The following is a 56,467-nucleotide window of genomic DNA, read 5'->3' as shown; positions in this document are numbered from 1 at the left end:
CGTCAGTTCCAGGAAGACGTCCTCCAGCGTGTGCCGCTCCACCGCGATGCCGTCCGGCATCACCCCGTTCTGCGCGCACCAGGACGTCACCGTGGCCAGGAGCTGGGGGTCGACGGTGCCGGTCAGGCGGTACGAGCCCGGGGCCGTCTCGGCGGCCGCGGTGTCCGGCGGCAGCGCCTTGAGCAGCGAGGCCAGGTCCAGGCCGGGGCGCCCGGTGAAGCTCAGGGTGTTCTCGGCGCCGCCGCGGCACAGCTCCTCGGGGCTGCCCCGCGCGATCACCCGGCCCTCGTCGATGATCGCGACGTCGTCGGCGAGGGTCTCGGCCTCGTCCATGAAGTGGGTGCTCAGCACCACCGTCACGCCGTCCGCACGCAGCTCCCGCACCAGGTCCCAGGCGGAGCGGCGGGCCTGCGGGTCCAGGCCGGCGGTCGGCTCGTCGAGGAAGACCAGCTCGGGCCGCCCGACGACGGCCATGGCCAGGGAGAGCCGCTGCTGCTGACCGCCGGACAGCCGCCGGTAGGGGGTGCGGCCGCAGCCGGCCAGTCCCAGCCGTTCGATCAGCGCGCCGGTGTCCAGCGGGTGGGCGTGCAGCGCGGCCGTGTGGCGCAGCATCTCCGCGGCGCGGACGGTGGGGTAGATCCCGCCGCTCTGGAGCATCACGCCGACCCGGGGCCGCAGCGCGGCGGCGTCGGCGACCGGGTCCAGTCCCAGGACGCGGACCGTGCCCGCGTCCGGACGGCGGTAGCCCTCGCAGGTCTCGATGGTGGTGGTCTTGCCGGCTCCGTTGGGGCCGAGGACGGCGGTGACGGTGCCGCGCCCGACGGTGAGGTCCAGCCCGTCCACCGCCGTCCTGCTCCCGTACCGCTTCACCAGTCCCGCGACCTCGACGGCCGCCGTGTCTCGCATACCGGCGAGTCTAGGAGCCCGCGGGCGGACCGCCTCCGCCGGGCCGGGCCGTCCGCCGGGCCGCGCCGCCGGTGTCCCGGGTAAGGCACGCCTTACGTGACGCATCCCATCCGGGCCGGTCAGGGCGCGGCTTGCCCGCCTCCCCGGAATTACGCAACAATGGCGTTGTGAAAAAGCGCACCCGCCGCCACCGGCGGTCCGGCCACGGCGGGCGGGAGCGCTGCGGACCCGGGGCGGAGCGAGGAGGCGCGAGAGCACATGGCGGCCCACCACGGCGGCGGTGACACCCGCGCCCACGGCCACCCGGCCCCGGACGAGCACCACGGCACCCGCAACAAGGTCGCGCGCTCCATCCTCGACCACGGTCCGTCCACCGCGGCCGAACTGGCCCAGCGGCTGGAGCTCACCCAGGCGGCGGTCCGCCGCCACCTGGACGCACTGGTCTCCGAGGGCGTCGTCGAGCCCCGTGAGAAGCGGGTCTACGGCTCGCGCGGCAGGGGCCGCCCCGCCAGGGCCTTCGCGCTCACCGACTACGGCCGCAGCGCCTTCGACCAGGCCTACGACCAGCTCGCCGTCGACGCCATGCGCTGGATAGCCCAGGCCGCGGGCGGCGGCGAGAGGGGACGGGCCGCGGTCGCGGCCTTCGCCCGCGCCCGGGTCGCCGCACAGGCGGAGCGGTACCGCGCCGAGCTGGAACGCGCCGCACCCGAGGAGAGGGCCAGGGTTCTGGCCGAGGCACTGTCCAGGGACGGGTACGCTGCCACCGCGCGCGGCGCGCCCGCCTCCAGCGGAGAGCAGCTCTGCCAGCACCACTGCCCGGTGGCCCACGCCGCCGAGCAGTTCCCGCAGCTGTGCGAGGCGGAGACGGAGGTCTTCTCCCGCCTGCTCGGCACCCACGTGCAGCGTCTGGCCACCATCGCCCACGGCGACGGGGTGTGCACGACGTTCATCCCCGGAGCGGCTTCCGGGGCCGCACCCGGGACACCCAAGACATCCAAGACCACCGCAGCGACAGCATCTGCAAGCACAGCCGGGAGGAACCCCGCATGACTCTCCCCACGGAGACTGCCCACCCTGAGCTGGAGGGCCTGGGCAAGTACGAGTACGGCTGGGCCGACCCGGACGCCGCCGGCGCCTCGGCCAAGCGCGGCCTCTCCGAGGAGGTCGTCCGCGACATCTCGGGCAAGAAGTCCGAGCCGGAGTGGATGCTGAAGCTCCGCATGAAGGGCCTGAAGCTCTTCGAGAAGAAGCCCATGCCGAACTGGGGCTCGGACCTGAGCGGCATCGACTTCGACAACATCAAGTACTTCGTGCGGTCCACCGAGAAGCAGGCCCAGACCTGGGAGGACCTGCCGGAGGACATCAAGAACACCTACGACAAGCTGGGCATCCCCGAGGCCGAGAAGCAGCGCCTGGTCGCCGGTGTCGCCGCCCAGTACGAGTCCGAGGTGGTCTACCACCAGATCCGCGAGGACCTGGAGAAGCAGGGCGTCATCTTCCTGGACACCGACACCGCCCTCAAGGAGCACCCGGAGCTGTTCCAGGAGTACTTCGGCACCGTCATCCCGGCCGGCGACAACAAGTTCGCCGCGCTGAACACCGCGGTGTGGTCCGGCGGCTCGTTCATCTACGTGCCCAAGGGCGTCCACGTGGACATCCCGCTCCAGGCCTACTTCCGGATCAACACCGAGAACATGGGCCAGTTCGAGCGGACGCTGATCATCGTCGACGAGGACGCCTACGTCCACTACGTCGAGGGCTGCACCGCGCCGATCTACCAGTCCGACTCGCTGCACTCGGCGGTCGTGGAGATCATCGTCAAGAAGGGCGCCCGCTGCCGCTACACGACCATCCAGAACTGGTCGAACAACGTGTACAACCTGGTCACCAAGCGCGCCGTGGCCTACGAGGGCGCGACGATGGAGTGGGTCGACGGCAACATCGGCTCCAAGGTGACCATGAAGTACCCCGCCGTCTACCTGATGGGCGAGCACGCCAAGGGCGAGACCCTCTCGATCGCCTTCGCGGGCGAGGGCCAGCACCAGGACGCCGGCGCCAAGATGGTGCACATGGCGCCCAACACCTCCTCCAACATCGTCTCCAAGTCGGTGGCGCGGGGCGGCGGCCGCACCTCCTACCGCGGTCTGATCGAGATCGGCGAGGGCGCGGAGAACTCCAAGTCCAACGTGCTGTGCGACGCGCTGCTGGTGGACACCATCTCCCGCTCGGACACCTACCCCTACGTCGACGTCCGCGAGGACGACGTCACGATGGGCCACGAGGCGACGGTCTCCAAGGTCAGCGACGACCAGCTGTTCTACCTGATGCAGCGCGGTCTGTCCGAGGACGAGGCGATGGCGATGATCGTGCGCGGCTTCGTCGAGCCGATCGCCAAGGAACTGCCCATGGAGTACGCCCTGGAGCTCAACCGGCTGATCGAGCTGCAGATGGAGGGCGCGGTCGGCTGACCGCCCGGCCACCCGTCCTCCCCACCTCCGTGACCGTGAGCCGGTCTCCGGGCGCCGATGGGCCCGGGGACCGGCGAACACAGAAGACAGAGAGCGAGCAACACGACAGCCATGGCTGAGGCTCAGAACATCCCGGCCGGGTCCACGACCGCCGGATCGATCGCGGTGGCGGCCGAGTCCACCGTCGCCACCCGGATGAGCGCCCCGCCGTCCTTCGACGTGGCGGACTTCCCGGTGCCGCACGGCCGCGAGGAGGAGTGGCGCTTCACCCCGCTGGAGCGCCTGAGGGGCCTGCACGACGGCACCGCCGAGGCCGGCGGCGGCGTCAAGGTCGACGTCTCCGCGCCCGACGGCGTGACGGTGGAGACCGTCGGCCGCGACGACGCCCGTCTGGGCCGGGCCGGCAAGCCCGTGGACCGGGTCGCCGCCCAGGCCTACAGCGCCTTCGAGAAGGCCGCCGTCGTCACCGTGCCCAAGGAGACCGCGCTCACCGAGCCGATCCGGGTGAGCATCCAGGGCCAGGGCGGCGTCTCCTTCGGGCACACCGTCTTCGAGCTGGGCGCCTTCGCCGAGGCCGTCATCGTCATCGACCACACCGGCGACGGCGTGCGCGCCGCCAACGTCGAGTACGTGCTGGGCGACGGCGCCAAGCTGACGGTCGTCTCCGTGCAGGACTGGGACGACACGGCCGTGCACTGCTCCCAGCACAACGCGCTGGTCGGCCGCGACGCCACCTTCAAGTCCGTGGTCGTCACCTTCGGCGGCGACGTGGTCCGCCTCCACCCGCGCGTCAACTACGCGGGCCCCGGCGGCGAGGCCGAGCTGTACGGCCTGTACTTCACCGACGACGGCCAGCACCAGGAGCACCGGCTCTTCGTCGACCACGAGGCGTCGAACTGCCGCAGCAACGTCGTCTACAAGGGCGCCCTCCAGGGCCAGGACGCGCACGCGGTGTGGATCGGCGACGTGCTCATCCGCGCCTCGGCCACCGGCACCGACACCTACGAGCTCAACCGCAACCTCGTCCTCACCGACGGCGCGCGGGTTGACTCGGTGCCCAACCTGGAGATCGAGACCGGCGAGATCGTCGGGGCCGGCCACGCCTCGGCCACCGGCCGCTTCGACGACGAGCAGCTGTTCTACCTGATGGCGCGCGGCATCCCGGAGAAGGACGCCCGCCGCCTGGTGGTGCGGGGCTTCTTCGCCGAACTGGTCCAGCAGATCGGCCTGCCCGACCTGCAGGACCGCCTCATCGCCAGGATCGAGGAGGAGCTGGAGGAGTCGGTCGCATGAGCACCGGCGAAAGCGCGGTGGGCAGCGCGGGCTTCGTCCGCGTCGCCTCGCTCGGCGAGCTGGAGGAGGACACCCCCAAGCGGGTGGAGGTCGAGGGCGTCCCGGTCTCGCTCGTCCGCACGCGGGGAGAGGTCTTCGCGATCAACGACATCTGCTCGCACGCGAACGTCTCGCTCTCCGAGGGCGAGGTGGAGGACTGCCACATCGAGTGCTGGCTGCACGGGTCCAGCTTCGACCTGCGCACCGGCAAGCCCGACGGACCGCCCGCCACGCGCCCCGTCCCCGTATACCCCGTCAAGATCGAAGGAGACGGCCCCGACGCGGCCGTGCTCGTCTCCACCACCCAGGAGTCCTGAAGCCCCATGGCAACGCTTGAGATCCACGACCTGCACGTCTCCGTCGAGGCCGAGAACGGCCCCCGGGAGATCCTGCGCGGCGTCGACCTGACCGTGAAGCAGGGCGAGACGCACGCCATCATGGGCCCCAACGGCTCCGGCAAGTCCACCCTCGCCTACTCGCTGGCGGGCCACCCGAAGTACACGATCACCGGCGGCACCGTCACCCTGGACGGCGAGGACGTCCTGGAGATGAGCGTCGACGAGCGCGCCCGCGCCGGCGTCTTCCTCGCCATGCAGTACCCGGTCGAGGTGCCCGGCGTGTCCGTCTCCAACTTCCTGCGCACCGCCGCCACCGCCATCCGCGGCGAGGCCCCCAAGCTGCGCACCTGGGTGAAGGAGGTCAAGGAGGCCATGGAGCGCCTCTCCATCGACCCCGCCTTCGCCGAGCGCAACGTCAACGAGGGCTTCTCCGGCGGTGAGAAGAAGCGCCACGAGATCCTCCAGCTGGAGCTGCTCCGGCCGAAGATCGCGATCCTGGACGAGACCGACTCCGGTCTGGACGTCGACGCGCTGCGCGTCGTCTCCGAGGGCGTCAACCGCGTCCGTGAGACCGGTGAGGTCGGCACCCTGCTGATCACCCACTACACGCGCATCCTGCGCTACATCAAGCCCGACCACGTCCACGTCTTCGCGGCCGGCCGGATCGCCGAGTCCGGCGGCCCGGAGCTGGCGGACAAGCTGGAGGAAGAGGGCTACGAGGCCTACGTCAAGGGCGACCGGACGGCGTGAGCCGTATCCGCGGGGCCGCTCCGGCGGCCCCGCGCACCGACGGCGCCCCCGGTCCGGCCGGACAGGCGCGCAATGGGGTACCCACGGGGCGTGGGGTCCCGGGGTAGAACGGAGAAACACGAGCGTGACACAGCTGCCGGGCCTTCTCGACACGGACGCGATCCGCAAGGACTTCCCGCTGCTGGACCGCACGGTCCACGACGGGAAGAAGGTCGTGTACCTGGACAACGCGGCGACCTCCCAGAAGCCGAACCAGGTGCTCGACGCGCTGAACGACTACTACACGCGGCACAACGCCAACGTCCACCGCGGCGTGCACGTGCTCGCCGAGGAGGCCACGGCGCTGTACGAGGGAGCGCGCGACAAGGTCGCCGCCTTCGTCAACGCCCCGAGCCGCGACGAGGTGATCTTCACCAAGAACGCCTCGGAGTCGCTCAACCTCGTGGCGAACATGCTCGGCTGGGCCGACGAGCCCTACCGCGTCGACGACCGCACCGAGATCGTCATCACGGAGATGGAGCACCACTCCAACATCGTGCCCTGGCAGCTGCTGGCGCAGCGCACGGGCGCGAAGCTGAAGTGGTTCGGCCTCACCGACGACGGCCGCCTGGACCTGTCGAACATCGACGAGGTCATCACCGAGCGGACCAAGGTCGTCTCCTTCGTGCTGGTCTCCAACATCCTGGGCACGGTCAACCCGGTCGAGACGATCGTCCGCCGCGCCCAGGAGGTCGGCGCGCTGGTGGTGGTCGACGCCTCCCAGGCAGCCCCGCACATGGCGGTGGACGTCCAGGCGCTCCAGGCCGACTTCGTGGCCTTCACCGGCCACAAGATGTGCGGGCCGACCGGCATCGGCGTGCTGTGGGGCCGCCAGGAGCTGCTGGAGGACCTGCCGCCCTTCCTCGGCGGCGGCGAGATGATCGAGACCGTCTCGATGCACTCCTCCACCTACGCCCCCGCGCCCCACAAGTTCGAGGCGGGCACGCCGCCGATCGCGCAGGCCGTCGGCCTGGGCGCCGCCGTGGACTACCTCTCGGCGATCGGCATGGACCGCATCGCGGCCCACGAGCACGCGATCACCGAGTACGCGGTGCGCAGGCTCCAGGAGGTGCCCGAGCTGAGGATCATCGGCCCGTCCACGGCCGAGGACCGCGGCGCCGCGATCTCCTTCGCGCTCGGCGACATCCACCCCCACGACGTGGGCCAGGTGCTCGACGAGCAGGGCATCGCCGTCCGGGTCGGCCACCACTGCGCCAGGCCCGTCTGCCTGAGGTACGGAATTCCCGCGACCACCAGGGCGTCGTTCTATCTGTACTCCACTCCGGCGGAGGTCGACGCACTGGTGGAGGGGCTGGAACACGTACGGAACTTCTTCGGTTGATGTTCCGTGACCGACGACGGACGACCGCAGCGGCTGAAGGTGACTCGTGAAGCTTGACTCCATGTACCAGGACGTGATCCTGGACCACTACAAGCACCCGCACGGACGGGGGCTGCGCGACGGCGACGCCGAGGTGCACCACGTCAACCCGACGTGCGGCGACGAGATCACCCTGCGGGTGAGGATGGACGGCTCCACCGTCGCGGACGTCAGCTACGAGGGGCAGGGCTGCTCCATCAGCCAGGCCAGCGCCTCGGTGCTGAACGAACTGCTGGTCGGCAAGGAACTGGCCGAGGCCCGGAGGGTCCAGGAGACCTTCCTGGAGCTGATGCAGTCCAAGGGCCGGATCGAGCCCGACGACGCGATGGAGGAGGTCCTGGAGGACGCGGTCGCGTTCGCCGGGGTCTCCAAGTACCCGGCACGCGTGAAGTGTGCCCTGCTGAGCTGGATGGCATGGAAGGACGCCACCGCCCAGGCCCTGGGCGACGGTTCCGCCGAGGAGAAGGCCGGGCAGAAGGCCGAGGAGAGGACCGCATGAGCGAGACGCCGACCACGACGAAGCCGGCGAGCGAGGACGAGGTCCGCGAGGCCCTGTACGACGTGGTGGACCCCGAGCTGGGCATCGACGTCGTCAACCTGGGCCTGGTCTACGGCATCCACGTCGACGACGACAACACCGCCACGCTGGACATGACGCTGACGTCCGCGGCCTGCCCGCTGACCGACGTGATCGAGGACCAGGCGAAGTCGGCGACCGACGGCATCGTCAACGAACTGCGCATCAACTGGGTCTGGATGCCGCCGTGGGGCCCGGACAAGATCACCGACGAGGGCCGCGAGCAGCTCCGCGCGCTCGGCTTCAACGTCTGAGGCACCCGGACGCCCGGACGCCCGGGCCCCAGCGCCTTCCCCGCCGGCCGGGGCCCCTCGCGGGCCCCGGCCGGCGGCGTGCGCGCCCACGGGCGCGCACGGGGCGGTCGGCGGCCCCGCCGCACCGCTGCGTAGCCTCGGCGCATGGCGTATCTGATGCTGGCCTGCGCGATCCTGGCCGAGGTGCTGGCGACCACCTCGATGAAGTACAGCGACGGTTTCACCCGGCTGTGGCCCACCCTGGGGACCGCCGCCGGATACCTGGTCGCGTTCGTCCTGCTCGCGCAGACGCTGAAGACCATGTCCGTGGGCACCGCGTACGCGATCTGGTCGGGCGTGGGAACCGCCGCCATCGCCGTGATCGGCATGGTCTTCATCGGAGAGGCGGTCACCGCCGCCAGAATCACCGGAATCCTCCTGGTCATCGCCGGTGTGGTGGTGCTCAACCTGGGCGGCGGCGGCCACTGACGGCGCCGCCGCGAGGCCGCCGTGAACCCTCTCGCCCCCATCGGGCAACAACGGGTGAACCGACCACCCGCAGGGCACAGACGGGGGAACCCACGTGGCCGATCCACCGGCGGACGACGCCGCCATCATCGAGGACTCCAGAGAGCGGCCCGAGGTCTTCGCGCGCCTGTACGACCGGCACGCCGCCGACATCCACCGCTATGTGGCGCGGCGGCTGGGCGACGGCATGGCGGACGACCTCACCGCGGAGACCTTCCTGATCGCCTTCAGACAGCGTTCCCGCTACGACACCGGCCGTTCCGGGGCCCGGCCCTGGCTGTACGGCATCGCCGCCAACCTCATCGGCAGGCACCGCCGCCACGAGGTCCGCTCCCTGCGCGCCCTCGCCCGCACCGGGACGGACCCGGTCGCCGACTCCTGGACGGACTGGGTCGACGGCGCCGACAGCCGGGTGGCGGCCCAGGCCGCCTCCGGCCCCCTGGCCGCCGCGCTCGCCGGACTCTCCGCCGGCGACCGGCACGTACTGCTCCTGGTGGCCTGGGCGGACCTGACCTACCAGGAGGTCGCCGACGCGCTGGACATCCCCGTCGGCACGGTTCGCTCACGGCTCAGCCGGGCCCGCCGCAAGGTGCGCACCGCGCTCGGCGGAGACCCCACCCTGGCCAGCGATACCGCGGAGGTGCCCAGCCATGGATGAGATGACCCGGGTGCGCGAATTCCGCGCCGACGCCCCGGCCCCCGACCGGGCACGCCTCGCCCCCGGCCGGCGGCGGCTGCTGGACGCGGCGGAGCGCGGAGCCCGTCCCCGCCGGCTGCGGGCCGACTGGCGGCTTGCCGTCGCCGGGGCGGCCGTCGCGGTCACCGCGGCGGCGTTCGCGGGCAGCCAGCTGGCGGGCGGAGGAGCCGACACCGCCGCGCCGCCGGCCGCCTCCTCGATCCGGTCGCACGTGGACCTGACGGACGCGGCCACCGTACTGCGGCACGCCGCCGACACCGTCGAGCGGCTTCCCGACCCCGAGCCCCGCGACGGCCAGTGGACCTACGTCCGGACCCGGCAGGGGGCCACGGAGAACGGCGGCCACCAGGAACCCAGCACCCAGGAGAGCTGGTACCGCTACGACGACCCCGAGTTCGAGAACTGGAAGGAGGGCGACGACCACTCCCCGCGCGAGCGGTTCCGCTTCCTCGCCTCCCTGCCCGACGACCCGGAGAAGGCGCTGGCAAGGATCCGCTGGTTCTACCCGTCCGACGGAGGCGGCGAGCCCTCCGGCGACACCCCGCGGGAGCCCAGGGACGCGCACCACTACCGGGCGGCCGGCGTGCTGATCAAGTCCTACCCGATGGCGCACCAGGGGCTGGCCAGGCTCTACCGGGCCCTGGCGACGGTGGACGGGGTGGAGGTGGTGGACCACCTGGTGAAGGACGCGGCCGGACGGGACGCCATCGCCCTGTACTTCGAGGACGGCGAGAAGGGGCCGGCCGGATTCCCCGAGACCACGGACCTGCTGCTCATCGACCCTGACACCTACACCTACCTCGGGACGCGGTCGACGGTGGCCGAGGACTTCACCGATGAGCTCCCGGACGGCACCGTGCACGAGCTGAGGAAGGGACAGGTCCTCTGGGACACCGCGGTCCTGCGCACCGCCCTCGTCGACGCCGAGGGGCGGCGCCCCTGACGCCGGGGCGGAGTGGTGCGCACGTACAGCCGCGGCCCGCCCACGGGGGTGGCGGGCCGCGGCGGTGCGCGCCGGGCCGGGAGAGCGCGGGGGTGCGGGACGGTGCGCGGGGCAGCACGCGGGGGAGGCCGTACGCGTCCGGCCGATGGGACCGGTTCGCGCTCGCGGAAGGTGTCCGGTTAGCGTTTGGCCATGACCGAAGCACCCGCATCCGCACCCCGTACGACCGGCGCAGCAGCCGCCGGACTGGCCACCGTCGCGCTCGACGGGGGCGCCGTACTCGACACCTGGTTCCCCGCGCCCGAACTGGCCGACGCACCCGGCCCCGCCGGCACCGAGCGGCTGAGCGCCGAGCGCGCCGCCGAGCTGCTGGGCGACGCCGCGCCGCAGGCACTGGGCCCGGACCCGGTCCGCGGTGTCGAGGTCATCGCCGTCCGCACCGTCGTCGGCTCGCTGGACGACAAGCCTCTGGACGCGCACGACGCCTACCTGCGGCTGCACCTGCTAAGCCACCGCCTGGTGAGGCCGCACGGCCAGAACCTGGACGGGATCTTCGGCCTGCTCGCCAACGTGGCCTGGACCAACCTCGGCCCCGTTCCCGTCGAGAGGGTCGAGCAGGTCCGTCTCGCCGCCCGCGCCGAGGGCAGGCAGCTCACGGTCACCAGCGTCGACAAGTTCCCCCGGATGACCGACTACGTCATCCCCAAGGGCGTGCGCATCGGGGACGCCGACCGTGTGCGCCTGGGCGCCCACCTCGCCTCCGGCACCACCGTCATGCACGAGGGCTTCGTCAACTTCAACGCCGGAACGCTGGGCACCTCCATGGTGGAGGGCCGCATCAGCGCGGGCGTCGTCGTCGGAGACGGCTCCGACATCGGCGGCGGCGCCTCGATCATGGGCACCCTCTCCGGCGGCGGCAAGCAGACCATCTCCATCGGCGAGCGGTGCCTGCTGGGCGCCGAGGCCGGCATCGGCATCTCGCTGGGCGACGACTGCGTCGTGGAGGCGGGCCTCTACCTGACGGCCGGCACCCGCGTCACCCTGCCCGACGGCAAGGTCGTCAAGGCGCTGGAGATGTCCGGTGCGAACAACCTCCTGTTCCGCCGCAACTCCACCACCGGAGCCGTCGAGGCCCTCCAGCGCTCCGGCTCCTGGGGCGGTCTGAACGAGGCCCTGCACAGCCACAACTGACGCCGCGCCGGGTACGTCCCCCGGCACCGGGCATCCGTCCGGGCCCGCCGCCTCCCCCGGGCGGCGGGCCCGTTACGCTGTGCGGCCATGGGCGATCTCATGACCGGAGTGCGGTATCTGGGCCAGGGCCAGAAGTGGGTCCTGCGCAACCGACGGTGGTTCGGCTTCGGGCTGCTGCCCGCGCTCATCACCCTGGTGCTCTACACGGCGGCCCTGGTCGCCCTCGGCTTCTGGGCCGACGATCTGGCCGCCTGGGCCACGCCCTTCGCCGACGACTGGTCCTCGCCCTGGGCCGGGCTGCTGCGCGGCACGTTCACCGTGCTGCTGTTCGCCGGCGGCCTGCTGATGGCGGTGCTCACCTTCACCGCCGTCACACTGCTGGTCGGGGACCCCTTCTACGAGTCCCTGTCGGAGAAGGTCGAGGAGTCCGAGGGCGGCTGCCCCGAGGGCCCGGACGTGTCGCTGCTGCGCGGGTTGTGGATCTCCCTGTGCGACAGCCTCTACGTCCTGGCGTGGGCCCTGCCCTTCGGCTTGGTGCTGCTCCTGCTCGGCTTCGTGCCCGTCGTCGGCCAGACGGTCGTGCCCGTCGCCGGTCTCGCCGTCTCGGGGTTCTTCCTGGCGCTGGAACTCACCTCGGTCGCCATGCAGCGCCGTGACATCCCCGTCCGCGAGCGGCTGCGACTGCTGCGCGGACGCAAGGCGCTGGCGGTCGGCTTCGGGGGGCCGCTGGCACTGTGCTTCCTGGTGCCGCTGGCCGCGGTCCTCCTGATGCCGGGCGCGGTCGCGGGCGCCGCCCTCCTGGTGCGGGACCTGGTGGGTGCGCCCGCGGACGGGGAACCGGCCGCACGGGAGCCGGGGGAGCCGCAGGGGCCGCGCGGACCGCAGGGGATGTGGGCCAAGCCGGACCGCCCGGACGGGACCGCCTGAGGAGCCCGGGGCGTCCGGGCCCCGCGGGGCCCGGAGGACCGGGAGGACCGGCGGGGCCTAGGAGGAGGACAGCGTCCTCCTGAGGGCGTCGGCCAGCCGCGCGGTCAGCTCCTCGTCGGCCGCGAGCAGCGGCGGGCGCACCGGACCGCCCGGCAGCCCGGCCGCCGCGAACAGCGCCTTGACCGAAACCGCGCCGGGCACCTGGGACGTCATCGCGTCGACCAGCGGCACCAGGGCCTGGTGGCGCCGGGCGGCCTCGGTGTGGTCGCCGGCGTCGAAGGCGTCCAGGACGCCGCGTACGGCCGGGCCCGCCACGTTGGCGACCGTGCTCACACAGCCGTGGGCGCCGATCGCGCGCAGCGGCAGGTTCATCTCGTCGCAGCCGGAGTAGTGGACCAGCCCGGTGGAACCCAGCACCTTCGCCGTCTTCATCAGGTCGTAGGCGCAGTCCTTGACCGCGCGGATGCGCGGGTGCCCGGCGAGCCGGGTCAGCGTCCGCGCCGTCAGCGCGGTGCCCTCCCCGGTGCGGGCGGGGGCGTCGTGGAGCATCACCGGCAGGGCGGTGGCGTCGGCGACGGTGGCCAGATGGCGGGCGATGGCCTCCTGGGTGGGGCGCGAGTAGTACGGCGTGACGACCAGCAGGCCGTGGGCGCCCGCATCCTCGGCCGCCCGGGCCAGTTCCGCCGAGTGCCGGGTGTCGCCGGACCAGACGCCGGCGACGATCCGGGCCCGGTCGCCGACCTCCTCGGCCACGGCCCGCACCAGCGCGGTCTTCTCGTCGTCGGACGTGGTCGGGGACTCGCCGGTGGCACCGCCCAGCACCAGGGCGTCGCAGCCGCCCCGGTCCACCAGATGGGCGGCCAGCCGCCGGGCGCCGGGGAGGTCCAGGGCGCCGGAGGAGTCGAACGGGGTGATCATGGCGGCGGCGACGCGGCCGAAGGGGGAGTCGGGCATGCGCGCGAGTCTGGCCCATGCGGAAGCGGCCGGTCCAACCGGCTTTGCCGGCGGCGGCCCCGGCCCGCCTCGCGTTGGCGGGGGAGCCCGGCGGTGCGGGGAACCGTTCCGGCGGGAGCCTTCCGCAGGCCGGTCTCCTCTCCGCAACCGGCCGTGCGAGGACCACGGCGGTCGCGCCCCGCGCGCCCGGCGCCCCGCGCCCCGGAACGCGCCGGCCGTGCCGCATCCCCGGAAGGGGGACGGCACGGCCGGCGCCCGCGGGAGTGCCCCCGTGTCAGGGACGGAAGCGGATCACCTGGGGGTCGTGGTCGCTCGCCTGGTCGGCGAACTCCGCGTTGACGTGCACGATGTCGTAGTCGAAGCGGCCGATGCCCGGGGAGACCAGGGTCTGGTCCAGCACCTGGGCGTTGCCGTCGTAGACGTAGGTGTAGCGCTCCTCCTCGGGCAGCGAGAGCACCGCGCTGCGCAGCGCGCCGCCCGCGGTCAGCTCGCGGGTGGTGGCGGAGAACTCGAAGTCGTTGATGTCGCCGAGGACGACGACGTTCGCCTTCCTCTCCACCGCCAGTACCTGCCGCACGAAGTGGTTGACCACCCTCGCCTGCGCGGTGCGCTGGACCTCGGAGGAGCGGTTGGGCGGCTGGACGGCAGCGTGCAGGGACTGGTCGCCGCCCTTGGAGGCGAAGTGGTTGGCGACCACGATGACGGTGCGCCCGCGGAAGCGGAACTCGCCGGCCAGCGGCTTGCGGCTGTCCTCCCAGGCCGTGTCGTTCGGCGCGACGCGGGCGGGGGAGTGGGTCAGCACGGCCCGGCCGCGCTCGCGCTCCACGCCGACCGCGGTGGTGGCGCCGCCGCCGGGTCGGTCCACGAAGGCGACCCGCTCGGGGTTGAAGAGGAAGACGTTGCGGATGTTGCCGCCGGGCTGGCCGCCGTCGGCGTCGTCGACCGGCTCGACGGAGCGCCACTCGTAGCGCGGGCCGCCCGCGGCCGCGATGGCGTCGGTGAACTTCGCCAGCGTGGCGTCGGCGGAGACCACCTCGTCGTTCACCGGGCCGTTGTCGTCCTGGATCTCCTCCAGGGCGAGGATGTCGGGGGAGGCGAGGTTCTCCACCACGCCCCGGGCCAGCCGGCCGAACTTCTCCTGGTCGTTGCCGGGGTGGAGGTTCTCGACGTTGTAGGTGGCCACGGCCAGTTCGCCGCGGCGCTGGGCGCGGGTGCGCTCGCGCTCCAGGCCGCGGTCCTCGACCTCGCCCAGCTCGCGGGCCACCACGTGGTAGCCGCCGTACTGCTCGTAGTCCAGCGGGCCGGTGGCGCCGGCCAGCACGTCGCCGGTGTTCGCGGTGGGGAAGGGCTCCTGGGACAGCGGGGTGAGCGACTCGACCTTGAGGCGGCCGGAGTTCTGCTCGTCGTAGCCGCCGTAGACGGTGCCGCCGCGCACCGAGGGGTTCTGCTCCGGCCTGACGGTCACCCACAGTTCGGCGTACCGGGTGCTGGGGCCGGTCACGCGGGCGTCGTCGATGCGTACGTCCATGCCCTCCAGGGACTCGTACAGGTCCAGGGCGTAGGCCCGCGGGCGCAGTTCGAGCCCCTCGACGCTCCCGCCGGCGGCCGGGTCGCCCTGGGGCGCGTACGCCTCGGGGACGGAGGCGGAGTCCAGGGTCACCGGGGCCGGCAGGGGGTTGCCGGAGGAGACGACGGTCACCTGGGGGCGGGATATCTGGGTGAGGGTCTGGTTGCCCGACGAGTTGCCGCCGGGACGGTACTCGGTGACCGTGCCCGAGACCCGCACCAGGTCCCCGACGGCCACCTTGGGAACCGAGCCGGTGAAGACGAAGAGGCCCTCGCTGGTGGCCGGGTCCCCGTCGGGGGCGGTGTCCTGCATCCAGAAGCCGCGCGAGCCGTAGGTGCGCACGCCGGTGACGACGCCGGAGACCTGTGACACCTGCTCGCCCGCCAGCGGTGAGACGCGGGTGGTGCCCTGGATGTCGTGGATGCGGACGGTGTCGGCCGTTTCCGCCGCCGAGGCGGGGACGGCCAGCAGCGTCGAGGTCAGGGCTGCGACGGTGAGTGCGGCGGTACGGGCCGCCTGGGATCTGCTCAAGGGGTCCCTCCGGGACGGTGCTGTGAGTGCCGGACGTGCTGGACGTGCCGGATGTGCTGGGGGGAGAAAGCCGGAGTGCGGTGACGCTGCCCGTGGTTCGCACTGTGCGGTCTCTACGCGCGTAACGTGCCGCTCTGGTCAGGTGCTTGTCAAGCGGTTGCCGGTGTACGCGGGCGGAAGGGCCGGTGAACCGGACGGTGGGGGCGGAAGCCGTCTACGCTGGGGCAGCGATCACAACGCCCGCCTCATCGAATCGAGGAGCGCCTCCCCCATGACCGGTGACGACCGTCCCACCGCGCCGCCCGTACGGCTGCCCGCCGAAGCCGAACTGGCACGGGACGCGCTGGCCTCGCCGCTGCTGTCCCGGGCCGCCCGGCTCGCGCGCTGGGCCGGGGAGGGGATCCGGGTCGGAGCCGGGGGCGAGCTGTCCGACGAGTCGCTGGCGCGGGCCGCCGCCCACCTCGGCCTCGGCGGGGAGGAGGACGGGCTCGCGCACGCCGAGCGTGCGTGGGACACGGCTCTGGACACCGGCCTGCTGGAGGTCCGCGAGGACGACGGGCACGGCGGAAGCGGTGCCGAGGGCGGCGAGGACGGAGGGGAGGGCACGGCGGTCCCCGGCGAGGAGCTGTCCCTGCTCACCGGGGGCGCCCCCGCCGACGTACTGGACATCTGGCGCGACGGCCTGGAGGCGGCCCTCGCGGACGCCGCCGCCCCCGCCCTGGAGGACCTGCTCGGCGAACCGGGCGCCGACGGCGAGGACGGCCGGTTCGACCCCGAGTCCATCGACCTCGACGCGCTCGACTGGGATCCGGAGGAGGAGGCCGACTTCCTCGACGGGGCCCTGGGCAACCTCTACGTCCTGACCGCGACCGACCCCGCCGTGACGGCCGGGGCGATGGTGCCGCTGCCGGTGCTCGCCGCCTCGATGGTCGCCCCCGAGGACATGGACCACCCCACCGACTCCGTCCTGGAGGACGTCTCGGTGGCGATGGTGAGGCTGGACGAGCAGTTCCGGATGCTGGAGCCGGCCGGGATCGTCGACTACCGGCCGGTGGACGCGGCCCTGATCGAGGAGGCCGACGGCGGTGAACCCGGCGAACGCGCCGGCCTCGGCGAACCCGACGGCCCCGCGGTCCCGGACGAGGAGGACGTGGCCCGCTACGGCATGGTCCGCCTGACCCCGCTCGGCCTGTACGGCGTACGGCAGCGGCTGCTGGAGGCGGGGGTCCACGCCCCGGTCGTGGGCGATCTGGCGGAGGAGGGCGCCCAGGCGCTGCTGGCCGCCCTGCCCGGCCACGGCGAGGACGCCGCCCGCGACGAGATCGAACTGTGGCTCGCCCGGCGCACCCCCCTGGACGCCGCCCGCGAACTCCTGGCCGCCGCCCGCGGCGACGACCGGGACGCGCCGCGCCGCCGTCTGGCCTGCCAGCAGGCGCTCTCGCTCACCGGAGCGGAGGCCGAGCCCGCCCTGCGGGAGGTCCTCGACGACGGCCAGCTGGGCGGACTGGCCCGGGTGTGGCTCTCCGAGCGCGGCTTCGCCGACGTGCCGGCGCCGTCGGAGGAGATGGTGTTCTGGCTGACCGTGGACACCCTGGCCGCGCAGCTGGCCACCGAGGGGGACGGGGGCGACTCGGAGGAACTGCGCGAGCTGGTGCGCGGCCTGGTCGACCAGCACAGCGGCTTCTTCGACAAGGCCTGGCGCGTCGACCACCCGGCGACCGGGGAGGTGCTGGAGGCGATGAGCCGCGTGCACCCCGACCGCAAGGCGGCCAAGGACGCCCGCAAGGCGGCGTACAGGGCGCGGTCGCGCGGCTGAGCCGACCGGTTCGGCCCGCGTTCAACCCGCGTTCGCCGGAGGGCGGGATCGTGGTCGGCGCCGTGCCATCGCGCGAAGCCGACGGGAGAGACGATGCCGACCAGCAGCGAAGTCAGTCGCCCAGACCTCACCAGGCGGTCGGTCGTGGCCGGGGCCGGGATCGCCCTCACGGGCGGTGCGGGCATCCTGGCCGGCACCTCGGGCGCGTTCGGCGCCCCGGGCCGCGACGACCACGACGACCGCGGAGAGCGCGACGGGCACCGCGGGCGGGGTGAGGGCGGCGGACCGCGGGGCTACGGTCCGCTGGTGCCCGACCCCGAAGGGGTGCTCGCCCTGCCCGCGGGTTTCTCGTACCGCGTCCTCACGCACTGCGGCGTCACCCGGCTGGAGACCGGCGAGTACACCCCCGCCGGGCACGACGGCACCGCCGCCTTCGAGGGGCCCAGGGGCAGGACGCTGCTGGTCAACAACCACGAGCTGAAGGGCCCCCGCGGCGACTGGGAGCACCCGGTGCCGCTCGCCGAGGGGCTGGTCTACGATCCGGCCGCCGCCGGGGGCTGCACGGTCGTGGAGGTCTCGCACGACGGGGAGAAGCTCGCCGAGTGGGTGGGCATCGCCGGCACCTCCACCAACTGCGCGGGCGGGGTGACACCCTGGGGCACCTGGCTGACCTGCGAGGAGAACTCCGACCGGGCCGGTGAGAGGGGCATGACCCGCGACCACGGCTACGTCTTCGAGGTCGACCCGCGCGACCGGCGCGCCAACCGCGACCCGAAGCCGGTCAAGGCGCTGGGCCGCTTCGACCACGAGGCCGTCGTCGTGGACCCGCGGCGCGGCCACATGTACCTGACCGAGGACGACTCCGACCCCAACGGCCTGTTCTTCCGGTGGGTGCCGCCGCACGGCTTCCGGCACGGGCGGGGGAGGCTGCGCTCGCTGGCCGACGACGCGGGCGTCCTCCAGGCGTTCCGCTGCTTCGACTCCGGCGGCCGGTTCGTCGACGACCTCTCCCGCGCGGTGCGCCCCGGCACGGTCTACGGGGTGGACTGGGTGGACGTCCCCGACCGCGACGCCCGCGAGGTGCCCGTGCGCAGGCAGTTCGGCGTGGGCGAGGTCACCCGCGCCCGCAAGCTGGAGGGCATGTGGTGGGCCGACGGCGGCGCGTACCTGGTCGCCTCCTACGCCCGTGACGAGGACAGCCCCGGTGAACCGCACGACGGCCAGGTGTGGTTCTACGACCCCCGGCGCCGCACCCTCACCCTCAGGCTGCGCTTCGGGGTCAACCGCGACGCGTACGAGCCCGGCGGCCTCGACGGCCCGGACAACATCACGGTCTCGCCGTACGGCGGGGTGATCATCGCCGAGGACGGCGAGGGGCTCCAGCACCTGATGGCCGCGGACGACCGCGGCCGGGCGTTCCCGATCGCGCGCAACGAGGTGAACATCGGCACGCAGGAGCAGCCGGAGTACAGCGAGTTCGCCGGGGTCTGCTTCTCGGGGGACGGCCGGACGCTGTTCGCCGGGATCCAGGAGCCCGGCATCCTGCTGGCGATCACCGGTCCCTGGCAGCGCCGCTGAGCAGCGGTTGAGCAGCCGCTGAGCCGCCGCCGAGCAGTGGCCGGGCCGCTCTCGGCGGCGGCTCGCGACGAGGCGGGGAGCGTACGGAAGGGCCCGCGGGGGGTCGTCTCCCGCGGGCCCTTCCGTGTCACCCGGCGCCGGGTCGGCGCTGTGCGCGGCCCCTTCAGGCCGCGGTGGTCATCCCCTGCCGCTCGGCCGCCCGCCACAGGCTCCGCAGCCGGTCCAGCTCGGCGAGCTCCGCCCGGGACCAGGGACGGTCTCCGTGTGCGCGTACGAAGGCGCGCAGCGCCTCGTTCGCCTGGGCGGGCGTCTGGGGCCGGGGGGCGGGGGATCCTTGCTCGGGAGTGGTGGACATGTGACCAGCGTAGGGGCTGGGTATGACAGCGGCAGGTCCCGCCGATTTCCCTTCCGCCGCGTAATTCAAACCTCAATCGCTCCGCAAATGCCCGAAATCGCCGCTGACCTGCGAATACGGCTTCCGGTTCGGGGAGTTGGGCCTGCCGGGGCAGTCGGCGGATGCGACGGATATCACTTCTCCCGGCCCTCCCGCGGTACGGCCGGAGCCCCGCGGCAAGCCTCTTCACGACTCCTGCGCGACTCCTCCTCCACTCCTCTCCGAGTTCCGGCGGCCGTCCCCCGCGGCCGGCCTTCCGCGCCGGCTCCGCTAAAGGGCCGCACCGCCCGGCTTCACCATGCCGCGGACGGTGCGGGAGTCCACGTAGTCGCCCAGCGCCGTCATCTCCCACTCGCCCGAGAACTGGCGGATCAGCTTGCACATCAGCACACCCGTGCGCGGCTCGGAACCCGTCAGGTCGAAGCGGACCAGCTCCTCGCCGGTGGCGGCGTCCAGCAGGCGGCAGTACGCCTTGGCGACCTCGGTGAACTTCTGCCCGGAGAAGGAGTTGACCGTGAAGACCAGCCCCGTCACCTGCGGCGGCAGGCCGCCCAGGTGGACGGTGATGGCCTCGTCGTCGCCCGCGCCCTCGCCGGTGAGATTGTCGCCGGAGTGCTGGATCGTCCCGTTCAGGATGGCGAGCTTGCCGAAGTAGCAGTTGTCGATCTTCTTGCGATTGGCGTCGTAGGCGATGACCGACGCGTCGAGGTCGACGTCCTTGCCGCGGAAGGCGGGCTCCCAGCCCAGGCCCATCCGGACCGAGGTCAGCAGCGGTTTTCCGCCCTTGACCAGGGACACGGTCTGGTGTTTCCGCAGGTCGACACGGCCCTTGTCCAGGTTGATCTTCCCGGTGGCGGCAGCGGCGGCGGGAGCGGGGGCCGCAGGAGCGGCGGGCGGCGCGGCCGGCACGGCCGGCGCTGTGGGCGCCGCGGGCGCGGCCGGCGCGGCGGGCTCCTCCACCGTCACACCGAAGTCCGTGGCGATGCCCGCCAGCCCGTCGGCGTACCCCTGGCCGACCGCGCGGACCTTCCAGGCGCCGCCCCTGCGGTACACCTCGACGACCACCAGCGCCGTCTCCTGACCCAGCCGGGGCGGGGTGAAGGTGGCCACGACCGCGCCGCTCGCCGCGTCCCGCACGGTCGCGGTGGGCTCGGTGCCGGCGAAGGTCGCGCCCGGCGCGTCGAGGCTGGCCGTCACCACGATCTTCTCGATGCCGGCGGGCACCGCGGCGGTGTCCACCGTGATGGTGTCGAGGCCGCCTGCGGAACTGTGGGCCACCCCCGGGGCGGAGGGCTGGTTGTAGAAGACGAAGTCGTCGTCGGAGCGCACCTTCCCGTCGGCGGCGATCAGCAGGCCGGAGACGTCGAGCCGCGCCGGCGCGGTGACGTCCACCGCCACACGCGCGGTGGGCAGCGGAAGGTTCGAACCGGGAGTCATTGCAGTCATGGTCCGGATAACGGACCACGTCGGTTTACGGTTCCATTACCCTCCCCCGTCCGGGGCGCGCTCCGCACCCGGGCCGCAGCCGGGGCGTGCCGAGCCTCAGCGGGGCGGGCGCGAGTGGCCGAAGAACAGGCGGTAGGCGATCAGCAGCACCAGGGAGCCACCCACCGCCGATACCCACAGGGCCGGGTCGTAGAAGTCCCGCTCCACCGGGCGGTCCAGGTAGGTCGCCGACAGCCAGCCGCCCACGAACGCCCCGACGATGCCGATGAGCGTGGTGCCCACCAACCCGCCCGGGTCGCGTCCGGGCAGCAGGATCTTGGCGACGACTCCCGTGACCAGTCCGAGCACCAGCCAGCTCACGATGTCCACGATCGAACCCCTCCCCGCCGCGGGCCCCGCCCGCGGTCCGTGATCTTCGCGGGCCATCATGCCCGAACGGGGCGCCCTCGAACACCTTCCGGCCGGGCGGCAGCAGCGGTGCGGAACGTGCCGCCCGGCCGGAAGGCGTCCGGGACCCGCGCCGGTCCCGCTGCCGCCCGGCGGCACCGGTGGGCGGGACGCACGGGGGCGGACGCCATGGCTTGTCACTGAATGACGTTCACGTCCATGGACGCGCAGGAGGGTTCGGCCGGGTCCCGCCGGGAACGCCATGGTGCGGGAGTGCTGGTCAGTCCGTGGGATCCGGTAACCGGTCGGACCCCGCGCGCTGTTCAGGTATGCGTACATGCGGCACCATCGTGGGCGTCCGTCCGGAGGGGCGCGGGGGCAGCCGCGGTCCGGTCCTGTGATCCGGCCTCCGCCCGTCCCGCCCCCGCCGCCCACCCCGGTCCGGCCGTCCGACCCTGTCCGACCCATCTCACACCAAGGAGCCGCCGATGCGCGCTTCCGCGTTCGTCTACCCCTGGGACGTCGTCGGCGACCCGGCCGCCGCCCGCCGGATCGCCGACCTCGGCGTCGAGCAGGTCACCCTCGCCTCCGCCTACCACTCCACCAGGGCGCTCACCCCCCGCCACCCGCGCCACCGCGTCGTCGCCGCCCGGCACTCCGCCGTCTACTACCCGGTGGACCCGGCCCGCTGGGAGGGCCTGCGGCTGCGTCCGTACGCGCAGGACTGGGTCGCGGGCGAGGACCCGTACGGCGAGGCCGCGGCCGCTCTTGCCGACGCCGGTCTGGAGGTGCACTCCTGGGTGATCCTCGCCCACAACACCCGGCTCGGCGGCGAGCACCCGGACCTGACCGTCCGCAACGCCTACGGCGACCGCTACCCCTGGGCGCCCTGCATCGCGAGGGAGGAGGTGCGCGCCTACGCCGCGGCCCTGGCCGCCGAGGCCGCCGTACGGCCCGGGGCGCGCGGGGTGGAGCTGGAGTCCTGCGGCTGGTACGGGCTGGGGCACCTGAGCGCCCATGACAAGACCGGCGGGGTGCGGCTGGACGGGGCCGGCCAGTACCTGATGTCGCTGTGCTTCTGCCCGGGGTGCGAGGCGGGGTACGCCGCGCACGGCGCCGACCCCGGGCGGCTGCGGCGCGCCGTAGCCGGAGCGCTGGAGCCGCTGTGGCGCGGGGAGCGCGGCGAGGGCGGGGAGCGCGAGAAGGCGTCCGGCGGGCGCGAGCGGGAGTGGGAGGAGGTGGGGAAACTGCTGGGGCAGGAGCTCGCCGAGGCCGCGGCGGGCTGGCGCGACCAGGTAGCGAGCGCTTTCCAAACCGAGGTCGTGACAGCCGTGCGGAAGGCCGCCGAGGCCCGGCGGACGGAAGGATTCCGGGTGCTGCTGCACGCCGATCCGGCACCCCACCGCTGCGGCGCCAACGTCGGTGTGGACCCCGCCGGCGTCCTCGCCCTGGCCGACGGGGTGGTGCTGCCGTGCACCGGGGACGGCGCCGAACGCGAGGCCGTCCTGGCGCCCTTCGGCCCGCACCGGACCCCCTCCACCGTGCTCGCCGCCAACCTCACGGTGGTCGGGGGGATGGGCGGGCGCCCGGCGGAGCTGGCCGAGGACGCCGCGCACGCCCGGGAGCTGGGGGCGGACGAGCTGCGGCTGTACCACGCCGGTCTGGCCTCCGACGCGGACCTGGCGGCCGTGCGCGCCGCGCTGTCCCGGTCGGCCTGAGCCTGCGCGAGCACGGCGCGCGGCAGCTCCGCGTGATCGTCGGCGCACCCGTCGTCGCGTACGGTAAGCGCTTTCAGGGCGGTCTCCGAAAGTTCTGTCAGAACCGTTGACGGAGCCCGGGGGCCGCCCTACTTTCGTCCCACCGCACGTCGTACGCGATACGTCATACGCCATATCTCGTACGTCATATACGAGATGCCGTATACGGGTGTGCGCCGCATCCCGAGTGCCGCGCACGCCGCCGCCCGTACGCCCGTCGCCACAGCCGACCTGAGAGCCGACCGCATGAGAGCCCCCCTGACCGGTCTCGCACCGGTACCCGTCCCCTCCAGGACGCAGTACGTCATGGAGCATCTGACCCACGCCATCCTCACCGGGCAGCTCCCGCCCGGGCAGCCGCTGGTGGAGACCGAGCTGGCCGCGCGGTTCGGCGTGTCCAAGACCCCGGTCCGCGAGGCGCTGAAGACCCTCGCGGGCCGCGGGCTGGTCGTGATGAGCGAGTACAAGGGCGCCACCGTGCGCACCGTGGACGCCTCGATGGCCCGCTCGGTCTACGACGTGCGGCTGCTGCTGGAGCCGGAGGCGCTGCGCCGCACCGTCACGGCGAAGGCGGACCTGGCCGGGGCCCGGGCCGCGCTGGAGCGGGCCGACGCCGCCGCCGACCGGGCCGACCGCTCGCTGGCCAACCGGGACTTCCACCGGGCCCTGTACCTGCCCTGCGGCAACCCGCTGCTGACGCGGATGCTGGACGACCTGCGCGACCAGGCGGCCCTGGTGTCCACCGTCGCCTGGGAGGCCGTGCCCTCCTGGGAGCACGAGGCCGCCGAGCACCGGGAGATCCTCGCCCGGGCCCTGGACGGGGACGCCGACGGCGCGGCCCGGCTGCTGCGCGACCACATCGAGGGATTCGTCCGCCGGGCCTTCCCGGCCGTGGAGAACCAGGAAGGTCAGGTCCAGGCATGACGGACTTCTCCCCCCAGCGGGCCGCGCTCGCCGATGTCGTGGCGATCCCGGTCACACCGTTCGACGAGCGGGACCGGCTGGACGCGGACACCTACCGGGCCCTGGTCCGCCGGCTGCTGGACGCCGGGATCCGCACCGTCACCCCCAACGGCAACACCGGCGAGTTCTACTCCCTCACCCCCGAGGAGCGCCGGCTGGAGGTCGAACTGACCATGGCCGAGGTCCGGGAGGCCGGAGGGGGCGCCGAGGTCGTCGTGGGCGTCGGCCACGACCCGGCCACCGCGGTCGCCGCCGCCGAGCAGGCCCGCGACGCGGGGGCGGGCATGGTGATGGTCCACCAGCCCGTCAACCCCTATGTCTCGCAGGCCGGCTGGGTGGACTACCACCGGGCCGTCGCCGAGGCCGTCCCGGAGGTGGGCGTCGTCCCCTACCTGCGCAACCCCCTCATCGACGGCTCGGCCCTCGCCCGGCTCGGCGAGGCGTGCCCCAACGTCATCGGCGTCAAGTACGCCGTCCCCGACGCCGCGCGCTTCGCCGCCTTCGCCCGCGACGCCGGCCCGGAGCGCTTCGTGTGGGTGGCCGGACTCGCCGAGCTGTACGCGCCGGCCTACTTCGCCTGCGGCGCCACCGGCTTCACCTCCGGCCTGGTCAACGTGGCCCCGCGGATCTCGCTTGAGATGCTCCGCGCCCTGCGGGCGGGGGACTTCGGCGCCGCGATGGAGGTGTGGGAGAGCATCCGCGTCTTCGAGGACCTGCGCGCCGCGCAGCAGTCGGCCAACAACGTCTCCGTCGTCAAGGAGGCCCTGGCCCACCTCGGCCTGTGCCGCCGCGACGTGCGCCCGCCGAGCCGGACGCTGCCCGAGGAGCAGCGCGCCGAGATCGCCGGGATCGTCAAGGGATGGGAGGCGGCATGACCGGCCGGAACGACCAGCACGACCGCAGCGACCAGCACGGCGGGAGCGGCTCCCGCACCCGCCGCGCCCTCGGGGAACTGCGCAGCCACCAGTGGTACGGCACCGACGGACTGCGCTCCTTCAGCCACCGCGCCCGCACCCGGCAGCTCGGCTACCTCCCCGAGGAGCACCTGGGCAAGCCGGTCATCGCGATCCTCAACACCTGGTCCGACATCAACCCCTGCCACCAGCACCTGCGCGAGCGCGCCGAGGCGGTCAAACGGGGGGTGTGGCAGGCCGGCGGCTTCCCCCTGGAGTTCCCCGTCTCCACCCTCTCGGAGACCTTCCAGAAGCCCACCCCCATGCTCTACCGCAACCTGCTCTCCCTGGAGACCGAGGAGCTGCTGCGCTCCTACCCGGTGGACGGCGCGGTGCTGATGGGCGGCTGCGACAAGACCACCCCCGCCCTGCTGATGGGCGCGGCCAGCGCCGACCTGCCCACCGTCTTCGTCCCCGCCGGGCCCATGCTGCGCGGCCACTGGCGCGGCGAGACCCTCGGCTCGGGCACCGACATGTGGAAGTACTGGGACGACAAGCGCGCCGGCCTCATCGGCGACTGCGAGATGGCCGAACTGGAGTGCGGCCTGGCCCGCTCGCCCGGCCACTGCATGACCATGGGCACCGCCTCCACCATGACCGGCGCGGCCGAGGTGCTGGGCGTGACCATGCCCGGAGCGTCGTCCATCCCCGCCGTCGACTCCGGCCACTCCCGGATGGCCGCCGCGGCCGGGCGCCGGATCGTGGAGATGGCGTGGGAGGACCGCAGGCTCTCCACCGTCCTGACCCGCGAGGCGTACGAGGACGCCGTCGCCGCCGTGTGCGCGCTGGGCGGCTCCACCAACGCCGTCATCCATCTGATCGCCATGGCCGGGCGGTCGGGCGTCGGCCTCACCCTGGACGACTTCGACCGGATCGCCCGCACCACGCCCGTGCTGGCCAACCTCAGGCCCGGCGGGAAGTACCTGATGGAGGACTTCCACTACGCGGGCGGCATGCCCGGCTTCCTCTCCCGGCTGCGGGACCACCTCCACCTGGAGCGGCCCACCGTCGCCCACGACACGCTGCGCGAGCAGATCGCCGGCGCCCTCGTCCACGACGACGACGTCATCCGCACCGCCGGCAACCCGCTCGCGGCCGAGGGAGGCGTGGCCGTGCTGCGCGGCAACCTCGCCCCGGACGGCGCGGTCATCAAGCACATCGCCGCCGAGCAGCACCTGCTGAAGCACACCGGCCCGGCGGTCGTCTTCGACGACTACCGCACCATGCAGGCCACCATCAACGATCCCGGTCTCGGCATCACCGCCGAGAGCGTGCTGGTGCTGCGCGGATCGGGCCCGCTGGGCGGGCCGGGCATGCCGGAGTACGGGATGCTGCCGATCCCCGACCACCTGCTCAAGCAGGGCGTGCGCGACATGGTCCGCCTCTCCGACGCCCGGATGAGCGGCACCAGTTACGGCGCCTGCGTCCTGCACATCGCCCCCGAGTCCCATGTGGGCGGACCGCTGGCCCTGGTGGAGACCGGCGACCTGGTCACCCTCGACGTGGCCGCGCGCACCCTGCGCCTGGAGGTCGACGACGCCGAGCTGGAGCGTCGGCGCGCCGCCTGGCGCCCGCCCGAGCGGCGCTACGGACGCGGCTACGGGGCGCTGTACGAGGAGCACATCACCCAGGCCGACACCGGCTGCGACTTCGCCTTCCTCGCCCGCCCCGGCGAGGTCCCCGAACCCTACGCGGGCTGAGCGTCCGCGCCGCGCCACCGCACCACAGACCGTCCGAACCACCCGCCGACACGACCTCTCGAACGACGTTCGACAGTCATTCGACGACAGAACGGAGCACCGGCAATGGCCCTCACCGCCGTGCCGAAGAAGCGCGCCCTGCCGGGGAGGCCGGGCAGACCCGGTGGACCCGGGAAATCCGGAAAAGGGGGCAGGCCCGGGCTCACCGGGAAGCGCGGCCTGCCGTACGTACTGATCGCGCCCGCCGGGCTGCTGATGCTGGGCTTCATCGCCTACCCGATGCTCAGCGTCCTCTACTACAGCCTCCAGCACTACAACGTCACCAAGCCCTGGCGGAACGGCTTCGCGGGTCTGGACAACTTCCGCGAGATCTTCTTCGAGGACCCGCTGTTCTGGCAGACCCTCGCCTTCAGCGCCAAGTGGGTCGTCGCCGAGGTCGGCCTCCAGCTCCTCTTCGGCCTGGCGCTCGCACTGATCGTCAACCAGACGTTCGTCGGCCGCGGCATCGCCCGGGCCCTGGTCTTCTCGCCCTGGGCCGTCTCCGGTGTGCTCACCACCACCATCTGGATCCTGCTGTACAACCCCTCCACGGGCCTGAGCCGCTACCTGGCGGACGCCGGCATCGGCGAGTACGGCACCTCGGTCCTCTCCGACACCGGAACCGTCTTCTGGGCCGCCGTCCTGGCCGAACTGTGGCGCGGCGTCCCCTTCTTCGCGATCCTCATCCTCGCCGACCTGCAGTCCATCTCCAAGGACCTGTACGAGGCGGCCTCGGTGGACGGCGCGAGCCGCTTCCGGCAGTTCTGGCACATCACCCTGCCGCACCTGAAGGACGCGATCATCCTCTCCACCCTGCTGCGCGCGGTGTGGGAGTTCAACAACGTCGACCTGCTCTACACCCTCACCGGCGGCGGACCGGCCGGCGTGACCACCACGCTCCCGCTCTACGTCGCCAACACCGGCATCGACGGCCACGACTTCGGCTACGCCTCCGCGCTGACCACCGTGGCCTTCGTGATCCTGCTCTTCTGCTCGATCCTCTATCTGCGCCTGAGCAAGTTCGGAGGCGACGACAAGTGACCGCAGCAATCGCGGAGAAGGGCGCCCAGGTGCCCGCCCCGGCCGACGGGGAGACTCCGCCCCCGGCCCGGAGGAAGGCACGGCAGCGCAGACTCGACGACGGGCCGCCGCGCTGGCAGATCTACGTGCCCCTGGGCATCTACCTGCTCTTCACCCTCATCCCCTTCTACTGGATGCTGCTGTTCGCGCTCCGCCCCTCCGGCTCCACCTCGCTGGTGCCCTGGCCGATGACCGGAGAGCACTTCGAGAAGGTCTGGAACGAGCGCAGCTTCGGCACCTACTTCCTCAACAGCACCCAGGTCGGCATCGCCTCGATGGTGATGACGATGGCGGTGGCCCTGGCCGGCGGGTACGCCCTGGCGCGCTTCCGGTTCCGGCTGAAGAACGCCTTCATGCTGGCGCTGCTGTGCTCGCAGTTCATCCCCGGCGCGCTGATGCTGGTCCCGCTGTTCGAGACCTTCAGGGGCCTCCAGCTCATCAACTCCATGTGGAGCGTGATCATCGCGGAGACGGTCTTCCAGCTTCCGCTGTCGATGATCCTGATCAGCGGCTTCATCAAGAACGTCCCCGAGTCGCTGGAGGAGGCCGCCTGGGTGGACGGCTGCTCCCGGCTGCGGGCGTTCATGGCCATCGTGCTGCCGATGCTGCGGCCCGGGCTGATCGCGGTGGGCTCCTTCGCCTTCGTGCACAGCTGGAACCACTTCCTGTTCGCCCTGATGTTCCTCTCCTCGCAGGAGAAGCAGACGATCCCGGTGGGCCTGAACACCCTCATCGGCTCGGACAGCGTGGACCTGGGCGCGCTCGCGGCGGGCGGCGTGGTCGCCGCCGTGCCCGTGGTGATCATCTTCGCCTTCATCCAGAAGTGGCTGATCACCGGCTTCAGCGCGGGGGCGGTGAAGGGCTGATGACTTCCGCCGCCTCCGCCCCCGCCCCTGACACCGCCCGCCCCCTGCCGGTCGTGCTGGCCGGCGCCCGCGGCCACGGCCGCTGGCACCTGGCCAACATCCGCCGCCTCGCGCAGGAGGGCCTGGTCCGCCTGGCCGGGGTCTGCGAACTGACGCCGCTGGACGGGAACGAGCTGGACGGCCTCGGCGCCCCCGAGCAGTCGGCCGACTTCGCCGCGCTGCTGGAGAGCACCGGCGCGCGGATCGCCGTGGTGTGCACCCCGATCCACACCCACACCGACCTGGCGCTGGCCGCCGCCGAGCGGGGCGTGCACCTGCTGCTGGAGAAGCCGCCCGCGCCCTCGTACGCGGAGTTCGAGCGGATGGTGCGAGGGGTGCGGGCGGCGGGCGTCGCCTGCCAGGTCGGCTTCCAGTCGCTGGGCTCGCACGCCGTCACCGCCGTGCGCGGCCTGATCGCCGACGGCGCGATCGGCACGGTGCGCGGCATCGGCGCGGCCGGCGCCTGGAGCCGCGACCTGGCCTACTGGGAGCGGGCCCCCTGGGCCGGCCGGCGCAGGCTGGAGGGCCGGGACGTGGTGGACGGAGTCCTCACCAACCCCCTGGCCCACGCGGTGGCCACCGCGCTGCGCATCGACGGCGGCGACCGCGCCGAGGACGTCGCCGGCATCGAACTGGAGCTGTACCGCGCCAACGCCATCGAGTCCGACGACACCTCCTGCGTCCGGCTGCGCACCGCGCGCGGCGACGGCACGACGGGCGAGATCACCGCGGCCGTGACACTGTGCGCCGAGCGGCCCGGCGAGCCCTACGTCGTCGTCCACGGCACCGGCGGCCGGATCACCTTCTGGTACAAGCAGGACCGCCTGCTGCTGGAGCGCGACGGGCACGCTCCCGAGACCACCGAGCACGCCCGCACCGACCTGCTGCGCAACCTCGTGGCCCACCTCGCCGGCGGAGAGGAGCTGCTGGTGCCGCCCGAGCGCACCGGCGCCTTCATGCGGCTGGTGGAGGCCGTGCGCACCGCGCCCGAACCGCGCCCGCTGCCCGGCGGCGCCTGGCGCACCGAGCCCGGCACCGGCGGCGACGGCTCCGCCCGGCGGATCGTCACCGGCATCGACGACCTGGTCGCGGCGGGGGCCCGGGAGCTGGCCCTGTACTCCGAGCTGTCCGACGGCTCCGGCCCGCGCGCACCCTGGGCCGTCCCCGCGGCGGAGCCCGTGCAGGAGCCCGAGCCGAAGCCCGCGCGTGAGCCCGAGCGGAAGGGAGCCGTGGCATGAGCGACCCGCACCCGCACACCGCCGGCGCCGTCGAACTGCGCTGCGGCGGGCAGGCCGTGGCCCGCTACGAGTACCGGCCGCACCTGGCCCGGCGGGAGTCGCCGCGCCCCTACCTGCACCCCGTCCGGACCCTGGGCGGCACCGCCGTCACCGAGCTGCGGCCCGCCGACCACGTGCACCACCTCGGGGTGAGCATGGCCGTCCCCGACGTCGGCGGCGCCAACTTCTGGGGCGGGCGCACCTTCGTCCGCGACCGGGGGCCGGTGGAGCTGGACAACCACGGACGCCAGAGCCACCTGGGCTGGCCGGAACTGCGCGAGGACGGCTTCACCGAGGAGATCGCCTGGCAGCGGGAGGGACGGCGGCTGCTGACCGAGCGCCGCACCGTCACCGCCCGGGCGCTGGGGGAGGACTGCTGGGCGCTGGACTTCGCCACCGAGCTCACCAACGTCTGCGGCGAGGAGCTGTCGGTGGGCAGCCCGGCCACCAACGGCCGCCCCGGCGCCGGCTACGGCGGCTTCTTCTGGCGCCCGCCCGTCGGCCCCCGCCCGCCGGAGGTGTTCACCGAGGACGCCGAGGGCGAGGAGGCGGTGCACGGCTCGCGAGCGCCCTGGCTGGCCATGGCGACCGACGCCTGGACGCTGGTGTTCGCCGGGGCCACCGAGGACACCCGCGGCGACCGGTGGTTCGTACGCGCCGCCGAGTACCCGGGCGTGGGCTCCGCACTGGCCTGGGACCGCAGACTGCCGCTGCCCGCAGGGCGGCCGGTGGTGCGGCGGGTGGTCACCGGTGTCGCCGACGGGCGGCTGGAGAGGGCCGCCGCCGCCGAGGTCGCCGCCCGGCTCACCGGGAAGGAGGCGGCCCGATGACGGTCCTCCCGGCGACCGCGCCCCCCGCCGCCCCGGCCGGCACGTACCGCAACCCGGTGCTGGACGCCGACTGGTCCGACCCCGACGCCGTCCGCGTCGGCGACGACTACTACCTGACCGCCTCCAGCTTCGGCCGCGCCCCCGGACTGCCGATCCTCCACTCCCGCGACCTGGTCAACTGGCGGATCATCGGCCACGCCCTGAAGCGGCTGGAGCCGGAGCAGGCGTTCACCGCCCCGCGCCACGACTGCGGGGTGTGGGCGCCGTCCATCCGCCACCACGCCGGCCGCTTCTGGATCTTCTGGGGCGACCCCGACCACGGCATCTACCAGATCAGCGCCGAGGACGTACGGGGCCCGTGGAGCAGACCGCACCTGCTGAAGGCCGGCCGCGGACTGATCGACCCCTGCCCGCTGTGGGACGACGACGGCCGCGCCTATCTGGTGCACGCCTGGGCGAAGTCCCGCTCCGGGACCAAGAACCGGCTCACCGGCCACCGGATGAGCCCCGACGGCCGCGAACTGCTCGACGCCGGCCGCACGGTCGTCGACGGCGACGCGCTGCCCGGCTGGTTCACCCTGGAGGGCCCCAAGCTCTACCGGCACGGCGGCTGGTACTGGATCTTCGCCCCGGCCGGGGGAGTGGAGACCGGCTGGCAGGGCGCGTTCCGCTCCCGGGACGTCTTCGGCCCCTACGAGGAGCGCATCGTGCTCGCCCAGGGCCGCACCAACGTCAACGGCCCGCACCAGGGGGCGTGGGTGCGGGCGGCCGACGGCTCCGACTGGTTCCTCCACTTCCAGCAGCGCGGCGCGTACGGGCGGGTGGTGCACCTGCAGCCGATGGACTGGGACGGGCACGGCTGGCCGGTGATCGGCGACGGGGGCGAGCCCGTCGCCGCCCACCGCCCGCCCGTCCCCGCCGAGAGCCCGGCGGCCCCCGCCACCGACGACGACTTCCCCGGCGGCCGCTTCGGCCACCAGTGGTCGTGGACCGCCAATCCGGGGCAGGGCTGGACGGTCGCCCACGGCGGTGACGGGCTGCGGCTGGTCTGCCGCCGCACCGCCGACGCCCACGACCTGCGCCGGCTGCCGAACGTACTGGTCCAGCGGATGCCCGGCCGCCCGTGCACGGTCGAGGTCGAGCTGCGGCTGGACGGCGCGGTCGCCGGCGCCAGGGCCGGACTGGCCGTCCTGGGCGACGCGTTCGCCTGGATCGGCCTGGAGCGGGACGCCCTCGGGACCCGTCTGGTGCACCGCTTCGCCGAGCCCGCCGCCGAACACGAGCGGGACGCCGCGCACTCCCGGCCCGCACCGAGCGGCCGCGCGCACCTTCGCATCGAACTCCTCCCCGGCGCCCGCTGCCTGTTCTCGGCGCGCACCGGGGACGACACCGCCTTCCGCCCCTCCGGCCCGCCCTTCGCCGCGACCCCATGGCGCTGGGTGGGCGCCCAGCTCGGCCTGTTCGCCGCCGCCCCCGAGGGCGGCGGGCCGGCCGGAACCGCGGCCTTCACACGGTTCCGCGTCACCTGATCCGGTCCGCCGGACACCACCGCACCCGGACAACCGCACCCGCGCACCCCGCACGGTCCGCCCCCATCCCCAGGACACCCGCAACCCCCGACCCACGAACACCCACGCGGAAACGCACGACCAGGAAAGAGACTCGACGATGAGTGGAAACATCAGCCGCAGACCTCGTGCCCGTACCCTGCTGGCCCTGGGCGTCAGCGCCTCCCTCGCACTGACCGCCACCGCCTGCGGGAACTCGGGGACCGAGACGGGCAGCGAGGGCGAGGGCAAGGGCAAGATCGTCTTCTGGGACAACAACGGCGGTGTGCGCACCGAGGTCTGGAAGAAGATCATCACCGAGTTCGAGAAGGAGAACCCGGACATCGACGTGGAGTACGTCGGCATACCCATCGCCGACGTGCAGTCCAAGTACGACACCGCCATCCAGGGCGGCGGCGACAGCCTGCCGGACGTGGGCATGGTCAGCACCGCCTACCTCGCCAACATGGTCGCCCAGGGGGCCCTGGACCCGGTCACCGACCGGATCGACGACAGCTCCCTGAAGGGCAAGCTGGTCAACGGCATGGTCGAGAGCGTCAAGGCCGCCGGCGGCGAGAAGGACGAGATGTTCACCGTCCCGACCTCCGCCAACCAGGGCGTGCTGTGGTACCGCAAGGACATGTTCGACAAGGCGGACCTGCCGGCCCCGACCACCTGGGAGAACTTCTACCAGGCCGCCGAGGAGCTGACCGAGAGGAAGAACAACCGGTTCGGCTTCACCATCCGCGGCGGCGCGGGCTCCATCGCCCAGGCGCTGGAGATGATGTACGCCCAGTCCGGCATCGACAGCTTCTGGAACGGCGACAAGACCACCGTCAACGACCCGAAGAACGTCGAGGCGCTGGAGAGGTACGTCGGCCTCTACAACCGGTACACGCCCAAGGCCGACCTGAACAACGACTTCACCAAGATGGTCGCCACCTTCACCGGCGGCGAGGTCGGCATGCTCCAGCACAACCTGGGCTCCTACACCGACCACGTGAAGGCCTTCGGCGAGGAGAAGATCGGCGGGCTGCCGATGCCGCCCTCCTCCGAGGGCGGCCCGCGCACCCTGGTCTCCAACCCGGTCGACGGGCTCGGGCTGTTCAAGTCCAGCGGCAACAAGGCGGCTGCCTGGAAGTTCATCGAGTTCGCCGCGTCGGCGGAGATGGTCAGCCTCTGGAACGAGTCGGCGGGCTCGATCCCGGCCAACACCGGCGCCTCCGACGACGAGTGGCTCAACGACGCCGAACCCACCAAGACGGCCATGGAGTCCCTCGACGACCCGAACACCAAGGTCGTCCAGCTCCCGTACTACCTGCCGGACTGGAACACCATCAGCAAGGCCGACACCGAGCCCAACTTCCAGAAGCTGCTGCTGGGCCAGATGACGGCCGAGGAGTTCGCCGACGACCTGGCGGAGCGGCTCAACGAGGCCCAGGCCGAGTGGAGCGAGCAGAAGGGCTGACCGCCCCGCCGCGGCGGGGCGGCACCGCAACGGACCGCCCCGCCGCGCCCCCAAACACAGCCCGTACCAGGCACACCGAGCCGAGGGGGTACCTCCATGCCCGTCTCCCGCCGACACGCCGCCGCGGCGCTCGCCGCGCTTCCTCTCACCCTCGCCGCCGCCGGCGCCGCACAGGCCGCCGCGCCCGCCCACGGCCCCGGCCGCCCCCGGCGCGAGGGCACGGTCTTCATCGCCGGCGACTCCACCGCGGCCCACAAGACCGCCGCCGCCGCGCCCGAGGCGGGCTGGGGCATGGCCCTGCCGGTCTTCCTGGGCCACGGCTGGACGGTCGCCAACCACGCGGTCAACGGCCGCAGTTCCAAGAGCTTCCACGACGAGGGGCGGCTGGCCCCGATCCTGGAGGCGATCCGCCCCGGTGACCTGCTGCTGGTCCAGTTCGGCCACAACGACGAGAAGACCGGCGACCCGGCCCGCGGCACCGACCCCTACACGACCTACCAGGCCTACCTGCGCCGCTACCTCGACGGCGCCCGCGCCCGCGGTGCGCGCCCGGTACTGATCACCCCCGTCGAGCGCCGCCGCTTCGACGCGGACGGACGTGCCAGACCCACCCACGGCGAGTACCCCGAGGCGATGCGCGCACTGGCCGCCGCCGAGGACGTCCCCCTCGTCGACGTCCAGGCCGCGAGCCTTGCCGAGTGGGACCGGCTGGGCCCCGGCGGCACACTGGAGGTCTTCCTCCACCTCGCCCCGGGCGAGCACCCCAACCACCCCGAAGGCAAGCAGGACAACACCCACTTCCGGCCGCACGGCGCCGTCGAGGTCGCCCGGATGGTCGCCCGGGGCCTTAAGGAGCGGCGCCTGCCGCACCCGGGCGCGCTCCGGCGGCTGGACGACGCCGTCCCGGAGAGCGTGGTCACCTGGCCGGCCGGCTGACCCGCCGCACCGCCCGCGCCCACACCACGCCGTCCGCTACCACCGGGCGCCCGGAGCGTCCCGCGTCCCGGCCCCCTCGAAGACCCCCGAACGACCCGCACGACCGAAGGAGTCGCAGTGCAGAGAAAAGTGTGCCAAGCGCGTGTCATAGCCCTGACAGGATGCGCCTCGCTCGCGCTGGCCGCCCTCGCCGTACCCGCCCAGGCCGCATCGCGCCACGGCGGTGACCCGGCCCGCGCCGTCCTGCCGGAGAACGACGGCTGGGCCTCGGCCGAGGGCGGCACCACCGGCGGCGCCGCCGCCGACACCGACCACGTCTTCACCGTCACCAACCGCGCCGAGCTGGCCGCGGCGCTGAACGACGGCGACGACACCCCCAAGATCATCAAGGTCAGGGGAACGATCCACGGCAACGCCGACGACCAGGGTGCGCCGCTGACCTGCGAGGACTACCAGCGCGACGGCTACACCCTGGAGAAGTACCTCCAGGCGTACGACCCCGCCGTCTGGGGCGACGCCGACCCCTCGGGACCGATGGAGGACGCCCGCGCCGCCTCGGCCGCCGAGCAGAACAAGCGGGTCAAGCTCGACGTCGGTTCCAACACCACCCTGATCGGGGTGGGCGACGACGCCACCATCCTCGGCGCCAGTCTCCAGATCCGGGGGGTGGAGAACGTCATCGTCCGCAACATCACCTTCGAGGACACCTACGACTGCTTCCCGCAGTGGGACCCCACCGACGGCGAGAACGGAGCCTGGAACTCCGAGTACGACAACGTCGTCGTCCACGGCTCCCGCCACGTCTGGATCGACCACAACACCTTCACCGACGGCCGCCGCCCCGACAGCGAGCAGCCGCGCTACTTCGGGCAGCTCTTCCAGCAGCACGACGGCCTGCTCGACATCGTGCGCGGCGCCGACCTGGTGACCGTGAGCTGGAACGTCTTCACCGAGCACGACAAGACCATCCTGCTGGGCAACAGCGACAAGGCCGAGGCCGACGACCGGGGCAAGCTGCGCACCACCTTCCACCACAACCTCTTCGAGGACGTCAACGAGCGGGCCCCGCGCGTGCGCTTCGGCCAGGTGGACGCCTACAACAACCACTTCAAGCAGAACGAGGGCGCCAAGTACGGCTACACCTGGGGCATCGGCAAGGAGGCCGCGCTCGTCGCCGAGCACAACGCCTTCACCCTCCACAAGGGCCTGACCCCGGCCGACACCATCCGCCAGTGGACACCCGGCACCTCCATGACCGAGCGGAACAACTGGGTCAACGGCCGGTACGCGGACCTGCTGGCCGCCCACAACGCCGCCAACCCCGACCGCCTCCTCGGTGACGACGCGGGCTGGACCCCGTCCTTGCGCACCCGTGTCCACCACCCGCTGGCCGTCCCCTACCTGGTGGGCCGGCACGCCGGGGCCGGAGAGCTGAAGGCCGGGAACGGAAAGGACCGCAGGTGAGCACCACCCGACGCGGAGCGCTGACGGCCGGAGCCGGCGCCGCCCTCTGCCTGGCCCTGGCGGGCCGGGCCCACGCGGGCCCCGCGGACCGGTCCGCCGGTCCGCGGCTGAGGGTCGCACCGGACGGCAGCGGTGACTTCGCCACCGTGCAGGAGGCCGTCGACGCCACCCCCGACCGTCCCGCGACGCCCTGGACCATCGCCCTGGCCCCCGGCGTCTACCGCGAGACGGTGCAGATCCCGGAGAGCAAGACCGGGCTGACCCTGCTGGGCGGCACCGGCGATCCCCGCGACACCGTCATCGTCCACGACAACGCGGCGGGCACGCCCAGGCCCGACGGTTCCGGCACCTACGGGACCTCCGGCAGTGCCACGGTCACCGCGCGGCCCGACGGTTTCACCGCGCGGCGGATCACCTTCGCCAACGACTGGCTGCGCGCCGACCATCCGGAGATCACCGCCGGCACCCAGGCGGTGGCGATCAAGGTGATGGGGGACCGCTCGCTGTTCGACCGCTGCCGCTTCCTCGGCCACCAGGACACCCTGTACGCCGACACGCGGCACGTCTCGCTCACCGCGCGGCAGTTCTTCCACCTCTGCTATGCGGAGGGGGACGTGGACTTCGTCTTCGGCCGGGCCACGGCGGTCTTCAACGGCTGTGAACTGCGCACCCTGGACCGGGATGTGGACTTCACCCCGTACGGGTTCGTCTTCGCGCCGTCGACGGCCGCCGGTACCCGGTACGGCTATCTGGCACACCGCTGCCGCGTCACCACCACCGCGCCGGCCGGCGCGTACAAGCTGGCCCGGCCCTGGGTGCCCAGCAGCGATCCGGGGGCCCGGCCGAGTCTGGTGGTGCGCGAGAGCCTGCTCGGCGACGGGATCGACGCGGCCCGGCCGTACGCGAACATGCGCGAGCAGTACCCGTGGCAGGGGTTCTTCTTCCGGGAGCACGCCAACCGGGGGCCGGGCGCGGCCGTCGCCGACCCGGCCGAGCGTCCGCGGCTGACGGCGGCCGAGGCCGCCGAGCACACGCCGGCGGCCTACCTGGGCGACTGGCGTCCCGCGGTGGGCTGAGCCTGCCCGCGGCACGGAGCCGTGCCCGGCCCGCGCCGGCCGGGCACGGCGTCCACCCGGGTACGGCGTCCACCCGGGCACGGCGTCCACCGGCCGGCCGGGGCCGGTCCCGCCGGTCAGCCGGGGATGACGAAGCCGCTCTCGTAGGCGGCGATGACCGCCTGGGTGCGGTCGCGTGCGCCGAGTTTGGCGAGGACGGCGGCCACATGGGTCTTGACCGTGGAGGCTCCCACCGCCATCCGGTCCGCGATCTCGGCGTTGGACAGGCCGCGTGCCATCAGCCGCAGCACCTCCGCCTCGCGTCCGGTCAGCCGGGTGCGCAGGCTCCGGCCGCGGTGGTGCGGTGCGTGGCGGGCGGCCAGGGAGCGCACGGCGGCGGGGAAGAGCAGCGAGTCGCCGCGGGCCACCAGCCGTACGGCCGCCACCAGTTCCTCGGCCGCCGAGCGTTTGAGGAGGAAGCCCGCGGCGCCCGCGCGCAGGGCGTCGTAGACGTACGAGTCGTTCTCGAAGGTGGTCACCACCAGGATGCGGGGTGCGTCATCGCCCATGGTCCCCAGCAGGTGCTCGGTGGCGCGTATGCCGTCGAGTTCGGGCATGCGCACGTCCATCAGCACCACGTCGGGGCGCAGGGCGCGGACGGCCGAGACGGCCTCGGCGCCGGTGGCGGCCTCGCCGGCGACCTCCATGCCGTCCTGTGCGCCGAGGATGGCCCGCAGGGCGGTGCGTACCAGCAGTTCGTCGTCGGCCACGACGATCCGCAGCGGGGCCCGGCCGGGGGCGGTGTTCACCGTTCTCCTCCCAGGGGCAGGCGTACGGTCAGCCGCCAGTTGCCGTCGTGTGCGCCGTACCGGGCGGAGCCGCCCAGCGCGGCGGCCCGTTCCGCCGTCCCGCGCAGGCCCGTACCGCCGCCGGGGCGGGGGCGGCGCGGGCCGCGCGGGGGGTGCACCGGGTTGTCCATGGTGATCAGCAGTTCCCCGTCGTGGAGGGTGAGTGAGAGGGTGACGGGCGCCCGGCCGGCGTGGCGCAGTGCGTTGGCCAGGCCCTCCTGGACGATGCGGTACGCCTCGCGGGACACCGTCCCGGGCAGGGGGCCGGAGGTCTCCCGCCAGGAGCCGGGGCCGGTGGCGAGGGTCACCGGTGTGCCGCTCGCGCGGGTCCGTTCCAGCAGGCCGTCCAGTTCGGCGAGGGTCGGTCCGGCCGGGGTCCGGGAGGGCGTCCCGCCGTCCTCGCCGTGTTCCTCGCGCAGCATCCCCAGTACGGCGTCGAGTTCGCCGGTGGTGTGCCGGGCGGTCTCCTCGATGGTGGTCAGTGCCCGGTGGACGAACTCCGGGTCGGAGCCGAGCACGGTGCGGGCCGCGCCCGCCTGGAGTGCCACCGCGCTCAGTGCGTGGCCGACGGAGTCGTGCAGTTCGCGGGCGATCCGGTTGCGGGCGGCGAGTGCGGCCGCGCGGGCCTCGGCGGCGGCCAGCCGGTCCGCCGGGGCGGGGCCGAGCAGGGCGGGGGCGCAGCGGGCCAGCAGGGCGCCTGCGGCCCACACCGCCGCCACCAGCGCGGTGAGCAGGGCGGCCGCGGTCACCGGTGCCGTCCACAGGGGGGTGTCCGGTGTGTTCCAGTGCCACTGCCAGCGGCTTTCCCGCAGCCGGTGGGAGAACGGCATGGCCGTCAGCACCGCCGCGGCGGGCGGGATGGCCAGGGTGGCGCCGCTGAGTGGCGCGCCCAGCCCCAGGTGGAGGGTGAACCACACCGCCGTGCGCCGCCGGGCGGCCCAGGAGGCGGCCGGTGCGGTGGTGAGTTCCTTCCCGGGGATGCGGCACAGTGTCCGTGCGGCTGCGCTCTCCAGGGTCCGGGCCAGGGGGAAGAGCGCGGTGGCGGCGGCCGGGGGCAGGGACAGGCCGTATGCCGCGAGCTGCCAGCCCGGGTGCCGCAGGGGGTCGGCGCCGGGGACGGCGATGGAGATCACCACCGTCGTCAGCAGGAAGTACGGCATCAGCAGTGCGCCGCCCAGCAGCAGGTGTACCCAGCGCAGCCGCAGTCGCCGGATGCGCTCCGCGCCCGTCCCGCCCGCCCTGCCCACCCTGTCCGCTCCGGTCACTTCGCGGGGGTGTACCCGGTGTGCCCGGTGTGTGCGGCGTGTGCGGTGTCCGGTGCGCGTCCGGTGGCCGGTTCGGCGGCCCGTTCGGCGGCCCGTTCGGCGAACAGGTGGGCTCCGGTGGCGAGTACGAGCATCCCGGCGAGCACCTCCACAGAGTAGGTCAGTGTCATCAGCGCGGTGGCCTGCCGCGAGGGATCCACCATGCCGTCGTCGAAGAGGCCCGTCAGCAGGGACCAGCCGCCTCTGGCGGTGAGGACGCCGCTTCCGGTCCAGGCCAGGGCGACGGCGGTGCGCAGCCGTATCGCACCGGCCCGGCCGGCGGGGAAGGCGAGCAGCAGGATGCCCGCCGCGGCCGCGGCGGCGGCGAGCGCGTCCAGGCCCGCGATCAGCCGGAAGGCGTTGTCGGTCCGTTCGGCCTGGTGGGCGGGGAGTCCGGTCCTGGCGCCGGCCGACCACAGCAGTTGCGTCACGAGGGGGAGCAGCGCGGCCGCGGCGGCGGTCACGGCGATGGCCCGCCGGGCGGGTGCGGTGGGTGCGGCGGCGTCCAGCGCGGCGAGGCGGCCGCGCAGCAGGTGCCCCCAGCGGTCGCGTACGTAGAGGGCGGCCAGGGCGCCGAGGGTGAGTGCCTGGATGCCGAAGCCGGTGTAGACGACGGTGAAGACCCAGCCGTCCAGGGACGCTCGGGTCTCCTGGGTGACGGTGCCGTCGCCGGTGGCCGCTCCCAGCAGCGAGAGGACGGGGACGGCGACGGCGATGGGGGCGAGCAGTCCGGTGGCGGTCCACAGGGGCAGTGCCGTCAGCCAGGCGGGCAGCCGTCTGCCCCACGGGAGGGCGAGGGCGAGGGCGAGGACGACGACCGCGGCGTCCATCACCAGGGTCAGGGAGTTGGCGAGTGTCAGTGAGGCGGTGTTCTCGGGGGCGAGCAGTTCGCTGCCCTCGGGGATGCCGATGTGGACGCCGCTCAGCCAGGCGGTCTTGATGCCCAGGTACGGCAGGCAGGCGGCGACGGTGGCGGCGAGCAGCAGCCGGCGCGGGGGACCGGTGCGGCCGGTGCGGGGCGCTGCGGGCGCGGTGCCCTTCGGGCCCGTGGTGGTGTGCGTGGGTGTCATGGCTCCACGTTCCCGTTCCGGACTCCTGTGCCGCTTCCTGCGTGAAGGGGAACCGCCTCCCCCGTGCGGGGGAGGCGGTCTGCGACTTCGGTCGGGGGCCGGCGGGGCGACGGAGCCGTCAAAGGTGGCGGGTGGCCAGGGCGAGGCGGTCGCGTGCGTCGAACAGGGCGTCCTTGATGGTCTGTTCGTGGGCGGGGGTCAGCCGTGCCACCGGGACCGAGCAGCTGATGGCGTCCCGTGCGGGGGTGCGGTAGGGGATGGCGACGCCGAAGCAGCTCAGTCCCAGGGTGTTCTCCTCGCGGTCGACCGCGTAGCCCTGGTCGCGGATCTGGTGCAGCTCCCCGATGAGCTCGTCGCGGTCGGTGATGGTGTGCTCGGTCAGCGGGGCCAGGGTCTCGGGGAGCATCGCGCGGACCTGGTCGTCGTCGTAGGTGGCCAGCAGTGCCTTGCCCAGGGAGGTGGAGTGCGCGGGCAGGCGCCGTCCCACGCGGGTGAAGGGGCGCAGGTAGTGCTGCGACTGGCGGGTGGCGAGGTAGACGACGTTGGTGCCGTCCAGCCGGGCGAGGTGGATGGTCTCGGTGGTGTCGTCGGAGAGCCGGTCCAGGGTGGGGCGGGCGGCGGCCACGACCTCGTCGCCGTCGATGTAGGAGGTGCCCACCAGCAGGGCGCGTACTCCGATGCCGTAGCGGGTGCCGGTGGCGTCGGTCTCGATCCAGCCCAGTTCCACGAGTGTGCGCAGCAGCATGTACAGGCTGGACTTGGGGTAGCCGACGGCCTCCTGGACGGCGGCGAGGGTGTGCATGCCGGGCTGTCCGGCGAAGAACTCCAGCAGTTCCACGGTGCGCACCGCCGATTTGACCTGTGCCCCGCCCGCCTCCGGTTTCCTGCCGGGGGCGCCCCCGTGCGCAGAAGGCATCGACCTTGACCCTTTCGCTCGACCGGCCATAGAGTCCCACATGGTTATTCACACATAGGGACGGCGTTCAGTATATCGAACAAGGTCTCCGGGGGGACAGTCTTCGGCGTCCGGGGTCCCGGACGTGCCCCCGCCGGTCCCGTCGCCCCCTGCCGTCGTCCGGTCGGCGGTCGTTTCGAAGGAGGAGTTCAGCGGTGGCAGCACCAGTGTGGAGCGTCGACCCCAGGACGGGGAAGCAGCGTGAACAGGTCGCGGTCGAGGCCACGGCAGCCGATGTCGACGCGGCCGTGCGCGCCGCCCACGCCGCCCGCGGGGAGCTGGCGGGCCGCACCGCGCGGATCGCCCTGCTGCGGGCGGCCGCCGAGGAGCTGGAGGCCGCCCGCGGGGAGATCGTCGCCGCCGCGGACGCCGAGACCGCGCTGGGCGAGGTCCGGCTGAACGGTGAACTGAGCCGCACCACCTATCAGTTGCTCGCCTTCGCCGACGAGGTCGCCGACGGCGCGTACCTGGGCGTCGTCATCGACCACGCCGACGCCTCGCTCACCCCGCCCCGTCCCGATCTGCGCCGCTACAAGATCCCCCTGGGCGTCGTGGCGGTCTACGCCGCCTCCAACTTCCCGCTGGCCTTCTCCGTCCCCGGCGGGGACACCGCCAGCGCGCTCGCGGCGGGCTGCCCGGTGGTGGTCAAGGCGCACCCCGACCATCCGGCCACCTCCGAGCTGTGCGCGGCCGCGCTGCGCCGGGCGGCCGCCCGTGCCGGTCTGCCCGAGGACGTCGTCCGTGTGGTGCACGGCTTCGAGGCCGGTGTGGAGCTGGTGAAGCACCCGCTGGTCGCCGCGGCCGGGTTCACCGGTTCGATCCGGGGCGGCCGGGCCCTGTTCGACGCCGCCGCCGCCCGCCCGGTCCCCATCCCCTTCCACGGCGAGCTGGGCAGCCTCAACCCGGTGGTGGTCACCGAGGCGGCGGCGAAGGAGCGCGCCGAGGGGATCGGCGGCGGGCTGGCCGGTTCGATGACGATGGGCTCCGGGCAGTTCTGCACCAAGCCGGGGCTGGTCCTCGCCCCCGAGGGGGAGTCCGGCGACCGGCTGCTGGAGGCGCTGGCCGACTCCGTCGCCGAGACCGCCTGCGGGCCGCTGCTGGACACCCGGATGCGTGAGGCGTTCCTGGCCGGGGTGAGGGCCCGGGCGGAGCTGGAGGACGTGACGGCGCCGGTCGCCGCGGCCGAGGGCGAGGACCAGGCCGTGCGTGCGGGCTTCCTCACCGTTCCGGCGGAGCGGCTGGCCGGCTCCGAGCGGCACGGGCTGCTGCTGGAGGAGTGCTTCGGGCCCGTCACCGTCGTCGCCCGCTACCGGGACGCCGGCGAGGTCAGCGCCGTGCTGGCCAAGCTGCCCGGCAACCTGACCGCCACCCTCCACATCGCAGAGGAGGAGGCGGGGGAGGAGGGCGGCGCCGCGGCCCGGCTGCTGGCCGAGCTGACGCCGCTGGCCGGGCGGGTCCTGGTCAACGGCTGGCCCACCGGTGTCGCGGTCGCCCCCGCCCAGCACCACGGCGGCCCCTACCCGGCCACGACCTCCACCTCCACCTCGGTCGGCGCCACGGCCATCGAGCGCTGGCTGCGCCCGGTCGCCTACCAGGACACCCCGCCGGCGCTGCTGCCCGAGGAACTGCGCGACGACAACCCGCTCGGCCTGCCGCGCCGGGTGGACGGGCGGCGCGAGGGCTGAACGCCTCCGGGTCCCCGGATCCCGCCTGCGGCCGCTCTCCGAGGAGGGCGGCCGCGGACGCTCGCATGGAAGGCGGGAGGGGGGAGGCTGCTTCCCATAAGGGAGGCTTTGAGATCGTCCAAGACAATTCGCCATGGACAGCGGCGAACCGGGGCGACACAGTGGTGTTCGTGGAGACCTCACTGCCGGGAGCACCGGACCTGCCGGAAACGCCGACCCTGCCGGACCTGCCGACCCTGCCGGACCTGCGCGACCTCGTGCGCGCCGAGTTCGCGCCGGCGACCGTCTACCTGAACACCGCCTCGCACGGCCTGACACCCGCCCGTACCGCCGGCGCGCTGCGCGAGGCGGTGCAGGAGACGGTGGAAGGGCGCATCGACCTGACGCGCTGGTTCGCCGTGATCGAGCGGGCGCGCGCCCGCTTCGCCCGGCTGGTCGACCTGGACCCGGACAGGGTGGCGCTCGGAGCGGCCGTCTCCGCGCACGTCTCGCTGGTCGCGGGCTCGCTGCCGCCCGGCGCCGAGGTGCTGGTGGCCGACGGCGACTTCAGCTCCCTGGTCAACCCGTTCGCGATGCGCGCCGACCTCAAGCTGCGCACCGCCCCGCCGGCGGAGCTGGCGGACGCCGTCCGGCCCGGCACGGCGCTGGTGGCCGTCAGCGCCGTGCAGTCGGCCGACGGCGGCATCACGGACCTCGCCGCCGTCGCCGGGGCCGCACGGGCCCACGGCGCCCGCACCCTGGTGGACACCACCCAGGCCGCCGGCTGGCTGCCGCTGGACGCGGGCGCCTTCGACTACACCGTGTGCGGCGCCTACAAGTGGCTGCTGTGCCCGCGCGGCACCTCCTTCCTCACCGTGCCCGGGGACGGCGGGGACCTGGTGCCCGCGCAGGCCGGATGGGTCGCGGGGGAGCGGCCCTGGGAGAGCTGCTACGGGACGGTCGAGGAACTGGCCCGTTCCGCCCGCCGCTTCGACGTCTCCCCGGCCTTCCTCCCCTACCTGGGCGCCGAGCGATCCCTGAGCCTGGTCGAGGAGGCCGGGCCGGAGGCGATCGGCGCCCACGACCGGGCCCTGGCCGCCCGTTTCCGGGCCGGCGCCGCCGAGCTGGGCCACCGCCCGGTGCCCGGCGACTCGGCCATCGTCGCGGTGCCCGGCCTGGGCGGCGCCTGCGGGGCGCTGAAGGAGGCGGGGGTGGAGGTGTCCGTCCGGGCGGGGAACCTGCGCGCGGCCTTCCACCTGTACAACACGGCCGAGGACGTGGAGCGGCTGCTGGCGGCGCTGCCCCGGGCGTGACCCCCGGGGCCGCGCCCCGGCGTGCCTCCGGGCGGCCGAAGGCCCCCGGGCCCCGCGGTCACGCCGACTGCCTGCGCACCAGCTCGGTCGGCAGGATCACCGCCGACGGCTCCTGGCCGCCGATCAGGCCCAGCAGCACCCGCACCATCTCCGAGCTGATCCGGTCCCACGGCTGGCGGACGGTGGTCAGCTCCGGGAGGCCGGCGACGGCGGCGGGGGAGTCGTCGAAGCCGCCGACGGCGACATCGTCCGGCACCCGCCGCCCGGCCCGCTCCAGGGCGGCCAGCGCGCCGCGCGCCATCAGGTCGGAGGCGACGAACAGCGCGTCCACGTCCGGTGTCCGCTCGAGCAGTTCGGCGGCGGCCCGCCGGCCGCTGTCGCGGCTGTAGTCGCCGTGGGCGACCAGGTCGTCGCCGGCGGGGAGCCCGGCCTCGGCCAGCACCTCGCGCCAGCCCGCCAGCCGGTCCACACCGCCGGGGGTGTCCGGCGGCCCGGCGACCGTGGCGATGCGGCGGCGCCCGAGCGAGACCAGGTGCCGCACGATGTCGCGGGCGCCCTCCCGGTCGTCGGCCGCCACATGGGCGATCCTGGCGGTACGCCCGCTGCGGTCGATCGGCTTGCCACTGGCGACCACCGGTATCCCGGCCTTCGTCAGCTGCTCGGCCATCGGGTCGCCGGTGTGGCTGGAGACCAGCAGGACGCCGTCGACATGGCCGGCGGTGACGTAGCGGACGACCCGGCGCCGCTCGGCGGGCGTACCGGCGATCATCAGCAGCAGCGGGATGTCGTGCGCGGCCAGCGCCTGGGTGCAGCCGCGCAGCAGCACGTTGAAGTTGGGGTCCTCGAACAGCTTCTCCTGCGGCTCGGTGAGCAGGAAGGCCACCGAGTCGGAACGGCCGGTGATCAGGCTGCGGGCGTGCCGGTTGACCACGTAGCCCGTCCTGCGGATCGCGGCCCTGACCGCGTCCGCCGCGCCCGGGCTGACGTTGTGCCCGCCGTTGAGGAACCGCGAGACCGTGCCGCGGGACACCCCGGCCTCCCGCGCCACGTCGTGGATCGTCGGCGGGCGCCGCCGCTCACTGCCGCTCATGCGGTACCCATCCTCGTGTCTCTCCCCCATCTCCCCGTCCCACGTGCAATTCTCCGTGATCCTCGCGCACCCGCCGGTTTTTCAGGACTTCACCGCTCCGGACAGCAGGTCCAGGCTCCAGAACCGCTGGACCACCAGGAACAGGGCGATCAGCGGCAGGACGGCCAGCAGGGCCCCGGCGATGACCAGGGTGTACAGGGCCGGGGTGCTGGACCCCTGCTGGAGCAGGGTGAACAGCCCGAGCGTGACGGGGAACTTCTCGTCGTCGCCGAGCATGATGTACGGCAGCAGGAAGTTGTTCCAGATCGCGACGAACTGGAAGAGGAAGACCGTCACCAGGCCCGGCAGCATCATAGGCAGCGCCAGGGAGTGGAAGATCCGCCACTCGCCGGAGCCGTCCGTCCGCCCCGCCTCCACCACGTCCGCCGGCACGGCGGCGGAGGCGTAGATCCGGGCCAGGTAGACGCCGTAGGGGGAGAGGACCGACGGCAGCAGCACCGACAGGTGGGTGTCGGTCAGGTTCACCTCGGCCAGCAGCAGGTACTGCGGCACGGCCAGGATGACCGGGGGCATCAGCACCCCGGTGAGCAGCACGTTGAAGACGGCCTCCCGGCCGCGGAAGCGGTAGACGGCCAGGGCGTAGCCGGCCAGCGCGGACACCGCGGTGGACAGCAGGGCACCGAGCCCGGCGTAGAGCGCGGAGTTGGCCATCCACTGCCAGTAGACGCCGTCGCGGTAGGCCGACAGGTCCGCCAGGTTCTCCGCGAAGCCGGTGCCGGGCAGGAAGGTGAAGGTGGAGAACAGCTCCCGGCCGGACTTGGTCGAGGCGACCACCACCCAGGCGACCGGCAGCAGGCAGTAGAGCGCGCCCAGCAGCAGCGCGGCGGTGGGCAGCAGCGCGGTGCGCCGCGGCGCCCGCGCGAGGGCGGTGGCGGGAGCGGTGGAGGCGGCGGTCATCGGGAGTCCCCCTGCCGGGTGCGGGAGTTGGCGATCCTGAGGAAGCCGAAGGAGAGCACGAGCGTCACCGCGGCGACGACCACCGCGGTGGCGGCGGCCGAGTGGATGTCGCCGCGGACGAAGGCGTCCTCGTAGACCTTCATCAGCGGACTCCAGGTGGTGGGCACGGAGTTGGTCAGCGGTTTGAGCGTGGTGGGCTCGCTGAACACCTGGAGCGTGGCGATGACGGAGAAGAAGAAGGTCAGCACCAGCGAGGGCGCCACCATCGGAATCTTGATCCGCAGCGCGATCTGCAGCTGCGAGCAGCCGTCGAGCCGGGCGGCCTCGTAGACCTCGGCGGGGATCGCGCGCAGCGCCGTGTAGATGACGATCATGTTGAAGCCGGTGCCGCCCCACACCGCGATGTTGGCCAGCGCGGCGTAGAGCGCCCCGCCGTCGAGCAGGTCCGGCGCGGGCAGGCCGAGTTCACCGAGCACGAAGTGGAAGGGGCTGACGTCGGGCAGGTAGAGGAAGCCCCACAGCAGCGCCGCGATCACCCCGGGGACGGCGTACGGCAGGAAGATCGCCAGCCGGGTGAAGGAGCGGCCCCGGACCCGGTCGGCGTCCAGCATCAGGGCGAAGACCAGGGCGAGCCCGAGCATCACGGGCACCACGATCAGGCCGTACCCCAGCACCCGCAGCGCGCCGGCGCCCAGTTCGGGGTCGGTGAGGGCGTCGGTGTAGTTGGACAGGCCGGCCCACACCTCCCGGCGCGCCCCCTCGCCCAGACCGAGCCCCTCGACCTCGACCCGGCGCAGACTCAGATGAAGGGCGTAGCCGACGGGGAGCGCGAAGAACAGGAGGAACAGGACGGCCGCGGGCAGCAGGAAGAGGTACGGCGCCCGCCGCGCGCCGCGTCCCCGCCCACCGCGGCGGCCCGGCCGCGACCCCGCACCTCCCGGGGGGAGCGGGCGGGCCCCGGCGGGCTCCGCGGACGGCGCCGTGCGCGTCACTGGCGTCACCGGTGTCACTCGGCGACTCCGAAGCCCTGCTTCCTCAGGTCCGCCACGGTCGCCTCGTGCATGGTCCGCAGCGCCGAGTCGAAACCGGACCGGTTCTTGGCGGCCCTGCTGAAGGCGTCCTTGAAGGTGCTGTAGGCGACGTTGACGTTCGGGCCCCAGGCCGCGGGGGCGGTGCCCTGGGCGATCTCGGCGGCCTGCTCGTAGAAGTCGGGCTGGTTGGGGAAGAATTCCGGGGCCCGGCTGAGGGCCCCGCCGCTCTGGGCCGCCTTGGCGGCCGGGTAGACGCCGCTCTCCCGCACCAGGGCGGCCAGCGCCTCGGGGTCGGTGTTCAGCCAGGTGGCGAACCGCGCGGCGGCCTCCTTGTGCTCGGAGTCGCCGGTGACCGCGGTGGTCGAGCCGCCCCAGCTGCCGGTGGTGTTCGCGCCCTTCTCCCACTGGGGCAGCGGCGCCATCGCCCACTTGCCCCGGGTGTCGGGGGCGGCGGTGGTGAGCGTGCCGGGGGCCCACACGGCGCTGACCCAGGCGATCTGCCTGCCGGTGTTGAGGGCCTTGTTCCAGGCGGGGGTGTACATCGGCTGGTTTCCGATCGCGCCCTCCCGGACCAGGGAGCCCCAGAAGTCGGCGACCTTCCGGGTGGCCGCGTCGTCGATCGCGACCTTCCACTTCCGGCCCTCGGTGGTCCACCAGCGCGCGCCGGCCTGCTGCGCGAGACCGGCGAAGAGACCGGCGTCGTTGCTGGAGAAGGTGGTGAGGTCCTTCTCCGGTGCCTTCTCCTTGAGCGCACGGGCGGTGTCGGCGAACTCCTCCCAGGTGGTGGGCACCGTCAGCCCGTACTCATCGAACAGGTCGTGGCGGTAGTAGAACATCATGGGCCCCGAGTCCTGCGGGAGGGCGTAGACCGCGTCGCCGCCCAGGGTGACCTGCTGCCACACCCCGGGGGCGAACTCCTTCTCCGCGCCGGCCACCTCGCCCGATATGTCGGCCAGCACGTCGTTGCCGACCAGGGTGGGCAGCGCCTGGTACTCGGCCTGCACCAGGTCGGGGGCCTTGCCCGCCTTGGCCGCGGTGATGGTCTTGGTCACCAGGTCGTCCCCGCCGGCCTGCTTCTTGACCACCACCTCGACGTCCGGATTCTCCTCGTTCCAGAGGGCGACGACCTTGTCCATGCCGGGTGCCCAGGCCCAGTAGGTCAGTTCCGCCGGGCCGGAGGCGGCGGAGTCGTCGCCCGAGGAGCCGCAGCCGGTGAGGGCGGCTGCCGCCAGAGCGGCCGCGGTGCACGCCGCGACGGTGCGGTGGTTCATGTTTCCTCCCTGGCAAGGCGCTGTGAACGTGCACAGTAGAGAAACCCGACTGACTCTTGTCAATGGTTCGGAGCTTGATGTTTTCTAGGTGAGGCAGTCGGCATGCGGCTGTGAACGTTCCCAGTTCTTTCCCAGTTCTTCCCGGTCGGGTCCACTCGGGCCGGGACTTCGACCCAGGAGGTCGTATGGTGCGCCTCGCCTACGGCGGCGACTACAACCCCGAGCAGTGGCCCGAGGAGGTCTGGCACGAGGACGTCGCGCTGATGCGTGAGGCCGGTGTGACCACGGTCAGCGTCGGTATCTTCTCCTGGGCGATGATCGAGCCCGCCGAGGGCGTCTTCGACTTCGGACGGCTCGACCGGATCATCGAGCTGCTGCACGGAGCCGGCATCGGCGTCGACCTGGCCACCCCCACCGTGGTGCCGCCCGCCTGGTTCTACCGCGCCCACCCCGAGGCGCTGCCCGTCAGCCGGGAGGGCGTGCGCTGGGAGTTCGGCTCGCGCGGCGCGATCTGCCACAACTCGCCCGCCTACCAGCAGGCCTCCGCCCGGATCGCCCGCGCGCTGGGCGAGCGCTACGGAAGGCATCCCGCGGTCGTGATGTGGCACGTCCACAACGAGTACGGCGTACCCGTCCTGGAGTGCTACTGCGAGACCTCCGCCGCCGCCTTCCGCACCTGGCTGCGGGAGCGCTACACCACCCTGGAGGGGCTCAACGCCGCCTGGGGCACCGCCTTCTGGGGCCAGGCCTACGGCGACTGGGAGGAGATCTCCCCGCCCCGGGCGACCCCCACCGTCTGCAACCCCGCCCAGCGCCTGGACTACGCCCGCTTCGCGAGCGACAGCGCCCTGGCGAACTTCCGCCGCGAGCGCGACCTGCTGCACGAGCTGTCCCCGGGCGTCCCCGTCACCACCAACTTCATGGTCTCGCCCACCCAGTGCGACACCATCGACTACTGGGCCTGGGGCCGCGAGGTCGACATCGTCACCAACGACCACTACCTGGTGGCCGAGGACGAGCGCAACCACGTCAATCTGTCGATGGCCGCCGACCTGACCCGCTCGGTCGCCGGCGGCGAGCCGTGGCTGCTGCTGGAGCACTCCACCAGCGGCGTCAACTGGCAGCCGCGCGGCATCGCCAAGCGCCCCGGCGAGATGGCCCGCAACTCACTGGCCCACATCGCACGCGGCTCGGAGGGGGCGATGTTCTTCCAGTGGCGCGCCTCCCGCTCCGGCGCGGAGAAGTTCCACTCGGCGATGGTGCCGCACGCCGGCACCGACAGCCGGATCTGGCGCGAGGTGGTCTCGCTCGGCGCGGACGTCGCCGCGCTGGAGGAGATCCGCGGCACCCGCACGGTCGCGGACGTGGCGGTGGTGTGGGACTGGCAGTCGTGGTGGGCGCAGAAGCTGGAGTGGCGCCCCAGCCAGGACCTCGACGCCCGCGAGCGCGCCGAGGCCTGGTACGCCGCGCTCTTCGACCGCCATCTGACCGCCGACTTCCTTCCTCCCCGGACCGATCCGGCGAAGCTGGCCGCGTACCCGCTGGTGGTGGTTCCCGCCCTCTACCTGGCCTCGGCGGAGGCCAGCGAGGACCTGCGCGCCTACGTCGCCGGCGGCGGCACCCTGGTGGTCTCCTGCTTCTCCGGCATCGTCGACGAACACGACGCCGTCCACCCCGGTCCCCACCCGGGCGCGCTGCGGGAGGTGCTCGGGCTGACGGTCGAGGAGTTCCAGCCGCTGCGGGCGGGCCGGACGGTGACCGTCACCGGACCCGGGGTCCCCACGCTGGAGGCCGACGTGTGGGCCGAGACCGTCGTGGCGCGGGGCGCCGGGACGGTGTGGTCCTACGGCGGCGGCCCGGCCGCGGGCGGCCCCGCCGTCACCCGGAACCGGCTGGGCGGGGGCACCGCGTGGTACGTCTCGACGCGCCTGGGCCCGGGCGGGCTCGACGCCGTGCTGGCCGCCGCCTGCGCGGACGCGGGCATCGCCCCGCGCGAGGAGATCCCCCGCGACGTGGAGGTGGTGCGCCGCTCAGGGCGGTCCGGCACCTACCTCTTCGTCCTCAACCACACCGGCGCCGACGCCAAGGTGCCGCTGGAGGCGTCCGGCACCGAACTGCTCGGCGGCGCCCGCGTGGCCGGCCGGCTCGCGGTGCCGGCCGGTGGGGTCCGCGTGGTCCGCCTCGACGGCTGATCCCCGGCGCTCCGGTACGGCCGGGCCGGTCGCCGAGGGCCGGCGGAGGGTCGGTGGGGGCCGGCGGAGGACACCGCAGGAGCAGTGAGAACACCACGAGAACGCCACGAGAGAACCGGAAGGAAGGGCACAGCCATGCGCAGACGCACCGTCCTGCGGCTGGGAGCAGCCGCTCTCGCCGCCCCCGCCCTGGCCACCGCCGCCCCCGGCACGGCCGCAGCCGCTCCGCGCCTGCGCGTCCGCGGCGCCGACGTCTCCTCCCTCGCCAAGAGCGAGGACCTCGGCGGCGTCTACCACGACGCCGACGGCCGCAGGGACGACGCGGTACGGATCCTGGCGGGAGCCGGGGTCAACTGGGGCCGTCTGAAGGTCTGGGCGGATCCGGCCGACGGCTACCACACCAGGCCCCACATCCTGCGGACGGCCCGGCGGCTGCACGCGGCGGGCATGAAGCTCCTGGTCGACTTCCACTACTCCGACACCTGGGCCGACCCCGGCAAGCAGTTCAAGCCCGCGGCCTGGGAGGACCTCCACGGAGCCGCGCTGGAGCGGGCGGTGCGCGACCACACCGCCGACATCCTGGGCGCGCTGCGGGCGCAGGGCACACCGGCGGCCATGGTCCAGATCGGCAACGAGATCAACGGCGGCATGCTGTGGCCCGACGGCTCGGCCGACGACTGGCCCCGCCTGGCCGGTCTGCTCACCGCCGGGGCCGAGGCCGCCCGCGCCGCCTCGCCCGGCATCCGGGTCGCCCTCCACCTGGCCGAGGGCGGGCGGGGCGCCGACACCCGCTGGTGGTTCGACAACGCGGTGGCGCACGGCGTGCCCTTCGACGCCATCGGCCTGTCCTTCTACGGTTACTGGCACGGCGCGCTGTCCGATCTCCAGGCCAACCTGAACGACGTCTCGGCCCGCTACCGCAGGGACGTCTTCGTCGCGGAGACCGCCTATCCGTTCCGGCTGGACAGCGAGGACTTCCTGGAGAACATCATCGACCGGCCCTCCGAGCTGGTTCCCGGCTACCCCGCGACCCCCGAGGGGCAGGCCGCCTGGCTGCGCGACATCACGGCGGTCGTGGCCGCCGTGCCGGGCGGGCGGGGACTGGGGCTGTTCTGGTGGGAGCCGACCTGGACCGCCGTGCCCGGCAACGGCTGGGACCCGGCCGACCCGGCCTCCGGCAACGGCTGGGAGAACCAGGCGCTCTTCGACTACGACAGCCGCGCCCTCCCGGCGCTGGAGGTCCTGGGCCGCGGCTGACCCGTACCCGCCGCCCGAGGGATCCGCGGGCGGCGGGTACGGCGAAGGGGCGGGGCCGCCGTGGCGGTCCCGCCCCCCGCTCCGCGTTCCTCGCGTTCCGCCGACCGCGCACCGTGCGGTCCGGCGGCCGGCGGCACGCTCACCACCCCGCCGGGTGGTCACCTCACGGGGGTGAAGTCCCGTGCGCCGAGGAACTCCGGGCGCGGGATGGGCGCCGCGAACGGCTCCACCGCGGTGTTCTCCACGCTGTTGAAGACGATGAAGACGTTGCTGCGCGGGTAGGGGGTGATGTTGTCCCCGGAGCCGTGCATGCAGTTGCAGTCGAACCAGGTCGCCGAACCGGGCTTGCCCGTGAACAGCCGGATGCCGTGCTCGCCGGCGAGCCGGGTCAGCGCCTCGTCGGACGGCGTGCCCGCGTCCTGCATCTGCAGGGACTTCTTGTAGTTGTCCTTCGGGGTGGCCCCTGCGCAGCCGAGGAACGTCCTGTGCGAACCAGGCATGATCATCAGGGCGCCGTTGGTCTCGTAGTTCTCGGTCAGGGCGATCGAGACGGAGACCGTCCGCATGTTCGGCAGACCGTCCTCGGCGTGCCAGGTCTCGAAGTCGGAGTGCCAGTAGAACCCCGAGGCCCCGAAGCCCGGCTTGACGTTGATCCGGCTCTGGTGGACGTACACGTCCGAGCCCAGGATCTGACGGGCGCGGCCCACCACCCGCGGGTCCCTCACCAGGCCGGCGAAGACCTCGCTGATCTTGTGGACCTCGAAGACGGAGCGGATCTCCTGGGACTTCGGCTCCACGATCGAACGCTCGTCCGCGCGGATCAGCGGGTCCGAGACCAGCCGGTTCAGCTCCCGGTTGTAGACCTCCACCTCATCGGGGGTGATGAGCTGGTCGATGGCCAGGAAGCCGTCCCGGTCGTAGGCCGCGAGGTCCGCGGCCTCGATCGGTCCCGGCGTGCCGGGGGCGGACCACACCGTGGGGTCCTGCCGCGGGGTGATCACCTCGGAGGCTCCCCGGGTCGGGTAGAGGTCCGCGGTGCGTTCGGGTGCGGTGGTCATGGTTCTGCCTTCCTCTCCTCATCGTGCGGCCCTGTTCCCGCATGCGGCCGCTTCGTCGCGGGTTCTCTCGCCAGGGCCTCCCGTGTGGTCTGGGCTGCCGCTCGCACCGGCCCGTCAGGCTCGGCCGGTGCGGACGGTCAGCTCTCGTCCGGTTCGGTGAGCAGGGGGTAGACGCCGTTCTCGTCGTGGTCCTCGCGGCCGGTGACCGGCGGGTTGAAGACGCAGACGCAACGGAAGTCCGTCTTGGGACGAAGTGTGTGCTTCTCGTGTCCGTCCAGCAAGTACATGGTGCCGGGGGTGATCCAGTGCTTCTCGCCGGTCTCGTCGTTGGTGAGCTCGGCCTCGCCCTCCACGCAGAGGACGGCCTCCACGTGGTTGGCGTACCACATCGAGGTCTCCGTGCCGGCGTAGAGCACGGTCTCGTGCAGCGAGAAGCCCACCCGCTCCTTGGCGAGCACGATCCGCTTGCTCTCCCAGGTGCCGGAGGCGGACCTGACGTGGCGGTCGGTGTCCTCGATTTCCTGCAGCGATCGGACGATCACAGTGCTGAGGTGCCTTTCCTGTCAGAGGCCCATCCGCGGAAAACCTCGCGGGATGGGCCATTCGGGTGGTGCGTGCGGCGACCGGACGCCCCCGGCGCCGGATCGGGCGCCGGGGACGGGCGGTGCCGCGTGTCAGGCGGTCTCGCGGACCGCGCGGGCCAGGATGCGCAGGCCCTCGTCCAGCTCCTCGGGGGAGATCGTCAGCGCCGGGAGCAGCTTGACGACCTCGCTCTCGGGGCCGGAGGTCTCGATCAGCAGTCCGAGCTCGAAGGCGCGGGAGGCCACCGAGCCGGCACGGGCCTTGTCGTGGAACTCCATGCCCCACACCAGGCCGCGGCCTCGGACGTCGGCCACCTCCTCGCGGTGCTCGGCGGCGATGGCCCGCAGGGCGGCCTCGACCTGCTCGCCGCGGGCCAGCGTCTGCTTCTCCATCTGCCCGTCGGCCCAGTAGGTATTCAGGGTGGCCGCCGCGGTGACGAAGGCCGGGTTGTTGCCGCGGAAGGTGCCGTTGTGCTCGCCGGGCTCCCAGATGTCCAGCTCGGGCCGGAACAGGGTCAGCGCCATCGGCAGTCCGTAGCCGCTGATCGACTTGGAGACCGTGATGATGTCGGGGGTGATCCCGGCCTCCTCGAAGGAGAAGAAGCCACCGGTGCGGCCGCAGCCCATCTGGATGTCGTCGACGATCAGCAGCATGTCCTGGCGCTTGCACAGGTCGGCCAGGGCGCGCAGCCACTCGGCCCGGGCGACGTTGATGCCGCCCTCGCCCTGCACCGTCTCCACGATCACGGCGGCCGGCCGGTTCAGGCCGGAGCCGGAGTCCTGCAGCAGGCGCTCGAACCACAGGAAGTCCTCGACCTTGCCGTCGAGGTAGTTGTCGAACGGCATCGGGGTGCCGTGCACCAGGGGGACGCCGGCGCCGGCGCGCTTGAAGGCGTTGCCGGTCACCGCCAGTGAGCCCAGCGACATGCCGTGGAAGGCGTTGGTGAAGGAGACGATCGACTCCCGGCCCTTGACCTTGCGGGCCAGTTTCAGGGCCGCCTCGACGGCGTTGGTGCCGGTCGGGCCGGGGAACATCACCTTGTGGTCCAGGCCGCGCGGACGCAGGACCACCTCCTGGAAGGTCTCCAGGAAGGCCCGCTTGGCGGTGGTGGACATGTCCAGGCCGTGGGTGACGCCGTCGCGCTCCAGGTAGTCCAGCAGGGCGCGTTTGAGCACCGGGTTGTTGTGCCCGTAGTTCAGTGACCCGGCGCCGGCGAAGAAGTCGAGGAACGCGTGGCCGTCCTCGTCGTACATGTAGCTGCCGCGCGCCCTGTCGAAGACGGTGGGCCAGCCGCGGCAGTAGCTGCGCACCTCCGATTCGAGGGTCTGGAAGATGCTCAGGTCGGGCTGGGTGATGGTCACAGCGATCTCCTGGGAGATGGGTTGCGAGAGGAGTGAGAGGTCTGGGGTGCCGGGGCGCGGTGCGGCGCGCCGCGCGGCGGTCAGCCGCCTGCGGCGGCCGGTGCGGTCGCGGTGGAGGCCAGGGCTGGGACGGGCCCGATCCGGTACAGCACCTCGGGCTCGTGTCCCTCCTCCGGGAACAGCGCGCCCTCGAAGAGGACCTCGCGCCGCACCGGTGCGCCGTGGCGCTCCGCGTAGGAGGTGAACAGTCGGTTGGAGGCGGTGTTGTCAGGGGTGATCGTCGTCTCGATCCCGTCGATGCCCAGCTCCTCGGCGGCACGGGTGGTCAGCCCGTCGAGCATCGCCGCGGCCAGGCCGCGTCCGCGCTGCCCGTGGTCGACGGCGACCTGCCAGACGACCAGGGTCCGCGGGTGCCGCGGCCGGACGTAGCCGGTTATGAAACCGACCGGCTCACCGTCGCCGTCGCGCGCCACCACCGAGGTGGCGGCGAAGTCGCGGCACCACAGGAGGTAGCTGTAGGAGGAGTTGAGGTCGAGTACCCGGGAGTCGCGCGCGATCCGCCAGATCGCTGCGCCGTCCTCCACGCGGGGCGCGTCGAGCTTCAGTCCCTCCGGCATTTCGACGGTCTTTCTGTGGGCACCTGCATGGTCTGCTTGTGCGGCGGTCATGCAAATCCAATTTACCCAGAGCGAACTCAAATCACATCGAGGTGAGGGGTTACGTGGGCGCGCTTTCTGTGTTATCGCGCGTGGGTGCGCACGCGCACGAAATGCGGTGCGTTATGCCTGGTATGCCCCCTATTTTCCGGGCAAAGAGGAATCGATGTTGAGTCCGTCACAGATCCATAACGAGCACGGAACGTGTCCGAAATACGCGGTTCGCCGATATCGAATCTTAGTGTTTAAGGACCGTCTGAGCGGGCATGAGGATATGGGATTCTATTCAGATCAGGTGCCCGTAAATTCATCTTCGATTCATGGAAGATATCCCAGTGAAACCGGATCGTGAGGTTCTTCAGGGAACTCGGCGGAAGTCCCCTTCCGCGGACACCGGCCCGCCGGGGCCCGTGGCGCGGACGGTGTAGGAGTCCCGCCCCACGTCCCGCAGCCCCTCCGCATGGCCGTACTGGCCCACGAACCTGTGCTCGCCCGGCGGCACCGCGCGCCCCCTCCGCAGCGTCCAGCGGTACACCAGCGCGCCGCCCTCCTCGCGGACGGTCACCCCGAAGTCGCCCGCCGGCAGGGTGCTCCAGGAGCCGGTGTGCCGTACGCCCCCGGTCGGCGCGACGCGCAGTTCCACGGTGAGGGAGGTCAGCCGCTCGCCGCAGTGCAGGACGACACCGCTCTGCGCCCAGTGCGCGTTGTTGCCGGGGCCCAGCACCCCCCGGGAGCGCAGCCGGTCCTCCCGCGGGCCCGGCTCGCCCCCGCCGCCGGACGCGCCGCCGGACGCGGCGCCCGAGGGGTCGGCGGGAGGAGAGGCGGAGGAGGAAGGCGCGCCGGACGCGGTGGCCGTCGGGGACGGAGCGGCGGACGCCGCCCCTGCGCCCCCGGCTCCCGC

At 73.1% G+C, this 56,467-nt stretch carries 51 protein-coding genes (1 of these 51 cut by a window edge); 32 read left to right on the top strand and 19 right to left on the bottom strand.

Annotated elements, in window-relative coordinates; genetic code table 11:
* Positions 1 to 906, bottom strand: partial view of an ABC transporter ATP-binding protein gene (locus tag ACLIYP_RS06960; protein ID WP_412712253.1) — the 5' portion only. The gene continues 21 nt to the left of window position 1, outside the view; the window shows 906 of its 927 coding nt (coding positions 1-906); it begins with the start codon at positions 904 to 906; its stop codon lies beyond the left edge, outside the window.
* A 258-nt stretch (positions 907 to 1,164) separates the two neighbouring features.
* Here ACLIYP_RS06960 and ACLIYP_RS06955 point away from each other — a divergent pair, with 258 nt between their 5' ends.
* The 13 genes from ACLIYP_RS06955 to ACLIYP_RS06895 all read left to right on the top strand — a co-directional run bounded on the left by ACLIYP_RS06955 (position 1,165) and on the right by ACLIYP_RS06895 (position 12,310).
* Complete coding sequence (locus tag ACLIYP_RS06955) at positions 1,165 to 1,956, top strand: helix-turn-helix transcriptional regulator (protein ID WP_412712252.1); 792 nt, start codon at positions 1,165 to 1,167, stop codon at positions 1,954 to 1,956.
* Complete coding sequence (sufB, locus tag ACLIYP_RS06950) at positions 1,953 to 3,374, top strand: Fe-S cluster assembly protein SufB (RefSeq protein WP_093655392.1); 1,422 nt, start codon at positions 1,953 to 1,955, stop codon at positions 3,372 to 3,374. Before ACLIYP_RS06955 ends, sufB begins: the two co-directional genes overlap by 4 nt.
* A gap of 111 nt (positions 3,375 to 3,485) precedes the next feature.
* Positions 3,486 to 4,667 carry a Fe-S cluster assembly protein SufD gene (sufD, locus tag ACLIYP_RS06945; protein WP_412712251.1) on the top strand — a complete coding sequence of 394 codons (1,182 nt, stop codon included), beginning with the start codon at positions 3,486 to 3,488 and terminating at the stop codon, positions 4,665 to 4,667.
* The gene (locus ACLIYP_RS06940) at positions 4,664 to 5,023 is read left to right on the top strand and encodes a non-heme iron oxygenase ferredoxin subunit (RefSeq protein WP_412712250.1); all 360 of its coding nucleotides are present in this window, start codon (positions 4,664 to 4,666) and stop codon (positions 5,021 to 5,023) included. The genes sufD and ACLIYP_RS06940 overlap by 4 nt, the downstream gene beginning before the upstream one ends.
* A 6-nt stretch (positions 5,024 to 5,029) precedes the next feature.
* Positions 5,030 to 5,794, top strand: coding sequence for a Fe-S cluster assembly ATPase SufC (gene sufC, locus ACLIYP_RS06935; RefSeq protein ID WP_279557722.1), 765 nt, complete (start codon positions 5,030 to 5,032; stop codon positions 5,792 to 5,794).
* A gap of 124 nt (positions 5,795 to 5,918) precedes the next feature.
* On the top strand, positions 5,919 to 7,175 hold the full coding sequence (locus tag ACLIYP_RS06930; RefSeq protein ID WP_412712249.1) for a cysteine desulfurase: 1,257 nt from the start codon (positions 5,919 to 5,921) through the stop codon (positions 7,173 to 7,175).
* A gap of 46 nt (positions 7,176 to 7,221) precedes the next feature.
* Positions 7,222 to 7,713: a Fe-S cluster assembly sulfur transfer protein SufU gene (gene sufU / locus ACLIYP_RS06925; RefSeq protein ID WP_093655403.1), complete on the top strand. Its 492-nt coding sequence runs from the start codon at positions 7,222 to 7,224 to the stop codon at positions 7,711 to 7,713.
* Positions 7,710 to 8,045 carry a metal-sulfur cluster assembly factor gene (locus ACLIYP_RS06920; protein ID WP_093655405.1) on the top strand — a complete coding sequence of 112 codons (336 nt, stop codon included), beginning with the start codon at positions 7,710 to 7,712 and terminating at the stop codon, positions 8,043 to 8,045. The genes sufU and ACLIYP_RS06920 overlap by 4 nt, the downstream gene beginning before the upstream one ends.
* A 144-nt stretch (positions 8,046 to 8,189) precedes the next feature.
* On the top strand, positions 8,190 to 8,513 hold the full coding sequence (locus ACLIYP_RS06915) for a DMT family transporter (RefSeq protein ID WP_410539018.1): 324 nt from the start codon (positions 8,190 to 8,192) through the stop codon (positions 8,511 to 8,513).
* A gap of 94 nt (positions 8,514 to 8,607) precedes the next feature.
* Positions 8,608 to 9,210 carry an RNA polymerase sigma factor gene (locus ACLIYP_RS06910; RefSeq protein WP_412712248.1) on the top strand — a complete coding sequence of 201 codons (603 nt, stop codon included), beginning with the start codon at positions 8,608 to 8,610 and terminating at the stop codon, positions 9,208 to 9,210.
* A complete protein-coding gene (locus ACLIYP_RS06905; RefSeq protein WP_412712247.1) occupies positions 9,203 to 10,192 on the top strand; it encodes a CU044_5270 family protein in 990 nt (329 codons plus the stop codon). Before ACLIYP_RS06910 ends, ACLIYP_RS06905 begins: the two co-directional genes overlap by 8 nt.
* Before the next feature lie 192 nt (positions 10,193 to 10,384).
* On the top strand, positions 10,385 to 11,383 hold the full coding sequence (gene dapD, locus ACLIYP_RS06900) for a 2,3,4,5-tetrahydropyridine-2,6-dicarboxylate N-succinyltransferase (protein WP_412712246.1): 999 nt from the start codon (positions 10,385 to 10,387) through the stop codon (positions 11,381 to 11,383).
* 87 nt (positions 11,384 to 11,470) lie between these two features.
* Positions 11,471 to 12,310, top strand: a complete 840-nt coding sequence (locus ACLIYP_RS06895; RefSeq protein WP_412712245.1) for an EI24 domain-containing protein — start codon at positions 11,471 to 11,473, stop codon at positions 12,308 to 12,310.
* 57 nt (positions 12,311 to 12,367) lie between these two features.
* Here the strand turns inward: ACLIYP_RS06895 and dapA are convergent, their stop codons facing one another.
* Positions 12,368 to 13,264: a 4-hydroxy-tetrahydrodipicolinate synthase gene (dapA, locus tag ACLIYP_RS06890; RefSeq protein WP_412712244.1), complete on the bottom strand. Its 897-nt coding sequence runs from the start codon at positions 13,262 to 13,264 to the stop codon at positions 12,368 to 12,370.
* A gap of 274 nt (positions 13,265 to 13,538) precedes the next feature.
* The gene (locus tag ACLIYP_RS06885) at positions 13,539 to 15,362 is read right to left on the bottom strand and encodes an endonuclease/exonuclease/phosphatase family protein (protein WP_412712243.1); all 1,824 of its coding nucleotides are present in this window, start codon (positions 15,360 to 15,362) and stop codon (positions 13,539 to 13,541) included.
* Between the two features lie 271 nt (positions 15,363 to 15,633).
* Here ACLIYP_RS06885 and ACLIYP_RS06880 point away from each other — a divergent pair, with 271 nt between their 5' ends.
* Together ACLIYP_RS06880 and ACLIYP_RS06875 are read left to right on the top strand one after the other, a co-directional pair.
* Positions 15,634 to 17,178, top strand: a complete 1,545-nt coding sequence (locus ACLIYP_RS06880) for a hypothetical protein (RefSeq protein ID WP_412712242.1) — start codon at positions 15,634 to 15,636, stop codon at positions 17,176 to 17,178.
* A gap of 93 nt (positions 17,179 to 17,271) precedes the next feature.
* Complete coding sequence (locus ACLIYP_RS06875) at positions 17,272 to 18,756, top strand: alkaline phosphatase PhoX (RefSeq protein ID WP_412712241.1); 1,485 nt, start codon at positions 17,272 to 17,274, stop codon at positions 18,754 to 18,756.
* Between the two features lie 163 nt (positions 18,757 to 18,919).
* Here the strand turns inward: ACLIYP_RS06875 and ACLIYP_RS06870 are convergent, their stop codons facing one another.
* The 3 genes from ACLIYP_RS06870 to ACLIYP_RS06860 form a co-directional block, all read right to left on the bottom strand.
* A complete protein-coding gene (locus ACLIYP_RS06870) occupies positions 18,920 to 19,111 on the bottom strand; it encodes a hypothetical protein (RefSeq protein WP_412712240.1) in 192 nt (63 codons plus the stop codon).
* Between the two features lie 309 nt (positions 19,112 to 19,420).
* Positions 19,421 to 20,587: a TerD family protein gene (locus ACLIYP_RS06865; protein WP_412712259.1), complete on the bottom strand. Its 1,167-nt coding sequence runs from the start codon at positions 20,585 to 20,587 to the stop codon at positions 19,421 to 19,423.
* A gap of 105 nt (positions 20,588 to 20,692) precedes the next feature.
* Entirely contained in the window at positions 20,693 to 20,965 is a 273-nt protein-coding gene (locus ACLIYP_RS06860; RefSeq protein WP_412712239.1) for a GlsB/YeaQ/YmgE family stress response membrane protein, read from the bottom strand.
* Between the two features lie 506 nt (positions 20,966 to 21,471).
* On the opposite strand from ACLIYP_RS06860, the gene ACLIYP_RS06855 reads away from it, so the two are divergent.
* From ACLIYP_RS06855 to ACLIYP_RS06795, 13 genes are all read left to right on the top strand, one after another.
* Positions 21,472 to 22,701: a hypothetical protein gene (locus tag ACLIYP_RS06855; protein ID WP_412712238.1), complete on the top strand. Its 1,230-nt coding sequence runs from the start codon at positions 21,472 to 21,474 to the stop codon at positions 22,699 to 22,701.
* 285 nt (positions 22,702 to 22,986) lie between these two features.
* The gene (locus ACLIYP_RS06850) at positions 22,987 to 23,664 is read left to right on the top strand and encodes a GntR family transcriptional regulator (RefSeq protein WP_410540421.1); all 678 of its coding nucleotides are present in this window, start codon (positions 22,987 to 22,989) and stop codon (positions 23,662 to 23,664) included.
* Entirely contained in the window at positions 23,661 to 24,578 is a 918-nt protein-coding gene (locus ACLIYP_RS06845) for a dihydrodipicolinate synthase family protein (protein WP_412712237.1), read from the top strand. Before ACLIYP_RS06850 ends, ACLIYP_RS06845 begins: the two co-directional genes overlap by 4 nt.
* A complete protein-coding gene (gene araD / locus ACLIYP_RS06840) occupies positions 24,575 to 26,356 on the top strand; it encodes an L-arabinonate dehydratase (RefSeq protein ID WP_412712236.1) in 1,782 nt (593 codons plus the stop codon). The genes ACLIYP_RS06845 and araD overlap by 4 nt, the downstream gene beginning before the upstream one ends.
* A gap of 105 nt (positions 26,357 to 26,461) precedes the next feature.
* Positions 26,462 to 27,436 (top strand): carbohydrate ABC transporter permease, encoded by a 975-nt coding sequence (locus ACLIYP_RS06835; protein WP_412712235.1) that lies wholly within the window; start codon positions 26,462 to 26,464, stop codon positions 27,434 to 27,436.
* On the top strand, positions 27,433 to 28,341 hold the full coding sequence (locus tag ACLIYP_RS06830) for a carbohydrate ABC transporter permease (RefSeq protein ID WP_412712234.1): 909 nt from the start codon (positions 27,433 to 27,435) through the stop codon (positions 28,339 to 28,341). The genes ACLIYP_RS06835 and ACLIYP_RS06830 overlap by 4 nt, the downstream gene beginning before the upstream one ends.
* Positions 28,341 to 29,618, top strand: coding sequence for a Gfo/Idh/MocA family protein (locus tag ACLIYP_RS06825; RefSeq protein WP_412712233.1), 1,278 nt, complete (start codon positions 28,341 to 28,343; stop codon positions 29,616 to 29,618). The genes ACLIYP_RS06830 and ACLIYP_RS06825 overlap by 1 nt, the downstream gene beginning before the upstream one ends.
* Positions 29,615 to 30,487: a DUF6807 domain-containing protein gene (locus ACLIYP_RS06820; RefSeq protein ID WP_412712232.1), complete on the top strand. Its 873-nt coding sequence runs from the start codon at positions 29,615 to 29,617 to the stop codon at positions 30,485 to 30,487. Before ACLIYP_RS06825 ends, ACLIYP_RS06820 begins: the two co-directional genes overlap by 4 nt.
* Positions 30,484 to 32,016: a glycoside hydrolase family 43 protein gene (locus ACLIYP_RS06815; protein WP_412712231.1), complete on the top strand. Its 1,533-nt coding sequence runs from the start codon at positions 30,484 to 30,486 to the stop codon at positions 32,014 to 32,016. Before ACLIYP_RS06820 ends, ACLIYP_RS06815 begins: the two co-directional genes overlap by 4 nt.
* 139 nt (positions 32,017 to 32,155) lie before the next feature.
* Positions 32,156 to 33,502: an ABC transporter substrate-binding protein gene (locus tag ACLIYP_RS06810; RefSeq protein ID WP_412712230.1), complete on the top strand. Its 1,347-nt coding sequence runs from the start codon at positions 32,156 to 32,158 to the stop codon at positions 33,500 to 33,502.
* 96 nt (positions 33,503 to 33,598) lie between these two features.
* Positions 33,599 to 34,438, top strand: coding sequence for a rhamnogalacturonan acetylesterase (locus tag ACLIYP_RS06805; protein ID WP_412712229.1), 840 nt, complete (start codon positions 33,599 to 33,601; stop codon positions 34,436 to 34,438).
* 117 nt (positions 34,439 to 34,555) lie between these two features.
* Complete coding sequence (locus ACLIYP_RS06800) at positions 34,556 to 35,902, top strand: pectate lyase family protein (RefSeq protein ID WP_412712228.1); 1,347 nt, start codon at positions 34,556 to 34,558, stop codon at positions 35,900 to 35,902.
* A complete protein-coding gene (locus ACLIYP_RS06795) occupies positions 35,899 to 36,978 on the top strand; it encodes a pectinesterase family protein (RefSeq protein WP_412712227.1) in 1,080 nt (359 codons plus the stop codon). The genes ACLIYP_RS06800 and ACLIYP_RS06795 overlap by 4 nt, the downstream gene beginning before the upstream one ends.
* A 116-nt stretch (positions 36,979 to 37,094) precedes the next feature.
* On the opposite strand, the gene ACLIYP_RS06790 is transcribed toward ACLIYP_RS06795, so the two are convergent.
* The 4 genes from ACLIYP_RS06790 to ACLIYP_RS06775 form a co-directional block, all read right to left on the bottom strand.
* On the bottom strand, positions 37,095 to 37,739 hold the full coding sequence (locus ACLIYP_RS06790; protein WP_412712258.1) for a response regulator transcription factor: 645 nt from the start codon (positions 37,737 to 37,739) through the stop codon (positions 37,095 to 37,097).
* A 23-nt stretch (positions 37,740 to 37,762) separates the two neighbouring features.
* The gene (locus tag ACLIYP_RS06785) at positions 37,763 to 38,965 is read right to left on the bottom strand and encodes a sensor histidine kinase (protein WP_412712257.1); all 1,203 of its coding nucleotides are present in this window, start codon (positions 38,963 to 38,965) and stop codon (positions 37,763 to 37,765) included.
* A gap of 101 nt (positions 38,966 to 39,066) precedes the next feature.
* On the bottom strand, positions 39,067 to 40,179 hold the full coding sequence (locus tag ACLIYP_RS06780) for a hypothetical protein (RefSeq protein ID WP_412712226.1): 1,113 nt from the start codon (positions 40,177 to 40,179) through the stop codon (positions 39,067 to 39,069).
* A 118-nt stretch (positions 40,180 to 40,297) separates the two neighbouring features.
* Complete coding sequence (locus ACLIYP_RS06775; RefSeq protein WP_412712225.1) at positions 40,298 to 41,095, bottom strand: IclR family transcriptional regulator; 798 nt, start codon at positions 41,093 to 41,095, stop codon at positions 40,298 to 40,300.
* Between the two features lie 194 nt (positions 41,096 to 41,289).
* Between ACLIYP_RS06775 and ACLIYP_RS06770 the strand changes: the two genes are divergently transcribed.
* Complete coding sequence (locus ACLIYP_RS06770) at positions 41,290 to 42,819, top strand: aldehyde dehydrogenase (NADP(+)) (protein ID WP_412712224.1); 1,530 nt, start codon at positions 41,290 to 41,292, stop codon at positions 42,817 to 42,819.
* A 227-nt stretch (positions 42,820 to 43,046) separates the two neighbouring features.
* Complete coding sequence (locus ACLIYP_RS06765; RefSeq protein WP_412712256.1) at positions 43,047 to 44,111, top strand: aminotransferase class V-fold PLP-dependent enzyme; 1,065 nt, start codon at positions 43,047 to 43,049, stop codon at positions 44,109 to 44,111.
* 58 nt (positions 44,112 to 44,169) lie between these two features.
* Here the strand turns inward: ACLIYP_RS06765 and ACLIYP_RS06760 are convergent, their stop codons facing one another.
* The 4 genes from ACLIYP_RS06760 to ACLIYP_RS06745 all read right to left on the bottom strand — a co-directional run bounded on the left by ACLIYP_RS06760 (position 44,170) and on the right by ACLIYP_RS06745 (position 48,460).
* Positions 44,170 to 45,201, bottom strand: a complete 1,032-nt coding sequence (locus ACLIYP_RS06760) for a LacI family DNA-binding transcriptional regulator (protein ID WP_412712223.1) — start codon at positions 45,199 to 45,201, stop codon at positions 44,170 to 44,172.
* An 81-nt stretch (positions 45,202 to 45,282) separates the two neighbouring features.
* Positions 45,283 to 46,158 (bottom strand): carbohydrate ABC transporter permease, encoded by an 876-nt coding sequence (locus ACLIYP_RS06755; RefSeq protein ID WP_412712222.1) that lies wholly within the window; start codon positions 46,156 to 46,158, stop codon positions 45,283 to 45,285.
* Positions 46,155 to 47,024 carry a carbohydrate ABC transporter permease gene (locus ACLIYP_RS06750; RefSeq protein ID WP_412712255.1) on the bottom strand — a complete coding sequence of 290 codons (870 nt, stop codon included), beginning with the start codon at positions 47,022 to 47,024 and terminating at the stop codon, positions 46,155 to 46,157. Before ACLIYP_RS06750 ends, ACLIYP_RS06755 begins: the two co-directional genes overlap by 4 nt.
* A gap of 140 nt (positions 47,025 to 47,164) precedes the next feature.
* On the bottom strand, positions 47,165 to 48,460 hold the full coding sequence (locus ACLIYP_RS06745; protein WP_412712221.1) for an ABC transporter substrate-binding protein: 1,296 nt from the start codon (positions 48,458 to 48,460) through the stop codon (positions 47,165 to 47,167).
* A 185-nt stretch (positions 48,461 to 48,645) separates the two neighbouring features.
* Here ACLIYP_RS06745 and ACLIYP_RS06740 point away from each other — a divergent pair, with 185 nt between their 5' ends.
* Both ACLIYP_RS06740 and ACLIYP_RS06735 read left to right on the top strand, forming a co-directional pair.
* On the top strand, positions 48,646 to 50,652 hold the full coding sequence (locus ACLIYP_RS06740) for a beta-galactosidase (protein ID WP_412712220.1): 2,007 nt from the start codon (positions 48,646 to 48,648) through the stop codon (positions 50,650 to 50,652).
* A gap of 135 nt (positions 50,653 to 50,787) precedes the next feature.
* Positions 50,788 to 51,909 carry a glycoside hydrolase family 53 protein gene (locus ACLIYP_RS06735; RefSeq protein WP_412712219.1) on the top strand — a complete coding sequence of 374 codons (1,122 nt, stop codon included), beginning with the start codon at positions 50,788 to 50,790 and terminating at the stop codon, positions 51,907 to 51,909.
* A gap of 158 nt (positions 51,910 to 52,067) precedes the next feature.
* Here ACLIYP_RS06735 and thpD read toward each other — a convergent pair whose 3' ends face one another.
* From thpD to ACLIYP_RS06710, 5 genes are all read right to left on the bottom strand, one after another.
* A complete protein-coding gene (thpD, locus tag ACLIYP_RS06730; protein ID WP_412712218.1) occupies positions 52,068 to 52,967 on the bottom strand; it encodes an ectoine hydroxylase in 900 nt (299 codons plus the stop codon).
* Positions 52,968 to 53,104: 137 nt separating this feature from the next.
* Complete coding sequence (locus ACLIYP_RS06725) at positions 53,105 to 53,509, bottom strand: ectoine synthase (RefSeq protein ID WP_093655460.1); 405 nt, start codon at positions 53,507 to 53,509, stop codon at positions 53,105 to 53,107.
* A gap of 132 nt (positions 53,510 to 53,641) precedes the next feature.
* Entirely contained in the window at positions 53,642 to 54,910 is a 1,269-nt protein-coding gene (ectB, locus tag ACLIYP_RS06720) for a diaminobutyrate--2-oxoglutarate transaminase (RefSeq protein ID WP_410539045.1), read from the bottom strand.
* Positions 54,911 to 54,990: 80 nt separating this feature from the next.
* Complete coding sequence (gene ectA / locus ACLIYP_RS06715; protein WP_412712217.1) at positions 54,991 to 55,527, bottom strand: diaminobutyrate acetyltransferase; 537 nt, start codon at positions 55,525 to 55,527, stop codon at positions 54,991 to 54,993.
* Positions 55,528 to 55,924: 397 nt separating this feature from the next.
* Positions 55,925 to 56,467 (bottom strand): hypothetical protein (locus ACLIYP_RS06710; RefSeq protein ID WP_412712216.1); only part of this gene is annotated, 543 nt, incomplete at its 5' end.

Source organism: Streptomyces nanhaiensis (assembly GCF_046614825.1).
Taxonomy (GTDB): Bacteria; Actinomycetota; Actinomycetes; order Streptomycetales; family Streptomycetaceae; genus Streptomyces; species Streptomyces radiopugnans.
This window is presented reverse-complemented; position numbering and strand designations above follow the sequence as displayed.

Bases quoted from the DNA above. Each gene is read 5' to 3' on its own strand.
- ACLIYP_RS06955 (WP_412712252.1), top strand. From the start codon at position 1,165: ATGGCGGCCCACCACGGCGGCGGTGACACCCGCGCCCACGGCCACCCG.
- sufB (WP_093655392.1), top strand. From the start codon at position 1,953: ATGACTCTCCCCACGGAGACTGCCCACCCTGAGCTGGAGGGCCTGGGC.
- sufD (WP_412712251.1), top strand. From the start codon at position 3,486: ATGGCTGAGGCTCAGAACATCCCGGCCGGGTCCACGACCGCCGGATCG.
- ACLIYP_RS06940 (WP_412712250.1), top strand. From the start codon at position 4,664: ATGAGCACCGGCGAAAGCGCGGTGGGCAGCGCGGGCTTCGTCCGCGTC.
- sufC (WP_279557722.1), top strand. From the start codon at position 5,030: ATGGCAACGCTTGAGATCCACGACCTGCACGTCTCCGTCGAGGCCGAG.
- ACLIYP_RS06920 (WP_093655405.1), top strand. From the start codon at position 7,710: ATGAGCGAGACGCCGACCACGACGAAGCCGGCGAGCGAGGACGAGGTC.
- ACLIYP_RS06915 (WP_410539018.1), top strand. From the start codon at position 8,190: ATGGCGTATCTGATGCTGGCCTGCGCGATCCTGGCCGAGGTGCTGGCG.
- ACLIYP_RS06905 (WP_412712247.1), top strand. From the start codon at position 9,203: ATGGATGAGATGACCCGGGTGCGCGAATTCCGCGCCGACGCCCCGGCC.
- dapD (WP_412712246.1), top strand. From the start codon at position 10,385: ATGACCGAAGCACCCGCATCCGCACCCCGTACGACCGGCGCAGCAGCC.
- ACLIYP_RS06895 (WP_412712245.1), top strand. From the start codon at position 11,471: ATGGGCGATCTCATGACCGGAGTGCGGTATCTGGGCCAGGGCCAGAAG.
- dapA (WP_412712244.1), bottom strand. From the start codon at position 13,264: ATGCCCGACTCCCCCTTCGGCCGCGTCGCCGCCGCCATGATCACCCCG.
- ACLIYP_RS06880 (WP_412712242.1), top strand. From the start codon at position 15,634: ATGACCGGTGACGACCGTCCCACCGCGCCGCCCGTACGGCTGCCCGCC.
- ACLIYP_RS06875 (WP_412712241.1), top strand. From the start codon at position 17,272: ATGCCGACCAGCAGCGAAGTCAGTCGCCCAGACCTCACCAGGCGGTCG.
- ACLIYP_RS06870 (WP_412712240.1), bottom strand. From the start codon at position 19,111: ATGTCCACCACTCCCGAGCAAGGATCCCCCGCCCCCCGGCCCCAGACG.
- ACLIYP_RS06865 (WP_412712259.1), bottom strand. From the start codon at position 20,587: ATGACTCCCGGTTCGAACCTTCCGCTGCCCACCGCGCGTGTGGCGGTG.
- ACLIYP_RS06855 (WP_412712238.1), top strand. From the start codon at position 21,472: ATGCGCGCTTCCGCGTTCGTCTACCCCTGGGACGTCGTCGGCGACCCG.
- ACLIYP_RS06850 (WP_410540421.1), top strand. From the start codon at position 22,987: ATGAGAGCCCCCCTGACCGGTCTCGCACCGGTACCCGTCCCCTCCAGG.
- ACLIYP_RS06845 (WP_412712237.1), top strand. From the start codon at position 23,661: ATGACGGACTTCTCCCCCCAGCGGGCCGCGCTCGCCGATGTCGTGGCG.
- araD (WP_412712236.1), top strand. From the start codon at position 24,575: ATGACCGGCCGGAACGACCAGCACGACCGCAGCGACCAGCACGGCGGG.
- ACLIYP_RS06835 (WP_412712235.1), top strand. From the start codon at position 26,462: ATGGCCCTCACCGCCGTGCCGAAGAAGCGCGCCCTGCCGGGGAGGCCG.
- ACLIYP_RS06825 (WP_412712233.1), top strand. From the start codon at position 28,341: ATGACTTCCGCCGCCTCCGCCCCCGCCCCTGACACCGCCCGCCCCCTG.
- ACLIYP_RS06820 (WP_412712232.1), top strand. From the start codon at position 29,615: ATGAGCGACCCGCACCCGCACACCGCCGGCGCCGTCGAACTGCGCTGC.
- ACLIYP_RS06815 (WP_412712231.1), top strand. From the start codon at position 30,484: ATGACGGTCCTCCCGGCGACCGCGCCCCCCGCCGCCCCGGCCGGCACG.
- ACLIYP_RS06810 (WP_412712230.1), top strand. From the start codon at position 32,156: ATGAGTGGAAACATCAGCCGCAGACCTCGTGCCCGTACCCTGCTGGCC.
- ACLIYP_RS06805 (WP_412712229.1), top strand. From the start codon at position 33,599: ATGCCCGTCTCCCGCCGACACGCCGCCGCGGCGCTCGCCGCGCTTCCT.
- ACLIYP_RS06785 (WP_412712257.1), bottom strand. From the start codon at position 38,965: ATGCCGTACTTCCTGCTGACGACGGTGGTGATCTCCATCGCCGTCCCC.
- ACLIYP_RS06780 (WP_412712226.1), bottom strand. From the start codon at position 40,179: ATGACACCCACGCACACCACCACGGGCCCGAAGGGCACCGCGCCCGCA.
- ACLIYP_RS06775 (WP_412712225.1), bottom strand. From the start codon at position 41,095: ATGCCTTCTGCGCACGGGGGCGCCCCCGGCAGGAAACCGGAGGCGGGC.
- ACLIYP_RS06760 (WP_412712223.1), bottom strand. From the start codon at position 45,201: ATGAGCGGCAGTGAGCGGCGGCGCCCGCCGACGATCCACGACGTGGCG.
- ACLIYP_RS06755 (WP_412712222.1), bottom strand. From the start codon at position 46,158: ATGACCGCCGCCTCCACCGCTCCCGCCACCGCCCTCGCGCGGGCGCCG.
- ACLIYP_RS06745 (WP_412712221.1), bottom strand. From the start codon at position 48,460: ATGAACCACCGCACCGTCGCGGCGTGCACCGCGGCCGCTCTGGCGGCA.
- ACLIYP_RS06740 (WP_412712220.1), top strand. From the start codon at position 48,646: ATGGTGCGCCTCGCCTACGGCGGCGACTACAACCCCGAGCAGTGGCCC.
- ACLIYP_RS06735 (WP_412712219.1), top strand. From the start codon at position 50,788: ATGCGCAGACGCACCGTCCTGCGGCTGGGAGCAGCCGCTCTCGCCGCC.
- thpD (WP_412712218.1), bottom strand. From the start codon at position 52,967: ATGACCACCGCACCCGAACGCACCGCGGACCTCTACCCGACCCGGGGA.
- ectA (WP_412712217.1), bottom strand. From the start codon at position 55,527: ATGCCGGAGGGACTGAAGCTCGACGCGCCCCGCGTGGAGGACGGCGCA.